This is a genomic window from Plantactinospora sp. BB1, assembly GCF_003030385.1.
Taxonomy (GTDB): Bacteria; Actinomycetota; Actinomycetes; order Mycobacteriales; family Micromonosporaceae; genus Plantactinospora.
Genome location: NZ_CP028159.1, coordinates 5,732,420 through 5,789,106, shown reverse-complemented (window position 1 = coordinate 5,789,106; position 56,687 = coordinate 5,732,420). Strand labels below are relative to the sequence as shown.

The 56,687-nt window shown below is 73.7% G+C and carries 53 protein-coding genes (2 of these 53 running past the window's edge); 31 read left to right on the top strand and 22 right to left on the bottom strand.

The genetic code is table 11. The features are described 5' to 3' along the window. From C6W10_RS25340 to C6W10_RS25285, 12 genes are all read left to right on the top strand, one after another. Positions 1–89: the end of a PP2C family protein-serine/threonine phosphatase gene (locus C6W10_RS25340; RefSeq protein WP_369930567.1), read on the top strand. The gene continues 1,138 nt to the left of window position 1, outside the view; the window shows 89 of its 1,227 coding nt (coding positions 1,139–1,227); its start codon lies beyond the left edge, outside the window; it ends in the stop codon at positions 87–89. Further along, positions 86–1,789: an ATP-binding protein gene (locus C6W10_RS25335; RefSeq protein WP_234361414.1), complete on the top strand. Its 1,704-nt coding sequence runs from the start codon at positions 86–88 to the stop codon at positions 1,787–1,789. The genes C6W10_RS25340 and C6W10_RS25335 overlap by 4 nt, the downstream gene beginning before the upstream one ends. 29 nt (positions 1,790–1,818) lie before the next feature. Further along, positions 1,819–2,271 carry a response regulator gene (locus C6W10_RS25330; protein ID WP_107261098.1) on the top strand — a complete coding sequence of 151 codons (453 nt, stop codon included), beginning with the start codon at positions 1,819–1,821 and terminating at the stop codon, positions 2,269–2,271. Further along, on the top strand, positions 2,264–3,085 hold the full coding sequence (locus C6W10_RS25325; protein WP_107261096.1) for an inositol monophosphatase family protein: 822 nt from the start codon (positions 2,264–2,266) through the stop codon (positions 3,083–3,085). The genes C6W10_RS25330 and C6W10_RS25325 overlap by 8 nt, the downstream gene beginning before the upstream one ends. 323 nt (positions 3,086–3,408) lie before the next feature. Beyond that, entirely contained in the window at positions 3,409–4,452 is a 1,044-nt protein-coding gene (locus C6W10_RS25320; protein WP_107261094.1) for a hypothetical protein, read from the top strand. Positions 4,453–4,488: 36 nt separating this feature from the next. Beyond that, positions 4,489–6,051: a fused MFS/spermidine synthase gene (locus C6W10_RS25315; protein ID WP_199853741.1), complete on the top strand. Its 1,563-nt coding sequence runs from the start codon at positions 4,489–4,491 to the stop codon at positions 6,049–6,051. 116 nt (positions 6,052–6,167) lie between these two features. Further along, positions 6,168–7,886: a serine/threonine-protein kinase gene (locus tag C6W10_RS25310; RefSeq protein WP_107261090.1), complete on the top strand. Its 1,719-nt coding sequence runs from the start codon at positions 6,168–6,170 to the stop codon at positions 7,884–7,886. A gap of 145 nt (positions 7,887–8,031) precedes the next feature. Beyond that, positions 8,032–9,237 carry a substrate-binding domain-containing protein gene (locus C6W10_RS25305; protein WP_107264268.1) on the top strand — a complete coding sequence of 402 codons (1,206 nt, stop codon included), beginning with the start codon at positions 8,032–8,034 and terminating at the stop codon, positions 9,235–9,237. 3 nt (positions 9,238–9,240) lie between these two features. Further along, positions 9,241–9,984, top strand: a complete 744-nt coding sequence (locus C6W10_RS25300; RefSeq protein ID WP_107261088.1) for an ABC transporter ATP-binding protein — start codon at positions 9,241–9,243, stop codon at positions 9,982–9,984. Further along, the gene (locus tag C6W10_RS25295; RefSeq protein WP_107261086.1) at positions 9,981–10,739 is read left to right on the top strand and encodes an ABC transporter ATP-binding protein; all 759 of its coding nucleotides are present in this window, start codon (positions 9,981–9,983) and stop codon (positions 10,737–10,739) included. Before C6W10_RS25300 ends, C6W10_RS25295 begins: the two co-directional genes overlap by 4 nt. Beyond that, positions 10,736–11,626, top strand: a complete 891-nt coding sequence (locus tag C6W10_RS25290; protein ID WP_107261084.1) for a branched-chain amino acid ABC transporter permease — start codon at positions 10,736–10,738, stop codon at positions 11,624–11,626. The genes C6W10_RS25295 and C6W10_RS25290 overlap by 4 nt, the downstream gene beginning before the upstream one ends. Positions 11,627–11,703: 77 nt before the next feature. Next, entirely contained in the window at positions 11,704–12,843 is a 1,140-nt protein-coding gene (locus tag C6W10_RS25285) for a branched-chain amino acid ABC transporter permease (protein ID WP_107264267.1), read from the top strand. Positions 12,844–12,871: 28 nt separating this feature from the next. Here the strand turns inward: C6W10_RS25285 and C6W10_RS39250 are convergent, their stop codons facing one another. Further along, positions 12,872–13,000, bottom strand: a complete 129-nt coding sequence (locus C6W10_RS39250; RefSeq protein ID WP_255419609.1) for a hypothetical protein — start codon at positions 12,998–13,000, stop codon at positions 12,872–12,874. 220 nt (positions 13,001–13,220) lie between these two features. Here C6W10_RS39250 and C6W10_RS25280 point away from each other — a divergent pair, with 220 nt between their 5' ends. Continuing rightward, complete coding sequence (locus tag C6W10_RS25280; RefSeq protein ID WP_107261082.1) at positions 13,221–13,967, top strand: SDR family NAD(P)-dependent oxidoreductase; 747 nt, start codon at positions 13,221–13,223, stop codon at positions 13,965–13,967. A 127-nt stretch (positions 13,968–14,094) separates the two neighbouring features. Here C6W10_RS25280 and C6W10_RS25275 read toward each other — a convergent pair whose 3' ends face one another. After that, positions 14,095–14,895 carry a hypothetical protein gene (locus tag C6W10_RS25275; RefSeq protein WP_159104739.1) on the bottom strand — a complete coding sequence of 267 codons (801 nt, stop codon included), beginning with the start codon at positions 14,893–14,895 and terminating at the stop codon, positions 14,095–14,097. 163 nt (positions 14,896–15,058) lie between these two features. Here C6W10_RS25275 and C6W10_RS25270 point away from each other — a divergent pair, with 163 nt between their 5' ends. Next, positions 15,059–16,915 carry an AfsR/SARP family transcriptional regulator gene (locus C6W10_RS25270; RefSeq protein ID WP_234361413.1) on the top strand — a complete coding sequence of 619 codons (1,857 nt, stop codon included), beginning with the start codon at positions 15,059–15,061 and terminating at the stop codon, positions 16,913–16,915. Between the two features lie 47 nt (positions 16,916–16,962). On the opposite strand, the gene C6W10_RS25265 is transcribed toward C6W10_RS25270, so the two are convergent. Beyond that, positions 16,963–19,671 carry a hypothetical protein gene (locus tag C6W10_RS25265; RefSeq protein ID WP_107261078.1) on the bottom strand — a complete coding sequence of 903 codons (2,709 nt, stop codon included), beginning with the start codon at positions 19,669–19,671 and terminating at the stop codon, positions 16,963–16,965. 129 nt (positions 19,672–19,800) lie between these two features. Here C6W10_RS25265 and C6W10_RS25260 point away from each other — a divergent pair, with 129 nt between their 5' ends. After that, entirely contained in the window at positions 19,801–22,020 is a 2,220-nt protein-coding gene (locus C6W10_RS25260; RefSeq protein WP_107261077.1) for a RecQ family ATP-dependent DNA helicase, read from the top strand. 47 nt (positions 22,021–22,067) lie between these two features. On the opposite strand, the gene C6W10_RS25255 is transcribed toward C6W10_RS25260, so the two are convergent. Beyond that, entirely contained in the window at positions 22,068–23,030 is a 963-nt protein-coding gene (locus C6W10_RS25255; RefSeq protein ID WP_159104738.1) for a C40 family peptidase, read from the bottom strand. A gap of 139 nt (positions 23,031–23,169) precedes the next feature. Here C6W10_RS25255 and C6W10_RS25250 point away from each other — a divergent pair, with 139 nt between their 5' ends. Continuing rightward, positions 23,170–24,216 (top strand): hypothetical protein, encoded by a 1,047-nt coding sequence (locus C6W10_RS25250; RefSeq protein WP_369936924.1) that lies wholly within the window; start codon positions 23,170–23,172, stop codon positions 24,214–24,216. Positions 24,217–24,236: 20 nt separating this feature from the next. Here C6W10_RS25250 and C6W10_RS25245 read toward each other — a convergent pair whose 3' ends face one another. The 3 genes from C6W10_RS25245 to C6W10_RS25235 form a co-directional block, all read right to left on the bottom strand. Continuing rightward, positions 24,237–24,659 (bottom strand): helix-turn-helix transcriptional regulator, encoded by a 423-nt coding sequence (locus C6W10_RS25245; protein ID WP_107264264.1) that lies wholly within the window; start codon positions 24,657–24,659, stop codon positions 24,237–24,239. A 220-nt stretch (positions 24,660–24,879) separates the two neighbouring features. After that, positions 24,880–26,025: an SAM-dependent methyltransferase gene (locus C6W10_RS25240; RefSeq protein ID WP_107261073.1), complete on the bottom strand. Its 1,146-nt coding sequence runs from the start codon at positions 26,023–26,025 to the stop codon at positions 24,880–24,882. Then, positions 26,026–27,708, bottom strand: a complete 1,683-nt coding sequence (locus C6W10_RS25235) for a DEAD/DEAH box helicase (protein ID WP_107261071.1) — start codon at positions 27,706–27,708, stop codon at positions 26,026–26,028. A gap of 397 nt (positions 27,709–28,105) precedes the next feature. Between C6W10_RS25235 and C6W10_RS25230 the strand changes: the two genes are divergently transcribed. Beyond that, positions 28,106–28,798: a ferritin-like fold-containing protein gene (locus C6W10_RS25230; RefSeq protein ID WP_234361412.1), complete on the top strand. Its 693-nt coding sequence runs from the start codon at positions 28,106–28,108 to the stop codon at positions 28,796–28,798. A 106-nt stretch (positions 28,799–28,904) separates the two neighbouring features. On the opposite strand, the gene C6W10_RS25225 is transcribed toward C6W10_RS25230, so the two are convergent. Next, positions 28,905–29,132: a DUF3107 domain-containing protein gene (locus tag C6W10_RS25225; RefSeq protein ID WP_101368237.1), complete on the bottom strand. Its 228-nt coding sequence runs from the start codon at positions 29,130–29,132 to the stop codon at positions 28,905–28,907. Between the two features lie 66 nt (positions 29,133–29,198). Further along, positions 29,199–29,837 (bottom strand): TetR/AcrR family transcriptional regulator, encoded by a 639-nt coding sequence (locus C6W10_RS25220; protein WP_107264262.1) that lies wholly within the window; start codon positions 29,835–29,837, stop codon positions 29,199–29,201. A 148-nt stretch (positions 29,838–29,985) separates the two neighbouring features. Here C6W10_RS25220 and C6W10_RS25215 point away from each other — a divergent pair, with 148 nt between their 5' ends. From C6W10_RS25215 to C6W10_RS25180, 8 genes are all read left to right on the top strand, one after another. After that, positions 29,986–32,943 carry a hypothetical protein gene (locus C6W10_RS25215; RefSeq protein ID WP_107261069.1) on the top strand — a complete coding sequence of 986 codons (2,958 nt, stop codon included), beginning with the start codon at positions 29,986–29,988 and terminating at the stop codon, positions 32,941–32,943. Positions 32,944–33,119: 176 nt separating this feature from the next. Further along, entirely contained in the window at positions 33,120–34,085 is a 966-nt protein-coding gene (locus C6W10_RS25210; RefSeq protein ID WP_107261068.1) for an alpha/beta fold hydrolase, read from the top strand. A 96-nt stretch (positions 34,086–34,181) separates the two neighbouring features. Beyond that, positions 34,182–35,087: a DUF3152 domain-containing protein gene (locus tag C6W10_RS25205; RefSeq protein WP_107261066.1), complete on the top strand. Its 906-nt coding sequence runs from the start codon at positions 34,182–34,184 to the stop codon at positions 35,085–35,087. 73 nt (positions 35,088–35,160) lie between these two features. Continuing rightward, a complete protein-coding gene (locus tag C6W10_RS25200) occupies positions 35,161–36,012 on the top strand; it encodes a DUF3152 domain-containing protein (RefSeq protein WP_107261064.1) in 852 nt (283 codons plus the stop codon). A gap of 127 nt (positions 36,013–36,139) precedes the next feature. Continuing rightward, the gene (gene moeZ / locus C6W10_RS25195) at positions 36,140–37,342 is read left to right on the top strand and encodes an adenylyltransferase/sulfurtransferase MoeZ (RefSeq protein ID WP_199853565.1); all 1,203 of its coding nucleotides are present in this window, start codon (positions 36,140–36,142) and stop codon (positions 37,340–37,342) included. Positions 37,343–37,490: 148 nt separating this feature from the next. Further along, positions 37,491–38,462 (top strand): ABC transporter ATP-binding protein, encoded by a 972-nt coding sequence (locus C6W10_RS25190; protein ID WP_107261060.1) that lies wholly within the window; start codon positions 37,491–37,493, stop codon positions 38,460–38,462. Beyond that, entirely contained in the window at positions 38,459–39,310 is an 852-nt protein-coding gene (locus C6W10_RS25185; RefSeq protein ID WP_107261058.1) for an ABC transporter permease, read from the top strand. The genes C6W10_RS25190 and C6W10_RS25185 overlap by 4 nt, the downstream gene beginning before the upstream one ends. After that, on the top strand, positions 39,310–39,552 hold the full coding sequence (locus tag C6W10_RS25180; RefSeq protein ID WP_107261056.1) for a helix-turn-helix transcriptional regulator: 243 nt from the start codon (positions 39,310–39,312) through the stop codon (positions 39,550–39,552). The genes C6W10_RS25185 and C6W10_RS25180 overlap by 1 nt, the downstream gene beginning before the upstream one ends. Before the next feature lie 61 nt (positions 39,553–39,613). Here the strand turns inward: C6W10_RS25180 and proB are convergent, their stop codons facing one another. After that, positions 39,614–40,804 carry a glutamate 5-kinase gene (gene proB, locus C6W10_RS25175; protein WP_107261054.1) on the bottom strand — a complete coding sequence of 397 codons (1,191 nt, stop codon included), beginning with the start codon at positions 40,802–40,804 and terminating at the stop codon, positions 39,614–39,616. Positions 40,805–40,875: 71 nt separating this feature from the next. On the opposite strand from proB, the gene C6W10_RS25170 reads away from it, so the two are divergent. Continuing rightward, a complete protein-coding gene (locus C6W10_RS25170; RefSeq protein WP_107261052.1) occupies positions 40,876–41,199 on the top strand; it encodes an MGMT family protein in 324 nt (107 codons plus the stop codon). Positions 41,200–41,256: 57 nt separating this feature from the next. On the opposite strand, the gene C6W10_RS37505 is transcribed toward C6W10_RS25170, so the two are convergent. The 7 genes from C6W10_RS37505 to C6W10_RS25140 form a co-directional block, all read right to left on the bottom strand. Next, positions 41,257–41,433: a hypothetical protein gene (locus C6W10_RS37505; RefSeq protein WP_159104737.1), complete on the bottom strand. Its 177-nt coding sequence runs from the start codon at positions 41,431–41,433 to the stop codon at positions 41,257–41,259. Between the two features lie 4 nt (positions 41,434–41,437). After that, the gene (locus tag C6W10_RS25165) at positions 41,438–42,472 is read right to left on the bottom strand and encodes a WXG100 family type VII secretion target (protein WP_107261050.1); all 1,035 of its coding nucleotides are present in this window, start codon (positions 42,470–42,472) and stop codon (positions 41,438–41,440) included. After that, complete coding sequence (locus C6W10_RS25160; protein WP_159104736.1) at positions 42,469–42,834, bottom strand: hypothetical protein; 366 nt, start codon at positions 42,832–42,834, stop codon at positions 42,469–42,471. Before C6W10_RS25160 ends, C6W10_RS25165 begins: the two co-directional genes overlap by 4 nt. Positions 42,835–42,991: 157 nt before the next feature. Beyond that, on the bottom strand, positions 42,992–43,648 hold the full coding sequence (locus C6W10_RS25155; RefSeq protein ID WP_107261047.1) for a response regulator transcription factor: 657 nt from the start codon (positions 43,646–43,648) through the stop codon (positions 42,992–42,994). Beyond that, positions 43,630–44,823: a hypothetical protein gene (locus tag C6W10_RS25150; protein WP_159104735.1), complete on the bottom strand. Its 1,194-nt coding sequence runs from the start codon at positions 44,821–44,823 to the stop codon at positions 43,630–43,632. The genes C6W10_RS25155 and C6W10_RS25150 overlap by 19 nt, the downstream gene beginning before the upstream one ends. Further along, the gene (locus tag C6W10_RS25145; protein ID WP_159104734.1) at positions 44,816–46,054 is read right to left on the bottom strand and encodes a sensor histidine kinase; all 1,239 of its coding nucleotides are present in this window, start codon (positions 46,052–46,054) and stop codon (positions 44,816–44,818) included. Before C6W10_RS25145 ends, C6W10_RS25150 begins: the two co-directional genes overlap by 8 nt. A gap of 21 nt (positions 46,055–46,075) precedes the next feature. Next, entirely contained in the window at positions 46,076–46,723 is a 648-nt protein-coding gene (locus C6W10_RS25140) for a hypothetical protein (protein ID WP_234359026.1), read from the bottom strand. Between the two features lie 131 nt (positions 46,724–46,854). Here C6W10_RS25140 and C6W10_RS25135 point away from each other — a divergent pair, with 131 nt between their 5' ends. Beyond that, complete coding sequence (locus C6W10_RS25135) at positions 46,855–47,835, top strand: TAXI family TRAP transporter solute-binding subunit (protein WP_107261042.1); 981 nt, start codon at positions 46,855–46,857, stop codon at positions 47,833–47,835. Positions 47,836–47,845: 10 nt separating this feature from the next. Here the strand turns inward: C6W10_RS25135 and C6W10_RS25130 are convergent, their stop codons facing one another. Beyond that, positions 47,846–49,222 carry a HAMP domain-containing sensor histidine kinase gene (locus C6W10_RS25130; RefSeq protein ID WP_107261040.1) on the bottom strand — a complete coding sequence of 459 codons (1,377 nt, stop codon included), beginning with the start codon at positions 49,220–49,222 and terminating at the stop codon, positions 47,846–47,848. 13 nt (positions 49,223–49,235) lie between these two features. Beyond that, complete coding sequence (locus C6W10_RS25125; RefSeq protein ID WP_107261038.1) at positions 49,236–49,892, bottom strand: response regulator transcription factor; 657 nt, start codon at positions 49,890–49,892, stop codon at positions 49,236–49,238. Positions 49,893–50,023: 131 nt separating this feature from the next. Here C6W10_RS25125 and C6W10_RS25120 point away from each other — a divergent pair, with 131 nt between their 5' ends. Next, entirely contained in the window at positions 50,024–50,479 is a 456-nt protein-coding gene (locus tag C6W10_RS25120) for a DUF3592 domain-containing protein (protein WP_107261036.1), read from the top strand. A 71-nt stretch (positions 50,480–50,550) separates the two neighbouring features. Here C6W10_RS25120 and C6W10_RS25115 read toward each other — a convergent pair whose 3' ends face one another. Then, positions 50,551–51,684: a DUF418 domain-containing protein gene (locus C6W10_RS25115; RefSeq protein WP_199853740.1), complete on the bottom strand. Its 1,134-nt coding sequence runs from the start codon at positions 51,682–51,684 to the stop codon at positions 50,551–50,553. 293 nt (positions 51,685–51,977) lie between these two features. On the opposite strand from C6W10_RS25115, the gene C6W10_RS25110 reads away from it, so the two are divergent. From C6W10_RS25110 to C6W10_RS25100, 3 genes are all read left to right on the top strand, one after another. After that, positions 51,978–52,619 carry a GNAT family N-acetyltransferase gene (locus tag C6W10_RS25110; RefSeq protein WP_199853093.1) on the top strand — a complete coding sequence of 214 codons (642 nt, stop codon included), beginning with the start codon at positions 51,978–51,980 and terminating at the stop codon, positions 52,617–52,619. A 150-nt stretch (positions 52,620–52,769) separates the two neighbouring features. After that, a complete protein-coding gene (locus C6W10_RS25105) occupies positions 52,770–54,191 on the top strand; it encodes an MFS transporter (RefSeq protein ID WP_234361411.1) in 1,422 nt (473 codons plus the stop codon). 119 nt (positions 54,192–54,310) lie between these two features. Then, positions 54,311–55,777 (top strand): aspartate aminotransferase family protein, encoded by a 1,467-nt coding sequence (locus tag C6W10_RS25100; RefSeq protein ID WP_107264259.1) that lies wholly within the window; start codon positions 54,311–54,313, stop codon positions 55,775–55,777. Positions 55,778–55,802: 25 nt separating this feature from the next. On the opposite strand, the gene C6W10_RS25095 is transcribed toward C6W10_RS25100, so the two are convergent. Both C6W10_RS25095 and C6W10_RS25090 read right to left on the bottom strand, forming a co-directional pair. After that, entirely contained in the window at positions 55,803–56,681 is an 879-nt protein-coding gene (locus tag C6W10_RS25095) for a hypothetical protein (protein ID WP_107261030.1), read from the bottom strand. A gap of 1 nt (position 56,682) precedes the next feature. After that, on the bottom strand, positions 56,683–56,687 hold the end of the coding sequence (locus C6W10_RS25090) for an RNA polymerase sigma factor (protein WP_107264258.1). Its footprint extends 565 nt past the window's final position; 5 of the gene's 570 nt are visible here — the last part of the coding sequence; its start codon lies beyond the right edge, outside the window — the gene reads right to left on this strand; its stop codon occupies positions 56,683–56,685.

The window sequence follows — 56,687 nt, the reverse complement described above, 5'->3', positions numbered from 1 at the left end:
GGCTGGTGGAGCGGGCCGAGGAACACAACGGCGGCCCGCTCTCCGACGACGTGGCGATGCTGCTGGTCTGCCGGGGGGAGGGGCGGTGAAGGCACGGGTTCGCTGGACGCTGCGGCGTCGGGTCGCCGTACTGTGCGTGGTCGTCGGTGTGGTGCTCGGCATGCTGGCGGTCAGCGCGGCGGTCGTCGCCACCAGCAACCGGCAACACCTGGACACCCTGCTCACCAAGACCGGTCCGCTGCGCACCGACGGTCAGGCGCTGCTCAGCGCCCTGGTCGACCAGCAGACCGGGGTACGCGGCTACGCGGTCACCGCGAACGACGCCGACCTGGCGCCGTACCGGGAGGGGCTGAAGCGGGAGACGGCGCTGATCGCCTCGATGGACGCGCTGCTGACCGACCAGCCGGAGATCCGCCGCGAGCTGCACACGGTGCGGGACCACGCCCGGCAGTGGCGGGAGGCGGTGGCCGAGCCGGCGATCGAGCTGACCGTGCGGAGCGGGCCGGAGGCCGCACAGGCGCATCTGACCGCCCAGACCGGGGCCCGCTTCACCGAGCTGCGCGGCGAGGTGGAGGCGTTGCAGGGGTCGATCCTGGAGCTGCGCAACAGCGTCGCGCGCAACGCCCGGGCGACCGGCAACACCCTGGTGCTGCTGCTGATCCTGGCCGCGATCGTGGTGGTGCTGGCCGGGCTCGCGCTGATGACCTCGCTGAACCGGCTGGTCATCGGGCCGGTCACCACGCTGGCGGGCCAGGTGCGGGAGGTGGCCGGCGGGGCGTACCAGCGGGAGATCGAGCAGGTCGGGCCGCCGGAGCTGGCCGCGTTGGCCGGTGACATCGACGGGATGCGCCGCCGGATCGCCGCCGACCTGGACGAGGTACGCCAGGCGCGGGAACGGATCGAGTGGGTCAACAGCCAACTGGAGCGGCAGGCCGAGGAGCTGGTCCGGTCCAACCGTGACCTGGAGCAGTTCGCCTACGTCGCCTCGCACGACCTCCAGGAGCCGCTGCGCAAGGTGGCCAGCTTCTGCCAGCTGCTGCAACGCCGGTACGCGGGCAAGCTCGACGAGCGTGCCGACCAGTACATCGCGTTCGCGGTGGACGGGGCGCAGCGGATGCAGCGGCTGATCAACGACCTGCTGGCCTTCTCCCGGATCGGCCGGCTCACCAGCGGGTTCACCGAGGTCGACCTGAACGCGGTGATGAGCGAGGTCGCCGGCCAGACCGAGCCGACCCGGCAGTACGTCGGCGGCGAGCTCACCTGGTCGGACCTGCCGGTCATCCGGGGCGAGGAGACCCTGCTGACCAACCTGCTGGCGAACCTGGTCGGCAACTCGCTCAAGTTCCGCCGCCCGGACGTCGCGCCGAAGGTGCACATCTCGGCCCGGCGGCTCGGCGACGAGTGGGAGATCAGTTGTCAGGACAACGGGATCGGCATCGAGCCCGAGTTCGCCGACAAGATATTCGTGATCTTCCAGCGGCTGCACGCCAAGGACGCCTATCCGGGCACCGGGATCGGGCTGGCAATCGTGAAGAAGATCGTCGAGTACCACGGTGGCCGGGTCTGGGTCGATCCCGAGGCGGTCACCGAGGGCACGATGATCCGGTTCACCCTTCCGGTGCCACCGGAGCTGCGGGAGTCGGCCGAGCCGTCCGAGGCCCCGGGCGTGGACGGGGCCGAGCCGACCCCGTCGGCGCCGGAGGCCGAGGCGCCGGCCGAGAGCGAGGCCGAGGCCACACCGGCGGGTGAGTCGGCCCGGCCGGCCGGCGACATGAAGCAGACTGTCTGACGGATGAGCGGATCGACGAGGAGGGGCCGATGACGGCACCGGCGGACGGCAGGAGCCCGATCGAGGTGCTGCTGGTCGAGGACGACCCGGGCGACGTGCTGATGACGCAGGAGGCTTTCGACGAGCACAAGCTGCGCAACCGGCTGACCGTGGTCTCCGACGGCGCGGCGGCGCTGGCCTACCTGCGTCAGGAGGGCGAGTACGCCGACGCCGTCCCCCCGGACCTGATCCTGCTCGACCTGAACCTGCCGCGGCGGGACGGCCGGGAGGTGCTGGCCGAGATCAAGCGGGACGAGCAGCTCTGCCGGATCCCGGTGGTGGTGCTGACCACCTCGCAGGCGGACGAGGACATCCTGCGCAGCTACCAACTGCACGCGAACGCGTACGTGACGAAGCCGGTCGACTTCGAGCGGTTCATCTCGGTGGTGCGGCAGATCGACGAGTTCTTCGTCAGCGTCGTGAAGCTTCCGCCGCGTGGCTGACCCCGATTCGCGGCTGGTGGAGGAGGTCGGTGCGCTGCTCCGGCGGGCCGCCGCCGACGCCATCCTGCCGATGTTCCGGCACCTGGCCGACGCCGACGTCTCGGAGAAGGCTCCCGGCGAGGTCGTGACGGTCGCCGACCGCCGGGCCGAGGAGATCATCGGCGCCGAGCTGCGCCGGCTCCGGCCGGACTCCGAGGTGGTCGGCGAGGAGGGGGTGGCGGCCGATCCGGCGGTGTTGGAGCGGCTGAGCGGGCCGGCCGAGGTGTGGCTGGTCGATCCCCTGGACGGTACGGCGAACTTCGCGGCCGGGCGGGAGCCGTTCGCGGTGATGGTGGCGCGGCGGCGGGCCGGGCGTACCGAGGCGGCCTGGATCCTCGACCCGATGGCGGACCGCCTGCTGGTGGCCCGGGCCGGGGACGGGGCGTACCGGGACGGGGAACCGGTGCGGACCACCGCCGAGCCGCTGCCGGCCAGGTCGTTGCGCGGTGTGGTGGCGACCCGGTTCCTGCCGGTGGAATTACAGGGCCGGGTGGCCGCCGGGGCGGACCGGATCGGTGCGGTGCTGCATGGACAACACTGTGCTGGTCAGGAATATGCGGACATTGTGGACAATCGGCAGCAGTTCGCGATCTTCTGGCGGACGCTGCCCTGGGACCACGCCCCGGGAGCGCTGCTGGTCGAGGCGGCCGGCGGGGTGGTACGGCGGCTCGACGGCAGCCCGTACGACCCGGCCGACGGGCGGACCGGGCTGCTGGTGGCCGCCAACGAGTCGATCTGGGAGACCGTGCAGCACGCCCTGCTGGCCGAATCCTGACCGGAGCGGTGGGACCAGCGGCAGTTCAGGCAGGAATATCCGTTCGCCGGCTATAATCCGTTTTCTATGGTATTGCGGTGCCTCGTCCGTGGGCCGACAGCGCGGCCGGCTTCCGGTAGGCTGACCGGCGGTCTCCGCCAGGTGGCACCGTCGAGGGTGCCGGCGGTGGCCGCCGCCGAACGAACCGTTCCCACCTGAACCGAGCGGCGCTCACGGACCGCGTCCGACCGTGCGGTCCGTCCGAGCACAGGGGCAGGTCGAGAACGGTTCACTGGTCAGTGTGGACCCCTCGGGGTCGGCGGCCTACGAAAGGAACGGCTTTCGTGCGCACAACGGCCATCGCCCGGCTGCGGCGTCCATCCGCGGCGCTGCTCGTCGCCGCCGCGCTCCTCGTCGGCACCCCCGCGGCCCTGGTCGGGCCGGTCGCCGCCCCGGCGGCCGCCGCACCCAGCTCGCCCGGCGACGAGGGCGGCACCAAGAAGCTCCGGGACGCCCTGGAGTCCGCCTCCAAGGGGCACATCGAGGCGACCGCCAAGCTGAACAGCTCGAAGAAGCGGCAGAGCCAGCTCGGCACGCAGCTCAAGCAGGTCCAGGCCCGGATCACCACCCTCACCCAGGAGGTGGGGGTGATCGCCGCCGAGACGTACCGCCGGGGCCGGCTCACCCCGATCTCGGCCCTGCTCAACAGCGCCTCGCCGCAGTCGTTCGTGGAGCGGGCCGCCGGGCTCGAAGTGCTGGCCCAGCGCGACGACCGGAAGCTCCGCGAGCTGGCCGACGCGCTCGACCAGGCGACCAGGGCGAAGAACGCGATCGACGCCGAGGTCCGCGAGCAGCAGCGGCAGGTCGAGGTCATCGCCCGGAAGAAGAAGGACGCCGAGCGCGCCCTCGCCGCCGTCGGCGGCGGCCAGTCCGGCGGGTTGATCAGCGCCAACTCGCCGCTGGCGAAGCCCGCCCCGCGCAACTCCGACGGCTCCTGGCCCAAGGAGTCGTGCAGCATCAAGGACCCGACCACCAGCGGGTGCATCACGCCGCGCACCCTGCACGCGCTCAACCAGGCCAAGGCGAACAACTTCAAGCGGCACGCCTCCTGCCACCGCAGCGGCGGCGGCGGTGAGCACCCCAAGGGCCGCGCCTGCGACTTCTCCGCCGCGCCCGGCGGCTTCGAGAACGTCGACGCGAGCGGCGGCGACCGCACCTACGGCAACAACCTCGCCGCCTTCTACGTGAAGAACGCCGACCGGCTCGGCGTGCTCTACGTGATCTGGTACAGGCAGATCTGGATGCCCGGCAACGGCTGGCGGGCGTACAACGGCAACGGTGATCCAGCCTCCGACCACACGAACCACGTTCATCTGTCGATGTTGTAGCCCGGAGCCGCCGGTGGGATGCGTACCATCGCTGCGATGGACTCTTCACCACCTGAGGTGGCGGCCACCACCGTCGCCGACGAGCCACCCGGATCACCGGCCCGGGCCCTGCCGACCGGCCTGGCGGCCACCCTCGTCTTCGTCTCCAGCGGTGCCGTACTCGTCCTGGAGACGGCGTCGCTGCGGCTCGTCGGCCCGTACGTCGGGGTCACCCTCCAGGTCACCAGTTCGGTGATCGGGGTGGCGCTGGCCGCGATCGCGTACGGCGCCTGGGTCGGCGGGTGGCTCGCCGACCGCCGGGACCCGCGCCGGCTGCTCGCCCCGGCCCTGATCCTCGCCGGAATCTGCACCGCGCTGACCCTGCCGATCGTCCGGTACGCCGGCGAGGTGCTGCGCGGCGGTGCCGCCGTCGGCATCCTGCTGCTCACCGCGTTGGCGATCTTTCTGCCGGCGGCCCTGCTCGCCTCGATCACCCCGCTGGTGGTGAAGCTGCAACTCGGCGATCTGCGGCAGACCGGGCAGGTGGTCGGGCGGCTCTCCAGCATCGGCACGCTCGGCGCGATCACCGCGACGCTGGGTACCGGCTTCGTGCTGGTCGCCGCCCTGCCGAGTACCGTGATCATCATCAGCCTGGCGGTCCTGCTCGGGGTGACCGGGCTGGTGCTCGCCGGCTACCTGCGCCGGCAGCTCCGTGACACGCTGCCGAAGCCGTCCCGGCTCACCGCCGCCGCGGCCGTGCTCGGCCTGGCCGGCGCCTCGCTCACCGCCGTCGCGCCGACCCCGTGCGACGTGGAGACGGCGTACCACTGCGCCTCGGTCGAGCCGGACCCGGAGAACTCCACCGGCCGGCTGCTGGTGCTCAACTCGGCCTGGCACTCCTATGTGGACCTCGCCGATCCGGGGCACCTGGAGTTCGAGTACACCAAGTGGATCGGGGCGGTCGCCGACGTGATGGCACCGGCCCGGGCACCGCTTCAGGCCGTACACCTCGGGGGTGGCGGCTTCACCATGCCGCGCTACCTGACCGCGACCCGGCCCGGCACCCGCAACGAGGTCTACGAGATCGACGGCGAGCTGGTCGAGCTGGGCCGCCGCGAGCTGGACGTGCGGACCGGCCCGGAGCTGTCGGCCCGGGTCGGCGACGCCCGGATGCTGATCGGGGAGCGGGCCGGACAGAGCGCCGACCTGGTGGTCGGGGACGCGTTCGGGCACCTGGTGGTGCCCTGGCACCTGGCCACCCGGGAGATGGCCGCCGAGGTCCGCCGGGTGGTCCGCCCCGGCGGCATCTACGCGCAGAACGTGATCGACCACCCGCCGCTGCGCTTCATCCGGGCCGAGATCGCCACCGTGGCGGCCGAGTTCCCACACATCGCGCTGGTCGCGCCGCCGGCCGCGCTGGCCGGTTCGCAGGGCGCGAACTTCGTGATCCTCGCCTCCGACCGGCCGCTGCCGGTGCAGCAGGTACGGGAACGCCTGATCACCTCGGCGGAGGAACCCGTCACCGTGCTCTCCGGCCCCGCGCTCGACGAGTTCGTCGACGACGCGATGGTGCTGACCGACGAGTACGCCCCGGTCGACCAGCTCCTCGCCACCGCCTGACCCGCCGCTCAGTCCGGTGCCGGGCGGCGCCGCGCCGCGCGACCGGTCGACCACCGACGGAGACGAATCCCCTCCGGTAGGTGTAGCCGGGCGCCGTCCGGGCAAGAGAGATCCTCATGACCGGGTGGGGCAGGTGGGGCGGGTCGCAGCGGTACGGCACGGAACTGGTCGGTGACCGCTACCGGCTGATCGAGGAGCTCGGCGAGGGCGGCATGTCGGTGGTCTGGCGGGGCCACGACGAGGTGCTGGGCCGACCGGTGGCGGTGAAGATGCTCGCCCCGAGACTCGCCACCGACCGGTCCTTCCGGCACCGGCTCCGCACCGAGGCCCGGGCCGCGGCCCGGCTCTGCCACCCGCACATCACCGGGGTCTACGACTACGGCGAGTCGGTGCGGTACGGCCGGACCGTGCCGTACGTGGTGATGGAGCTGGTCGACGGCGAGACGCTGGCGAACTGGCTCGACCGCGAGGGCACGATGCCCTGGTGGGACGCGGTCGTGCTCGGCGCCCAGGTGGCGGCCGCACTGGCCACCGCGCACGCCCGGGGAGTGGTGCACCGCGACATCACCCCGGGCAACGTCATGCTCACCGCGATGGGCGCCAAGGTCGTCGACTTCGGAATCTCGGCGCTGGTCGGCGAGCGGGACGGCGACGGCGACGGCGGGCTCTACGGCACGCCCGCGTACGTGGCTCCGGAGCGGCTCAACCTGGGCGAGGTCTGTCCGGCCACCGACGTGTACGCGCTCGGCCTGCTGCTCTACCGGACGCTGACCGGCCGGATGCCGTGGCGGGCGTCGACCCGTACCCAGACGCTGCGGGCGCACCTCTACGCCGAGCCGGCGCCGATGCCACCGGTACCGGGGCTGCCGGCCGAGGTGGCGGAACTCGTCGCGCGCTGCCTGGTGAAGGCGCCGGAGGAGCGGCCGGAGAGCGCCGAGCTGGCCCGTACCCTGGCCCGGGCGGCCGGGGTGGTGCTGCCGGTGACCGCCGGTCCGACCCCGGCCACGCCGTCCCGGCGGGCCGAGCGGGACGAATCGGCGCCGGCCGAACGCCAGCACGTCGCGCCGGCGCACTCCGACACCGCGATGCTGCCCCGGTCGGCGACCGACCCGCTGCCGCTGCCGGTCCGGCTGCGCCGGCCGGCGGCGCGGCGAGGTAACCGGGTCCGGGTCGCGGCGGTCGGGGTCGGCCTGCTCGCGGTGAGCGGGGCGGTCTGGGCGGGCGCCGCCAACGGCTCGGAGCCGGCCGGCGGGGCGACGAACCTGGCGATGGGCGGCACCGCACCGTGCCGGGTCGACTACGTGCTGCGCGCGGACACCGGCCGGTCGTTCCAGGCCGAGGTCACGGTCACCAACCTCGGCGTCACGGCGGTCCGGGACTGGACGCTGCGCTTCGCCTTCCCGGCCGAGCAGGTGCTCACCCGGCACCCGTCGCCGGAGTCCCGGCAGCAGGGCCGGGAGGTGCTGCTCCGCCCCGCGTCCGGCCCCGAGACGACCCTGCCGGCCGGTGGCGCCACCCGGTTCGGGCTGGTGGGCAGCCACGCCGGCAGCAACCCGCTGCCCGTCGAGTTCCGGCTCGGCGAGACCGCCTGTGCGGCCCGGGTCTCCACCGTGCCGGGCGAGACCGGCGGTGCGGCGGCCGGCGGGGCGGTCGGCGTGGTGGCACCGGCGACCCCGCCCCCGCCGGACCGGTCCGCCGGTCAGCCCGGACCCGGCGCCGGTGCGAAGAACACCGGCTCGAAGGGTGCGGAGTCCTCCGGCGCCGGGCCGGAACGCGCCGGCTCGAAGGGCAAGGGCCCGGGTAAGCCGCCGAAGGGCAAGGGCCCGAAGCACTGACCCAGCCGATCCACCCGGTGGCCTGGCTGCGCGGGCCATCCCCTGCCGGTTACTTGTGGGTTGCAGCCACATAGCACGTGCGTGACGTCACTTCTACCGTGGGCCGACGATGCTTCTCCCACCTTCACCCCCACGTGGAGCGATGATGACGGTCCGGACGACGCGGCGGGTACTGGTCACCGCCGCCACGCTGCTGGTAGGGGCGCTCGCCACGACGGCCTGTGGCAGCCCGCAGGAGACCGCGAGCGGCGGTGGCGACAGCGCCGCACCGGTCAAGGTCGGCCTGGTGTACTCCCAGTCGGGCGCGTTGGCCAGCTACGGCAAGCAGTACATCGAAGGGTTCCGGGCCGGACTGGCGTACGCCACCGACGGCACCAACAAGATCGGTGACCGTACGGTCGAGGTGACCGAGGTCGACGACGCGGGCGACCCCGCCAAGGCGGTCTCGGCGGCGAAGGACCTGATCGGCAAGGGTCACAAGATCCTCGCCGGCTCGACCGCCTCCGGCGTCGCGCTCCAGGTCGCGCCGATCGCCGCGCAGAACAAGGTGCTCTTCATCTCCGGGCCGGCCGCCACCGACGGCGCGACCGGGGTCAACAGGTACACCTTCCGGTCCGGGCGGCAGTCGTACCAGGACGTGCAGACCGCGAAGTCCTTCATCGGCGACGCGGCCGGCAAGAAGGTCGTGGTCTTCGCCCAGGACAGCGCGTTCGGCAAGAGCAACGAGGCGGCCGTCAAGGCGGTCATCGGCGGCGCCGGTGCCACCGTGAGCAGCGTGCTCGCCCCGGCCAGCGCCACCGACTTCACCCCGTTCGCCAGCCAGTTGACGGCGGCCAAGCCGGACCTGCTCTTCGTCGCCTGGGCCGGCACCACCGCCCCGGCGATGTGGCAGACCCTCGACCAGCAGGGCGTACTCGGCTCCACCACCGTGGTGACCGGGCTGGACATCCGGGCCTCCTGGCCGACCTTCGGGGCGGCCGGCACCAAGATCTCCTTCCTGTCGCACTTCTTCGACGGCGCCGCCGACAACCCGGCCGCGCAGGCGGCCAAGCAGGCCGTACCCGGCGGGGTGCTGGACCTCTTCCACCCGGACGGCTTCACCGCCGCCCAGATGATCGTCCGCGCGGTGCAGGAGGGCGGCGACGACGTCGACAAGATGGTCACCGGCCTGGAGGGCTGGAGCTTCGACGGGGTCAAGGGCAAGATGACGGTCCGGGCCGAGGACCACGCGCTGCTCCAGCCGATGTTCCAGGCCAGGCTGAGCGGCACCGGCGACGCGATGAAGGCGGAGTCGCAGAAGGTGCTCACCCCGGACGAGACGGCGCCGCCGGCCGTGGCGATGAAGGGCTGAGGTGTGCTCGCCACCCGCGACCTGACCTGGCGGATCGGCGAGGTCGCCATCGTCGACGGCGTCGACCTGGAGCTGGCCCCCGGGGAGTTCCTCGGGGTGATCGGTCCGAACGGCGCCGGCAAGACCTCGCTGTTCAACCTGGTCTCCGGCCTGCGCCGGCCCACCGCCGGCCAGGTGCTGCTGGACGGTACGGAGATCAGCGCGCTGCCGCCGTACAAGCGGGCCCGGCTGGGGCTGGGCCGGACGTTCCAGGCGTCCTCGGTCTTCGGCTCGCTGAGCGTGCGGGAGAACGTGCGGCTGGCCGTACAGGCGCACCGGGGTGGCTCGATGCGGCTGTGGCGGCGGGCGGCGGCCGACCGGGAGGTGGTCGCCGCCGCCGACGCGGCACTGGACCGGGTCGGCCTGGCACACCGGGCCGACGCGCTGGCCGGCACCCTCGCACACGGCGAGAAGCGGAAACTGGAGATCGCGCTGCTGCTGGCCGGCGAGCCGAGGGTGATGCTGCTCGACGAGCCGATGGCCGGGGTGAGCGCCGAGGACGTACCGGAGCTGGTCGCGGTGATCCGGTCGTTGACCGGCGACAGTGGCCGGGCCGTACTCATGGTGGAACACCACATGGACGTGATCCTCGGGCTCGCCGACCGGATCGCGGTGATGCACCACGGCGCGCTGCTCGCCTGCGACGTCCCGGCGACCGTGATGGCCAACCCGGTGGTGCAGGAGGCGTACCTAGGTGAGTCGTTGTGACTGAGAGTCCCATCCTGACCGTCGCCGACCTGTCGGTACGGATCGCCGGGCTGCACATCCTGCAGGGCGTCTCCTTCGCCGTGGCACCGAGCGGGGTGACGGTGCTGCTCGGCCGCAACGGGGTCGGCAAGACCACCACCCTGCGGGCGATCCTCGGGCTGACCCCGCGCGGCGGCGAAGTACGCGGCACGGTGCGCATCGGCGACCGGTCGCTGGCCGGCGAGCCGACCCACCGGCTGGTCCGGGACGGTCTCGGCTACGTACCCGAGGACCGGTGCGTCTTCGCCGGCCTCACCGTCACCGAGAACCTGCGGCTCGCCGAGCGGCGCGGCGGCACCCCGGCGTACGACCGGGTCTTCGAGTTGTTTCCGGAGCTGAAGCGGCGCGGCCGGCAGCGGGCCGGTTCGCTCTCCGGCGGTCAGCAGCAGATGCTGGCGATCGGCCGGGTGCTGCTCAACGACAACCGGCTGCTGCTGGTCGACGAGCCGACCAAGGGGCTGGCGCCGAAGGTGGTCACCGAGGTGGCCGAGGTGCTGGAGCGGGTCGCCGTCGCCGTGCCGGTACTGCTGGTCGAACAGAGCCTCGCGGTGGTACGCCGGCTGGCCAGCGACGCGGTGGTGCTCGCCGCCGGCCGGGTCGCCTGGTCCGGTGCCGCCGCGGAACTGCTGCGGGAGGCGGAGTTGACCAGATCCCTGCTCGGCGTCGGCGTGGCCGGGTCACATCCCGAGCCCGCCCGGGAGGTGCCGGCCGGATGAGCACGATCGTGCTGCTGACGCTGACCGGGCTGGGCCTGGCCGCGCTCTACTTCCTGGTCGCCTCCGGCCTCTCCCTGGTGTTCGGCCTCGCCGACGTGCTCAACTTCGCGCACGGGCTCTTCCTCTCCGTCGGGGCGTACGCCACCTGGTGGGCGGCGGGGAACCTGCCCGGTGCCGGCCCGTCCGGCTTCGGCTTCGTCCTCGCGGTCGCGTTCGGCGTCGTCGCCGGTGCGGTGGTCGGGATGGCGGTCGAACTGGTGATGATCCGCCCGCTCTACTCCCGCACCATCGAACAGGTGCTGGTCACGGTCGGGCTCTCGCTGGCCGGGGTGGCACTGCTCCAGGCGACCTGGGGTGCCGACCCGCGCCCCTTCCCGCGCCCGGACTGGACCCAGCGGGTCACCTCGATCCTCGGCGCCAAGGTGCCGAACTCCGGTCTGCTGCTGATCCTCGCCGCCGCGCTGGTGCTGGCCGCGCTGCTCGGCTTCCTCCGCTACACCCGCTACGGCCTGGTGATCCGGGCCGGGGTGGAGAACCGGGAGATGGTCACCGCGCTCGGCATCGACGTGCGGAAGGCGTTCACCCTGGTCTTCGCGATCGGCGGGGCCGCCGCCGCGCTGGCCGGGGCGCTCGGCGGGGTCTACTTCGGCTCGGTCTCGCCGAGCCAGGGCGGCTCCCTGTTGATCTTCGCTTTCATCGTGGTGGTGATCGGCGGGATGGGTTCGGTCGTCGGGTCCGCGTACGCCGCCGTCGCGGTGGGGCTGCTCCAACAGTTCGTCAACTACTACGGCACCTCCGGGGCCGGAGACATCTGCGTGGTCGCGCTGCTGGCGGTCGTGCTGCTGCTCCGCCCGCAGGGCATCGCCGGAAGGGCGGCGACGACGTGACCGCGCCGAGCGAGCGAACGGGCACGACCGCGCCGAGCGAGGGAACGGGCACGACCGGGCCGGGCGAGGAGACGGGCATGACCGGGTTGAAGACGGCGGCGGCGGACAACCCGCCGGCCGCACCGCCGACCGCCGGTGCCGCGCCGGCACCCCGCCGGGACCGGCGGTCGGCCCTGCGGGCCTGGTCACCGCTGCTGGTACTGCTGGTCTTCGCGGTACTGCCGTACTCGACGGTCTCCGTACCGGGGGTCTTCGACGGGCCGCTCAACGGGCCGGGGACGCTGCAACTGCTCGCCATCTGTCTGGTCTTCGGTGGCCTGGCCGCCGGCTACGACCTGCTCTTCGGCCGGACCGGCATGCTCTCCTTCGGGCACGCCCTCTATTTCGCGGCCGGCGTCTACGGCACCGACATCCTGGTCACCCGGGCCGGGCTGCCGCTGTGGCAGGCGGCGCTGCTGACCCTGGTCGGCGGCACCGTACTGGCCGGGCTGCTCGGCGCGATCGCGCTCCGCACCGCCGGGATCGCGTTCGCCATGGTGACGCTGGCGTTCGCCCAGGTCGGCGCGATCCTGGTCGCCCGGGACTTCGGCGGGCTCACCGGCGGCGAGGAGGGACTGTCGCTGGACGTGTCGGGGCTGCCGGCGATGCTGGTCGGGGTCGGCAACACCGTCAACCTGTACTGGCTGGCACTCGCCTATCTGGCCCTGGTCGTCTTCGTGGTGCACCGGGTGGCCGGCTCGCCCACCGGCCGGGTACTCGCCGGGCTGCGCGACGACGAGCGCCGGGTCGGGGTGCTCGGGCTCGACCCGTACCGGTTCAAGCTGCTCGCCTTCACCCTGGCCGGCGGGCTGGCCACCGCCGGCGGGGCGATCTACTGCCTGCTGGTCGGCGGCGCCTCGCCGCACGTGACCTCCTCCGAGCTGACCCTCTCGCTGCTGGTCATGGTGGTGCTCGGCGGGCCGGGTACCCGGTGGGGCCCGGTGCTCGGCGGCATGCTCTACATGTATCTGGACCACCGGCTGACCGCCTTCGGCACCTCCTCGGCGGTGGACTCGCTGCCGGGGGTGCTGAGCGGGCCGCTGTCGCAGCCGCTCTTCGTGCTCGGCACGGTCTTCATCCTGGCGGTCTACTTCTTCCCCGGCGGCCTGGCCAGCCTCTCCACCCGCCTGGGCCCGCTCCGCGCTGCCCTACCCACCCGCTCCCGCCCACCCCGCTGACCCTTCCGTTGATCCCGTAGCGTCCGGCTCACGCTGACCGGCCGGACGCTACGGCCCCGCACCGCCCCCGTACCAACTCCTCGAACGGCCGTACCGACTCCTCGAACGGCCGTACCGACTCCTCGAACGGCCGTACCGACTCCTCGGACGTGGTCACCGAGCCAACCCTCGACCCCCACCTCTCGCCACCCCATCCACCCCGCCTGTGGACAACCCCCAGCTTCATCCACAGGCTCAATTTCCGTGATGCGGTGGCGGGGTAGCGTGGCTCGTCGGTCCGGGTCGACGACTCCGGGGCGTGGCGTTCCACGCCGGGCGGCCGGGAAAGCTCCGACCCGGCCGGCGCGCGTGGGCACGACGGGAAGCGGGGAGAACGGATGCCGGAAAAACTGGCGGTGGTCAGCGGCGGCGCGACCGGAATCGGTGCGGCGGTCGCCGAGGGCCTGGCCGAGGACGGGTACGACGTCATCGTGGTCGGCCGCCGAGCCGAACCGTTGGCGAGGACCGCCGAACGGATCGGGGAGCGGCTCGGCCGACCGGGCTCGGTCGAGGCGGTGCCGGCGGACCTGACCGACCCGGCGCAGCTCGGCCGGGTCATTGACGCGGTCGGCGGACGCGCCGTCGACGTGGTGGTGAACAACGCCGGTGGTTACCTGAGCGGCGATTCGTCCACACTGGATGGTGTGGCCGCGCAGTGGCGGGCCAACCTCGACAGCAACGTGCTCACCGCCGTACTGCTGACCGAGGCGCTCCGCCCGGCACTGCGCCGGCCCGGTGGCCGGGTGGTGCTGCTCAGCTCGATCGCCGCGCAACGGGGCGGCGGTGGGCCGTACTCGGCGGCGAAGGCGGCGCTGCACGGCTGGGCGTACGACCTCGCCCAGGAACTCGGGCCGGAGCAGATCACGGTCAACGTGGTGAGCCCGGGCTACGTCGCCGGCACCGAGTTCTTCGGTGACCGGATGACTCCGGAGGGGCACCAGCGGCGGGTCGACGCGACCCTGGTGGGGCGGGCCGGCGAGCCGGCCGACATCGCGGCGGCGGTCAGATACCTGGCCAGCCCGGCCGCCGGCTATGTGACGGGGCAGGTGCTCGGGGTGAACGGCGGATCGGTCCTCGGCCGCTGACCCGGCGAGGGAAGAGAGAGCCGACCTCCGCGAGCGGGCCCCGACGAGGCGTCCCGGCCGGGGAAGACGCGTACGGGCCAGGTGGTGTCCCCCGTGGCCACCACCCGGCCCGCAGGCCCCGCTACGCTCAGCCGTTGAGCAGCTCGTACGCCAGCTCCGGCGCGTTCTGCGCCTGCCCGCCCGCCGGTGCGGCGACCTTCGGCGTGCTGCCGAAGTCCCGGTAGTTCACGACGTACTGGAAGGGCTTGGCGCTGCCGGCCGCCGGCACGTCGAGGGTGAGCGAGGTCAGCCGCTGCTCACCGTCGACCGACGCGGTGAACGGCACCTGCTTCGCCGCCTCGCCGAGGGCGGTCATCTGCTCCGCCGACAGCACCTTCGCCGCCTCGCCGGAGGTGAGGTCGATGCTGCCCGAGTACTTGCCGCTGCCGGCCTCGGTGACGGAGGTGGCCGCCTGGAGCAGCGGGCCGGCGTTGCCCGGGTCGGTCCCCTCGTACTTCGGCACGTTCTCCGAGTCGGTGAGCTTCGCCGGGTCCAGCTTCAGCCACTTGTTCGGGAGCTTCGGCAGCCCCGTCAGTCCCTCGGTGCCGGTGAAGGAGATCTTCGTCCAGATGTCCTCACCGACGACTCGGAACGCGATGGTGGTGGTGAAGCCGTGCTCCGGATCCTTGATCGCGGTGGAGAGTTCCAGCCCCTTCACCGCGGGGTCCACCGAGCCGGAGACGTCGTCCGTACCGTCCTTGCCGCTGAACCGGAACGGTCCCTCGCTGCCGTCCGGCACCGTCTCCAGCAGCGTCTGCTTGGCCGTGACGGTCGCGACTTCCTCCTGTAGCTTTCCGCAGCCGCCCAGCAGGACCGCCACGCCGAGCAGTGCGGCCGTCGGGCCGGCGGTACGCCGGACCCAGCGTGCTGCGCGGATATCTCTGTTCATTGCTTTCCCTTCACCGGGGGCCGTGGTTCGACGCCGGAAATGCTGCCCCCCGGGACTGCCGCCGTACTGACCAGTCACTGCGTACCTGCACCCGGCCACTGCCGTTATGCTGCCGTCGGACTGCCGTGCGCTGGTCCGCGAGCAGCCGGGGGGTGATGGGCGCATGGTGGAGGAGGCGGTGCGCTTCGAGATCCTCGGACCGTTGCGCGCCTGGCACGCCGACCGCGAACTCGAACTCGGGCCGGGCAAGCAACGGGCCGTCCTGACCGTGTTGCTGCTGAACGCGGGGCGCCCGGTCCCGACCGGTCGGATCGTCGACGCGGTGTGGGCCGAGGAGCCCCCGGCGAACGGTCCCAACGTGGTGCAGAAGTACGTCGCCGGGCTCCGTCGGGTGCTGGAGCCGGGCCGGTCGCCGCGTACCCCGGGTCAGGTGTTGAGCCTGACCGACGCCGGTTACCTGTTGCGGGTCGACCGGGACGACGTCGACGCCCTGCGGTTCGAGCGGGCGACCCGGCAGGCGACGGCGGCCCGGGACGCCGGCCGGTGGCCGGAGGCGGCGGCCGGGCTGCGCGCCGCGCTCGACCTGTGGCGGGGCGAGCCGTTCCCCGGCCTGACCGGGCCGTACTTCGACTCGGCCCGGCACCGGTTGGTGGAGATGCGTACCGGCGCCCTGGAGGTCTGGGCCGAACTCGAGTTGCGACTCGGCCACCACCACGAGGTGGTCGGCGAGCTGGCCCGGCTGGCCGCCGAGTTTCCGGTACGGGAGCGGCTGCGCGGCCTGCTGATGCTGGCGCTCTATCGGGAGGGACGGCAGGCGGAGGCGCTCAACACGTTCCGCGAGGTGCGTACCCTGCTCCGTGACGAGCACGGGCTGGAGCCCGGTGAGCAGCTCCAGGAGTTGCACCGCCGGATCCTGCGCTCCGACCCGACGCTGGCCGTCCCCGACCCGGCCGCGCGTCCCGCGCCACCGCAGGTCACCGCGACGGCGGCCGAGCGCCCCGCCGCCGCCCCGCCACCCGTCCCGGCCGCCGCCCCGCCACCCATCCACGCCGCCGACCCGGCTCCGGTCCCCGCCGATCCGTCACCGGTCACCGCCGCCGATCCGGTTCCGGCTCCGGCTCCGGCTCCGGCTCCGGCTCCGCAGAGTTTTCCGGACGGCCGGTCTGCGGTGGCCGGACCCGCCACGCCGGCCGGTCGGCTCGGATCGGTCGAGCCCGTGGCACCGCCTCCGGTACCCGTGGCGGTGCCGCCGCCGGTGCTGCTGCCACCGCCGCTGCTGCCGATCGCGCCGCCGCCGGGAGCCGGCGAGCCGGGCGGACGGCACTGGACCAGCACCGTCGGCACGGTACTCGGCGCGGTCGGCATCCTGCTCACCTTCGGACTCCTCACCTGGCTGGTCGTCTTCGTCTACGCCTGGCGACGGCGCAGCAGGTGGCTGGTGGCGGCCGGCGTCGGATACCTCGCGATGGTGGTCGGATTCGTGCTCGGGATGGAGAGCGGCGATCCGGACCCGGCGGCTCCGGCGAGTACCGGCCAGATGTTCGCGATCCTCGGCCTCTTCCTGGTGAACTGGCTCGGCGGCATCCTGCACGTGATCCTGCTCAACCGTGGCGTGCAGCGCGTACTCGGCGGCGGGCGGCGCCAGCCCGCCCCGGCGGTCCCGCGTAGCGCCACCGACCAGCGGGTACGCCGGGAGCATGCCCGGTACCTGCTCTACCACTACCCGACCGCCCGTACCGAGCTGGGGATCGGTCGGCCGGACCTGCCGCGCAACTTCGACGACGGCGGTCTGATCGACATCAACGCCGTCGCCGAACACGTCGTGCTCGGGCTGCCCGGGCCGTCCCCGGAGCAGAGCCGGCACATCCTGGTGGACCGCCTGGTACGCGGGCCGTACGCCTCGATGGAGGAGTTGGTCGCGCGTTGCCTGCTGCCGATGGAGGTGGCCGACTCGCTCCGCGAGGTGCTCGTCTTCCTGCCCCCGCTCGGCCGGCCCGCCAACGCCGAGCGGGACGGCTGATCCCGTCCCCGTCAGCCGGGTCAGCCGGGTCCGTCGGGTCAGCCAGGTCAGGGCGGTCCGGCCGGGCCGGGGCGGGCCGGTCGGCAGCGCTGGTCGGCGGGGTCGTCTGCCGTACCGCAGTGGAAGACCTCGACCGGTTCGGTGTCGACGTCGGTCACCCGGTCGACCCGGACCAGGGAGAGCCGCTTCGCCACCGGCTCGCCCGAGTCGGCCGCGAACCGGATCAGGCCGCTGACCCCCGGGTAGCCGTTCTCGGCGTTCTGCCGCAGCACCTCGGTGTGCACGCCGGCCGGGTTGACGGCCCGGGGATCCCAGGTCTCGCGGGGACTGCCGTGCCGCAGCCGGGCGGCGAGGCTCTCCACCGCGCGGACCACCATGGTCGCGGCGTCGTAGGCGAGACTGACCCGTTCGCCGACCTGGGCGGCCGGGCCGTCGTCCCGGCAGCGGGGCGGGTCGAGCAGGTCGTCGGCCTGGATCCAGGAGAGGAAGCTGCCGCGTACGTCGTCGCGCTGGTCCCGGGCGACACGCAGCGAGGCGCAGGTGGCCAGGGCCGCCTTCGAGACGTACGTGACCGGGAGGTTGCCGGGTGCGCTGGCCCGTAGCGCCGGATTCGCCATGTACCGGTTGACCGAGTCGTCGCCGACCAGGTGCCGGGGCGGGTTCGGGCCGCACTCCTTGAGCGCCCGGAGGAAGCCGTCGAACTCGGACCACCGGCCGGCGAAGACCAGCACGCCGGCATAGCCGCACTCCTGGGTCATCCGCTGGCCGGTACGCCACTCCTCGACCCGGGTCAGCCGGTCGCCGAACCGCTGCCGCAGGTCGGCGACGAGGGTACCGACGTAGAGGTCCTCGGTCAGCGAGCTGTTCTCCCCGGTGGTGTAGTAGACGTGCGCGCCGTCGACCCGGAGCACCTGGCGGGCGTACTCGTCCATCAGCGCGGCCTGGTCCCGGTTCGGTGCGGAGATCTGGAGATAGAGCCGGGAGTTCTCGTGCATGCCGTCGGCGGAGAGCGTCGGTGCCAGCGCCGGCAGGCCGATCCGGTTGAGTTCCCGCAGCGCCGCCGCGGTGCTGGTCCGGCTCTCCACCAGCCCGACCACGCCGAGCACGGTCGGGTCCTCCCGGATGAGTCCTTCGAGCATCGCCACCGCCCGGCCGGCGTGCCGCATCTGCTGTCCGGCGTTCGCGACCACCACCCGGAGCAGCGCGGCACCGTCGGCGCCGGCCGACTCGCGCAGCAGCGCGTACTGGGCGGTCGCCATCCCCTCCAGTTCCTCCCGCTCGGAGACGTACGACTCCTCGTCGGCCCGGGTCCGGTTCCCGGTCAGCGTGCCGAGGTAGACCAGGGTGACCAGCGGACGGCGCTGCGCGCTGTGCTGCCAGACCTGTTCGGCGGCGGCGTTCTGGGCGAAGATCCGGCGCTGCACGGCCCGGAGCCGGTCCTGCCCCGGGTCGCGGTTGAAGACGTGCCCGGCCGTGTCGCTGTAGCCGACGCACTCGCCGCCGACCAGCTCGACCGAGACCGCGCCGTCGAACGGCCGGGGGTGGCAGTCCAGGTTCCAGCGCGAACTCGCCCACAGCGCGGCGACGGCGACCAGCAGCAGCGCGAGCGCGGTGGGCAGGAACCGCCGGCTCCACCACGGCGGGCCCGGCGGGGTGAAGTTCAGCAGCCCGCCCCTCGGCTCCGAGCCCGCGTTCGGGTCGCCGAGCAGCAGGGCGATCAGCCAGGCGGCCGGCCGGCGCAGCCGACGGGTCTCCGGCAGCACGTCCACCCATTCGTCGTACGCCTCCTCGGCGTCGACCAGGGCGTACGGCTCGGGCAGCTCCGGCGGCGGTTCGGCGCCGGCCGCGACCACCAGCAGCGGGTCGTTGCGGCCGGTCTCGTTGCGGACGTCGTTGACCAGCCGGACCAGGGTGTGCCCCGGATCGCCGGTGGTCACGTTGTTCAGCAGCAGCACCGGGTACGCCGTCCGTCGCCAGCTCGACGGCCGCCAGAGCCGGCGCCGGTACGCCTGCCGCAGGTCCTCCAGGAACGCGTGCACGAGCAGCTTGTTCACCTGGTCCGGCTGTTCCCCGTCCCGCCAGCCGGCGGTGAGCCGTTCGGCGAAGCCGAGGAAGGTCACCGACTGCCGGGGCGCCAGGTACTGCTGCCGCATGAACCACCGGTAGTGCGGCCCCAGCAGCGGCACCCGACCCGAGACGGCGACCCGGAACACGGCGCTCGGGATCGCCCGGCGGACCAGCCAGAACGCGAGCTGGTACGCGGTGGAGAAGAGGTCGCCGTCGCCGGCACCCGCCGGCTCGCCACCGGGCCGGGCGCCCCGCCGGTCCCGGAGCTGGCGGGCCAGGGCCGGCCGGCGGTCCTCGCCCGCCTCCGCCGACTCCGGCGCGGGCTGGTGCAGCAGCCAGTCGGCCAGCGGGTAGTGCCGGAAACGCAGCCGCTCGCCGCCGAACGCCTCCAGGGAGAGCTGCCGGTGCACCTCCCGCAACTCGCCCGCGATGTCGGTGGCGGTCGACTCGGTCAGGTCGAGGACGGCGTGCGGGATCCGCCGTCGCTGGCCCCGGCCGAGTACCCGGCGCAGCAGGGCGATCAGGTCCGGCGAGGCCGCCGAGCGGACCAGCCAGACCAGCGGCAGCCGCCGGTCCCCCCGGCGCGGCCGGCGCACCAGCCGGGCCAGCAGGGCGAGGAACTCCGAGCCTCCGGACGGCAGCCGTTCCCGGCCCGAGGTCGGCTGTCCCTGGGTCGCGACCGAACGCATGCGCACCTCCTGGCGTTGCTATGCGTGCTGCACAGATCACCACAGTGTCGTGCTCGGCGACAAGGCCGGCCAGGCCTCACCCGGGTAACGGTGCGCCGGGTCGTCGTGCCCTGCTGGTAGAAAGGCCGGATGGACGGAAACCCGACGCCGGACGAGGACGAGCGGACCGGCGCGGAGCCGGCGGACCGAGGGCCGGCCGGCGTCGTACGCGAGCGGGCCGAGGCCGTACTGCGTCGGTTGGCCGGTGAGCACGCCCGGCTCCGCGAGGACCAGTGGCGGGCCATCGAGGCGCTGGTGGTGGGGCGGCGCCGGGTGCTCTGCGTGCAGCGGACCGGTTGGGGCAAGTCGGCCGTCTACTTCGTCGCGACCGCGCTGCTCCGGCAGTCCGCCGAGGGCGCGTCGACGTCGACGGACGCGCGTCAGGGAGCCGGGCCGGCCGGGCCGACGGTGATCGTCTCGCCGCTGCTGGCGCTGATGCGCAACCAGGTGGAGGCGGCGGCCCGGGCCGGGATCCGGGCCCGGACCATCAACTCGGCCAACCTCGACGAGTGGGACGAGATCGTCGCCGAGATCGGGTCCGGCACGGTCGACGTACTGCTGATCAGCCCGGAGCGGCTGAACAACCCCGACTTCCGGGACGCCGTACTGCCCCGGCTCGCCGCCACCACCGGGCTGCTGGTGGTGGACGAGGCGCACTGCGTCTCCGACTGGGGGCACGACTTCCGCCCCGACTACCGGCGGCTGCGTACCTTCCTGGCCGGGTTGCCGGCCGGTACGCCGGTACTGGCCACCACCGCCACCGCGAACAGCCGGGTCACCGACGACGTGGCCGAGCAGCTCGGCGACGCACTGGTGCTGCGCGGGCCGCTGGACCGCGAGTCGCTGCGGCTGGGCGTGCTGGAGCTGCCGAGCCCGGCGCACCGGCTCGGCTGGCTGGCCGACCAGCTCGACCGGCTGCCCGGCTCGGGGATCATCTACACCCTGACCGTGGCGGCGGCCGGCGAGACCGCCGAGTTCCTGCGCGGCCGGGGCTACGCCGTGGCGTCGTACACCGGTCAGGCGGACGACGCCGACCGGCGCGCCGCCGAGCAGGACCTGCTGGACAACAAGATCAAGGCCCTGGTCGCCACCTCGGCGCTCGGCATGGGCTTCGACAAGCCGGACCTGGGTTTCGTGGTGCATCTCGGTGCGCCGCCGTCGCCGATCGCCTACTACCAGCAGGTCGGCCGGGCCGGCCGGGCCGTCGGGGCGGCCGAGGTGTTGCTGCTGCCCGGTGCCGAGGACCAGGCGATCTGGCGCTACTTCGCCTCGCTGGCCTTCCCGCCGGAGGAGCAGGTCCGGGCCGTCCTCGCCGCCCTGCACCCGGACCGTCCGCTCTCCACACCGGCGCTGGAGCCGATCGTCGACCTGCGCCGGACCCGGCTGGAGCTGATGCTCAAGGTGCTCGACGTGGACGGCGCGGTACGCCGGGTCCGGGGCGGCTGGCTGGCCACCGGCGAGCCGTGGCACTACGACGCGGCCCGGCTGCACCGGGTGGCGCAGGCGCGTACCGCCGAGCAGCAGGCCATGCGGGAATACACCGCGACCGCCGGCTGCCGGATGGAGTTCCTCCGCCGCTGCCTGGACGATCCGGCGGCGACCGCGTGCGGGCGCTGCGACCGCTGCACCGGGGCCCGCTTCGACGCCGAGGTGTCGGCACCGGCGCTCGCCGCCGCGCAGGCGTTCCTCGGCCGCCCCGGGGTGGAGATCCCGGCGAAGAAGCTCTGGCCGACCGGGCTGGAGGCGGTCGGGGTCGCGCTGCGCGGCAGGATCGGGCCGGCCGAGCAGGCGTACCCGGGGCGGGCCGTCGGGCGGCTCTCCGACCTCGGCTGGGGTGGCCGGCTGCGCGCGTTGACCGGGCCGGAGGCGTCGGACGGCGAGCTGCCGGAGGACGTGGCGACCGCGGTGGTCGAGGTGTTGAAGGCGTGGGCGCACGGCGACGATCCGTGGCCGGCCCGCCCGGTCGCCGTGGTCGCGGTCGGTTCGCGGCGCCGGCCCCGGCTGGTGCACGGGCTGGCCGACCGGATCGCCCGGGTGGGCCGGCTGCCGCTGCTCGGCGAGGTGCCGCCCCGGGACGGCGCGGCGGCCGGCGCCGGGCCGCGCGGCAACAGCGCCCAGCGGGTACGCGCGCTGCACGACGCCTTCGAGTTGCCGGAACCGCTGGTCGGGGCGTTGGCCGGGCTGACCGGTCCGGTGCTGCTGGTCGACGACCTCGTCGACTCCGGCTGGACCATGACGGTCGTCGCCCGGCTGCTGCGTCAGGCCGGTGCCCCGGGGGTGCTCCCGTTCGCCCTCGCCGTCGCCGGCTGACCCCTCCTCCGACCCGTTCCTCCGGCCGCTCAGCCGGCATGCGCGGCTCAGCCGGGTCGGCCGTACCCGACGATCGGCTGGTAGTCGACCCGGTCGATCCGGATCCGGGTGCCGGTACGCGGCGCGTGGATGATCTTCCCGCCGCCGATGTAGATCGCGACGTGGTGCAGGTCGCGGTAGTAGAAGACCAGGTCACCGGCTTGCCGGGCGGCGCGGCTGATCCGGGTCACCGCCCGGTACTGCCGAGCCGCGTTGTGCGGCAGCCGTACCCCGGCAGCCGCCCAGGCGGCCGAGGTGAGCCCGGAGCAGTCGTACCCGTCCGGGCCGTCCCCGGCCCACCGGTACGGCTTGCCGAGCTGGGCGTACGCGAACCGCACCGCCTTGCCGGCGGCCCCGGTGACCGGCTCCGGCGGCCGGGGTACGGCCCCGGCGGGCGGCTCGTCGGGTCCGGGCAGTTGGGCGAGTCGGGCCAGCTCGGTCTCGATCGCCAGCTTCCGGGCGGCGAGCTGCCGCTCCTGGCCCCGTTGCCGGGCGGCGAGCGCCTCGACGGTGCGCCGGGCCTCGGCCAGCCGGTCGTGTGCGGCGGTCAGCGCGGCGATCACCCGGTGCTGCTCCCGGCTCAGCCGGTCGAGCAGGAGCAGCGGGTCCACCAGGTTCTCCCGGGTGGCGGCGCCGAGCAGGGTGCCGAGCACCCCCAGCACGTGGGTGTCGCCGGTGCGGTACGCCCGCGCGGCGATCATGCTCGCCTCGGTCCGGTGCGCCTCGATCGCGCGCTCCAGCGGCGCCATCTCGGCGTGGATCGCCGCGCTGTTCGCCCGGGTCTCCCGCAGCGCCTCGCGCAGGTCGTTGTACTGCTCGACGACGATCTCCAACTGCTCGGCGGCGCTGGCGATCCGCTCGGCGGGATCGGTGACCGGTGCGGCCCGCCCCGGTGCGGGGGCGAGCGACAACGCCATGGTCATCCCGGCGGCGAGGGCCGCGGCGCGCCCTGGCAATGCGGTGGTCGACACGATCTATCTAACGATCGATGCCGACCGTAGGCCACGCATCGAAGCCGCTGGGTTTCGTACCGTGACGGGCGTCGCTCTCCGGAACTTGTCGGTGACCGGCCCTGCCGCGCCGCCGGGGCGGGACGGTAACCTGCCGGTCGTGACGGGTGAGCAGCCGGCGGCGCCGGAGACCGAGCGGACCAGGGCGTCCGGCGCTGCCCGGCGGACGGCGCCCGAGCCTGCCCGGGACCGCCGACCGGCCGCCGACCCCGTCGAGTCGGCCGTGCCGGACCGGGGCACCGTGCGGCTCGCGCTGACCGTGGGCGGGCTGGTGCTGGCCCTGCTGGCCGGCTTCGGCCTCGGCCGGGTGAACAGCGGCGACACTCCGGCGGCCGGCGGTGGCGCGCCGCCCGCGACCAGCGCCGGGGACCACACGCATCCGCCGGGGACGGGGCCGCACGAGCATCCCGCCGGGCCGCCCGCCGGACCGGGCGGCGGTGCCGAGCCGGGCGGCCTGAGCGTCAGCACCGCCGGCTACACCCTGGCACCGACCAGCACCACCCTGACCGCCGGCCGGGCCCAGGACTTCCGGTTCCAGGTGCGCGGCCCGGACCGCCAGCCGGTGACCGGGTACGCGGTGGTGCACGAGAAGCCGCTGCACATGATCATCGCCCGTCGGGATCTCAGCGGCTACCAGCACCTGCATCCGACGATGGCCACCGACGGCACCTGGAGCGTGCCGCTGACCCTGCCGTCGCCGGGCATCTGGCGGGCGTACGCCGACTTCACCGCGCTCGACGCCAGTGGCGGGCAGTTGCCGCTGACCCTCGGGGTGGACCTGGTGGTCGCCGGAGACTACGCCCCCCGACCGCTGCCGTCGCCGGCCCGGGAGGCGACGGTCGACAAGTTCACCGTCACCTACGAGGGCACTCCGCAGGTCGGGGCCAGCCAGCCGCTGCTGTTCCGGGTCTTCGCGGGCGGCAACCCGGTCACCGCCCTGGAGCCGTACCTCGGCGCGTACGGGCACCTGGTGGCGTTGCGCGAGGGCGACCTGGGCTATGTGCACGTGCACCCGGAGACCGAGCTGGCGGGCGGGGCGGTGAAGTTCTGGCTCGCCGCCCCGAGTTCCGGGCGGTACCGGATGTACCTCGACTTCCAGGTGGCCGGCGCGGTGCACACGGCCGAGTTCACCCTGACGGTGCCCTGAGGCCGAGCGGGCCGACCGGGTCAGCCGGCGCGGCGGACCTGCCGGTGGGCGAGGTAGCGCAGCATGTCCCGGATCAGCTTCTTCTCCTCCGGCGGTACCCCGGGATCGGCGAGCCGGGTCATGATCACCCGGAGGTCGGCCTCCACCGGCGACTCGATCCGGTCCCGCCGGGGCGGGCCGGGCTGCTCGCCGTCGGGCAGGCCGAGCGCCCGGAAGGCCACCCCGACGGGTACGTCCAGGGCGGTGCAGAATCCGCGTACCTTGGCCAGCTCCGGATAGTCCTGCCAGTCCCCGGCGAGCCAGCGGAACAGGGTCGAGCGGCCCACGCCGGTGTGTGCGGCGACGTCGCTGACGGTCCAGCCGCGCTCGCTCTTGGCGTCGTCGATGGCCCGCCGGACGAAGCGGGCGAAGGCCGCCTGCGGCGAGTCCTGTGCGGCACCGATGCTCAGCGGAAAACCCTTTCGCCCGGACCTCGGGTGGCCCTTCGAGAGTAATCCGCGAGCCCGTCCGGCAACCCGACTGATCGCACCCACCCCGCCCGTACCATCGGTCGGCCGGCATCGGCCCCGGGTACCCGATCGTCCGGAGAGTTCCGCCGGTACGGCCGATGAACCGCCGGTCGGCGCCCCGGCCCGGGACCGTCGCCGGGGCGGGCGGTGCGGGTCAGGGTGAACCGAGCAGGGTCTGCAAGCGTGGCGTGAGCTGCCAGTCGCCGATCAGTGCCCGGTAGTCGTCGCGCTGCCGGTCGGTCGGCTCGGCGCCGGTGTGCCGGGCCCGGAGCAGCAGGTTGCGCGGGGTGTGCTGCGAGTCGACGAACTCCACCACCTCGACCCGGTAGCCGTGCAGCCGGAGCAGCGCCGCCCGCAGCGCGTCGGTGAGTACGTCGGCGAAGCGCTCCCGGAGGATGCCCTGCCGGACCAGCGCGTCGTACGGTCCCGGGGCCGGGTGTGCCCGCAGTTGCGCGGCGAGGTCGTGGTGGCAGCACGGGGCGGCGAGTATCCAGCGGGCACCCCAGCGCACCGCCCGGGCCAGCGCCTCGTCGGTCGCGGTGTCGCAGGCGTGCAGCGCCAGCACCAGGTCGGGGGCGGGTTCCACCGTCGCCTCGGCGATGGTGCCGGCGACGAAACGTACCCGGTCGGCGTAGCCGAGCCGCTCGGCGAGCGCGGTGTTGCGACGCCGCTGGTCCTCGCGTACGTCCACGCCGACCAGTTCCACCTCGATGCCCCGCCCGGCGAGGTACCGGTACGCCGCGAAGCTGAGGTAGGCGTTCCCGCAGCCGAGGTCGACCACCCGGAGCGGGCCGGTCAGCTCCTCCGGCAGGGTGGCGGCGAGGGCGCGCAGGAACGCGTCGACCTGCCGCCGCTTGGCCGCGCTGCCGCCGATCTCGGCGAAGAGCGGGTCACCGGGGTCGATCACGTGCTCCCGGACCCGGTCGTGCGAGCCGACCGCCGCCCCGGGCCGCTGCGCGGCGACCCGGTGCAGTTGTGCCTCGCCCCGCTTGGTCACCCGCAGTTGCAGGGTGGCGGTCTCGGTCTCGACGTGCCAGTTGCCGAAGGGTTCGGCCAGCAGCGCGTCGACCGCCGCGTCCGCCTCGGGGCCGGGGGAGACGTTCCGGGTGAACGGTCGGGCGCCGTCGTCGGTGACGATCTGGAGCCGGGCGCCCGACTTGAGGGCGACCGGGCGCAGTTCGGCGCGTACCACGGTGGGGAGCTGCCCGCGCCGCCGCCCGGCGGCGACGGCACGGGTCAACCCGGGATCGAGTAGCAGCGCCCGCACCTGCGCGAGCGCCGCGTCGAGCTGTTGCGGCATCTACTCGCCGGCGGGGGCGTCGCCACCGGCGCCGGAACCCCGGCGGCTGCGGCGGCGCCGACGGCGCGGCTTCGCGGACCCGTCGGCGTCGACCGCGGTCGACGCGCCGCCACCGGTGCCGGCCTCGGTCGGGGTCACCCCGGCCTCGACCGTCTCCGGTGTGCCCTGCGAGCCGGTGACGACCTCGCCCGCCCGGCGCCGGCGCCGCTGCCGGCGGCGCGGCTCGTCCTCGCCGCCGACCTCGGTCTCCGGCACGGTCGGGGCGGCGGTGCCGGCGCTGCGGCTGCCGCCTCCACGCCGGTCGCGGGACCGGCCGGCGCTCTCGCCGCGCCCCGGCCCGCGTCGGCCACCGGTGTTCCGGGACCGGCCACCGAGATCCTCCTCGACCTCGGCCGAGAGCCCGGCCCGGGTCCGCTCGGCGGACGGCAGGGTGCCGGCGACGTCGGTCGGGATGTCCAGGTCCGTGTAGAGGTGGGCGGAGGTGTGGTACGTCTCCGGCGGCTCCGGCATCTCCAGCCCGAGGGTCTTGTCGATGATCCGCCAGCGGGGCATGTCGTCCCAGTCGACGAAGGTCACCGCGACACCCGTGGCGCCGGCCCGACCGGTACGGCCGATCCGGTGCGTGTAGGTGTCCTGGTCCTCCGGGCAGTCGTAGTTGATCACGTGGGTGACGCCGGTGACGTCCAGTCCCCGGGCCGCCACGTCGGTGGCGACCAGAATGTCGATCTTGCCGGCCCGGAATGCCCGCAGCGCCCGCTCCCGGGCGCCCTGGCCCAGGTCACCGTGCACGGCCGCGACCGCGAAGCCCCGGAAGTCGAGATCCTCGGCGACCCGGTCGGCGGCCCGCTTGGTACGGGTGAAGATCATCGTCAGGCCGCGTCCCCGCGCCTGCATGATCCGGGCGACGATCTCGACCTTGTTCATCGAGTGGGTGCGGTAGACCAACTGCTCGGTCTGCGGCGACGGCCCGGTCTCGGCGGTGTGCCCGGCGTGGATGGTCACCGGGTGCCGGAGGAACCGGCGGGACAGCGCGACGATCGGGTCCGGCATGGTGGCCGAGAAGAGCATCGTCTGCCGGTCCTCCGGCAGCATCGCCAGGATCTTCTCGACGTCGTCCAGGAAGCCCAGGTCGAGCATCCGGTCCGCCTCGTCCAGGACGAGCGCGTGCACCCGGTCCAGCCGGAGCTGCTTCTGCTTGGCCAGGTCGAGCAGCCGACCCGGCGTACCGACCAGGATCTCGATGCCCTTGCGCAGCGCCTCGACCTGCGGCTCGTACGCCACGCCGCCGTAGATCGGCAGCACCCGTACGCCCCGGGTCTTGCCCGCCGCGGCGAGGTCCTTCGCCACCTGGAGTCCCAGCTCCCGGGTGGGTACGACGACCAGCGCCTGCGGCAGCCCGTCGCTGCCCTCGCCGGGCGCGAAGACCCGCTCCAGCAGCGGTACGCCGAAGCCGAGGGTCTTGCCGGTGCCGGTCGGCGCCTGGCCGATCAGGTCGGTGCCGCGCAGCGCGATCGGCAGGGCGTATTCCTGGATGGCGAAGGCGCGGGTGATCCCGACCGCCTCAAGCGCCTCGACGGTCTCCCGCCGGGCGCCGAGTTCGGCGAAGGTGGGTGCCTCCGGTCGGACCGGTGCGTCGGCGGCCAGTGCCTGGCCGGCCATGATGTTTTCGATGTGATCGCTCATGTGGTTGTGGGGGTGCCCTCTCGTGGTGCGCCCCGTTCGTCCGTAGGGCGCGATTCTGGTATGGCGCGGGCCACACGGTCGACGGCTGAACGCCGAGTAGAAGACCGGGCCGCACGCGCGCGCCGCAGAGCAGAATTTCCGGTAATGGTGGAGACCCTCCGGACCTCTGCCTCCTTCGGCAACTGATCCATGCTACCTGAGCCCGGCAAACGACGTCTCCAGTCCGGGGACACCACCGGCGACCGGGGTCCGACGATGTGACATCCGTTACACATCCGATCCGCCGGGTCACCGACGGGTGAGCGCCGGCCGGTTTGGCGGTGCCGGTGACGGCGCGGTGCCCGGACGCGCCTCCGGCCGGCGCCCGGTTCGGGTGGTCCGGCGGTACCCTGCGGGCGTGTCCGCCCCCGCAGAGCCCGCCCCCGTCCCGTCCCCCGCCCCGCAGCCGGCCGTACCGGGCGCCGTCGTCGACCTGCTCGGCCTGGTCGCGTACGCCGAACTGATGGCTTTCGACCGGATGGCCGCCGACGCCCGGTTGGCGCCTGATCTGGCCAGACGTGCCGTGTTGAGCGAAATGGCGGCGGTCGAGATCGCCAACTACCGGCGGCTCGCCGACCGGCTGACCGAACTCGGCGTACCGCCCGGCGAGGCGATGGCCCCGTTCGTGCCGGCGCTCCAGTCGTACCACGACTCGACCGAGCCGAAGGACTGGCTGGAGGCGCTGACCAAGGCGTACGTCGGGGACGCCATCGCGGACGACTTCCTCCGGGAGATGGCGGCGCTGCTGACCGAGCCGGACCGGCAACTCGTGCTCGACGTGCTGCACGGCTCCCGGTACGACGAGTTCGCCGGTCAGGAGATCCGGCTCGCCATCCGGGCCGACCCGAAGGTCGCGAACCGGCTCTCCATGTGGGCCCGGCGGCTGGTCGGGGAGGGACTCTCCCAGGCGGGACGGACCGCTGGCGAGCGGGCGGCGCTGACCGCCCTGATCGCGACCGGTTTCGACGACCAGGTGGGGGTGCAGGCGCTGTTCAAGCGGCTGACCGCCGCGCACACCGCCCGGATGGCGGCGGCCGGGCTCAACAACTGACCCGGCCCCGCCCGGCCGGACGACCGACCCGGCTACGGGTCAGCCGGTCGGGCTGCGGCTACCGCTCAGCGCGCCGAGCCAACGGCTGCCGCTCAGCGGGTCCGGCTCAGCGGGCGACGAAGCCGACCGCGCGGGGCGAGGCCTCGGCGATCTCGACGTAGGCCACCTTGCCGACCGGCACGATGACCCGACGGCCCTTCTCGTCCGTCAGTGACAGCGTCCCGTCGTTGGTGCTGAGGGCGTCGGTCACGATCTGCTCGATCTCGGCCGGCGTCTGCGCGCTCTCCAGGACCAGTTCGCGCGGCGCGTACTGCACGCCGATCTTGACCTCCACGTGGCCTCCTCGTTCGGGGCGAAAGATCCGCCGTCGGAAAGGCTATCCGATCCGCGCCGGTTACGTTCAGGCTGACTCGCCCTGCAACGGAAAGCTCGCGATTCCCCGCCAGGACAGGCCGGTGAGCAGCGCCTCGGCCTCGGCCTTCGGCACCTGCCGCCCGCCCGCGAGCCAGAACTGGGCCGCGGTCTCGGCCGCGCCGACCAGCCCGGAGGCGAGTAGTTCGGCCCGGGACCGGCTCACCCCGGTGTCCGAGATGATGGTGTCGGTGATGGCGGCGATGCAGCCCTGCTCCACCCGCTCGACCCGCTCGCGTACGGCCGGCTCGTTGCGCAGGTCCGACTCGAACACCAGCCGGAACGCGCCGCTCTCGTGGTCGACGAAGTCGAAGTACGCCCGGACGGCGCCGCTGACCCGCTCCTTGTTGTCGGTGGTCGCGGCCATCGCCTCCCGGACCTTCGCCACGATCGCGTCGCAGTGCGTGTCCAGCAGCGCCAGATAGAGCTCCAACTTCCCGGGAAAGTGCTGGTAGAGAACGGGCTTGGAGACACCGGCCCGCTCGGCGATGTCGTCCATCGCGGCCGAGTGGTACCCGTGGGCGACGAACACCTCCTGAGCCGCCGCCAGCAGTTGCTTACGCCGTGCCGAGCGCGGCAGACGCGTTGGGCGGCCGGCCGTCTGCGCGCCGTTTCCCACCTGGGTCATGGTCACCTCCGCTTCACCTCGCACGCCCTCGACCTCATTCCGACCGGAGCAGGGATCGATCACTCGACCGCCGAATTAGCCCGCCGCTGTAACTTATCGGCACTGCCACCACACGGTAGCCTCAGCGGGGGCGACCAAGGAGCGCACGGTGGACGAAACAGGGCAACCCGGAGCCCCCACACCGGGAGAGCACGGCAACGGGGCAGGTCCGCACGGTGACCCGGCCCGCCCGGCCAACGGCTGGGCGGCCGACCCGGGCTGGTCCGGCGCCGAGACCGGCGTCGATCCGAGCGGACGGCCGTGGCACCAGGCGGTCGAGCCGGTGGCGAGTCGCGGCTGGGGGGACCACGCCGCCTACAGCCCCCGACCGCTACCGGCGTCACCCGGCATCCCGATCCGCGAGCTGCGGCAGCCGGTCAACGGCGTGCACCTCGGCGAGGCGCCCGAGCCGGATCGCGGCTGGAGCGGCGGACCCGGCTACCCGTACGAGCCGGAGGGGGGCGACCCGGCCGGCCGGCAGGCGGCCGTACCGGACTTCCCGAGCGGCGCCGGCCCGGACTACCCGGGACAGCCGGGGCCGCTGCCACCGGCCGAGCCGGATCTGTCCGGTACCGCCCGGCACGCCTTCGGCGAGGCCGGTTACGGGGAGCCGGAACGCGCCGGGATCGGGCCGGCCAGCCAGCCACCACGCTGGGGGGAACCGGCGCAACCGGTCCACCCGCATCCGACCTCGGCGCCGCCGGCAGCGGTCTCCGGACCGCCCAGCGCCGCGCCGGTACCGCCGGTGGTGGCATCCGGCCCGCCGGCCGCCGTCTCCGGTCCACCGGCCGCCGTCTCCGGGCCGCCGCTCGGGACCCCCGGGCAGCTCGGCGGCCCGACGTCACCCGAGCACCTGGTCGCGGCGGACTTCGAGCGCGGTCGCGGCTTCCGGTCGCCGTCCGAGCACGACCACCCGCCGGTGACCGAGATGACCGCGCTGATGCCCGCCGTACCCCGGCAGCCGGACCGGTCCGCGGCCCCGCCGGCCGGTCCGGAGCAGGCCGGCCCGGCGGCACCGGGCTGGCGTCCGGCCGAAACGGACGAGCGCGGGCCGGCACCGGCCCCGCCGGCCGACCTCCGTGCCCAGGAGCCGGCGAACTGGTCGTCCGGCTGGGCCCCGCCATGGGCCCCGGCCACCCCGGTGCCGGAGCCGGAGGGCGGCCGGCACCCGGAGAGCCGGTACCCGGCCGAGGCCGTCGCACCGGCCGAGCCGCCCCGGGAACCGGAAAACCCCGGCGGACGGGAGCAGCACTGGTCACCGAGCTGGGCCGACCAGTCGGCGCAGCGGGTCGCCGAACCGCCCACCGGGCCGATCGCCCGGGAGGGCGCCGTCCTGTCGCCGCTGACCGGGCCGGGCTTCGCGGCGGGTCCGGCGGCCACCCGGAACGCCCCGACGGCGCCCGAGACCGTGACCCGGCGCGCCACGCCCAACGAGCACACCGGCTACGCCGGGCCGGCCGCGCCCGGGCCGGAGAACCCCGGCTACCTGCCGGGCGGGCCGGAGAACCCGGCCTACCTGCCGCCCGGGCCGGAGGCGCCGGGCTACCTGCCGGGCCCCGGCGGACTCTCCGGTCCGCCCGGGCCGGAGCACTCCCACTACCTTGCCGGCCCCGCCGGCCCGGCCCCGTCGGGCCCGGGCGCCGAGCCGCCGGCCCCGCCACCCGGGTCGGACCCGGCCGTGGAACCGACCGGTCACCCGGCGGCCGGACCCACCCCGGGCGCCGATCCCGCCGGCCACCCGGCCGGGCCGCCCGGCCCGGCACCGGCCGTCGAGCCGACCGGCTATCCGCCGGCTGCCGAGCCGGTCGGCTACCCGCCGGTCGGGCCGGCGACCGGCTACCCGTACCGGCGGGAGGCCCTGGCGTTGCCGACCGGGCCGAGCTACCCCGGTGCGCCGTACCGCTATCCGGAGCCGGTTCCGGCGGAGCCCGCGCCCGCCGCCCGGCCGGCGGACCCCGGTGACGTGTTGCCGCAACGCGTACCGGCCGAGCCAGACGTGCCCACCGTGCCGGAGCCACCCGCCGTGGAGCCGCCCGCCGAGACGCCCGAACTGGCCCGGATCGCCACCCATCTGCGTCGGGAGGACGGAGCGGCACAGCTGCGCGAGCGACCGGACGGCTTCGACGTCAACGCGATCCTGGACGCGGTCCGGGGAGTCGCCGGGGTACGGGACGCCTCGCTGCGTACCACCCCGGCCGGGGCGCACAGCCTGCGCCTGGATCTCGCCGACGGTGCCGATCCCGCCGAGGTGAGCCGGCACGTGGCGCGGCTGCTCCAGGAACGGATGGGGCTCGCCGCAGCCCCGCAGAACCTGCCCACCGGGCCGGCACCGACCCCGCCGGGCTTCGCCGGAACCGCCGCGCCGACCCGCCCCGGGCCGGCGCAGCCCCGGCACGCGCCGCCGGCCGAGCCGGAACCGCGGACCGAGCCGGCGACCGAGGAGCCGCGTCGGCGGCACCAGGCGCCGGGTCACCGGGGCCGGGCCACCGTCGGCGAGCCGGCGACGGTGTCGCCCCCGGAGGGCGGCCGGGGCGGGTCCCCGCTCGGGGCCAGCTCCAGCACCGCCGGCAACTCCAGCACGGTCGGCAGCTCCTACTCCGGCAGCCCGGTGACCACCACCGAGACCGCGCCGTCCCGGCCGCTGAACCCGGGCTCGCCACCCGGCCCCCGGGTGATCATCGATCACGTGCAGGTGAGCACCTTCGGGCTGGACGCCACCGTCGAGGTACGGCTCGCCGCCGGGAAGCAGCCGGCGGCCGGGCTGGCCACCGGGCCCGCCGTCGACGGGTACGTGCTGCGGCTCTGTGCCGTGGCTGCGGCCGCCGCCATCGACGAGCTGCTCAGCGCCTCCACCCGGGTCACCGAGCGGGGCCGCTGCTTCGTCGAGCACGCGGCGGTGGTGCCGTTCGGCAGCTGCGAGGTGGCCACCGTGGTGGTGCTGCTGGTCTGCGACGGCTGGGTCGAGCAGCTCGCCGGCTCGGCACTGGTCTCCGGCGACCCGCGACAGGCGGTGGTCCGGGCCACCCTGGCGGCGGTCAACCGCCGGCTTGAGGCGTTGCTCACCTGACCCGGCGCCGTTGAGGCGTTGCTCACCCGAACCGATCGCGGGCCGCTCCGATCAACGGTGCAAACGGAGCAAACCGGGGCGGAGGCATCCGATCGATGCCTCCGCCGGGGACCCCTTCCGGCCTGGTCGGGTTCGGCCCGGCCCCGCGATCGTCGTACCGGCGGCACACTTGACCGATGAAGCGTGCGCTGCTGACGGCGGACGAGTCGATCGCCCCGGACGAGATGCCGCCGCCCTGGCCCGGCCGGGGCGTACGGATCGACGGCTCGATCACCTACGTCCGGGAGACCCCCGCCACCCGGGAGGGCGCCGAACCGGCGCTCTACGTGCACGGGCTGGGCGGCTCGGCCCAGAACTGGACCGACCTCGCCGGCCTGCTCGCCGACCGGCTCGACGGGCACGCGATCGACCTGCCCGGCTTCGGGCGGAGCGACCCGGCCCGGAAGTACACCATTCCGGCCTTCGCCGACCGGGTGATCAGGTACATCGAACACTCCGGTCGGGGGCCGGTGCACCTCTTCGGCAACTCGCTCGGCGGAGCCGTCTCGGTACGCGTCGCCGGGCTCCGCCCCGACCTGATCCGTACGCTCACCCTGGTCTCACCGGCGATGCCGTTTCTCGACCCGCGCCGGTCGCTCCAGGGCCGGTTGGTCCCGCTGCTGGCGGTGCCCGGGGCGGAACGGTTCGCGTCGCGCTGGCTGACCCAGTTGCCGCCGGAGGAGATGGCCCGGCAGGTGATGGAGGCGTGTGTCGCCGACACCGACCGGATCTGTGACCAGCGCCGCCTGGAGGCGATCGAGGAGATCCGGATCCGCTACACCGCCGAGCACTACGCGGCGGCCTACCTGCGTACGCTGCGCGGGCTGGTCGGCAGTTTCGTCCGGGCGTACCTGCCGGGGTCCGGCTCGCTGTGGCGGATCGCCGGCCTGGTCACCGCGCCGACGCTGGTGATCGGCGGCGGCCAGGACCGGCTGGTCGACGTCCGGGTACCGGCCCAGGTGGCCCGGGTGATCCCGGACAGTCGACTGCTGATGCTGACCGGCGTCGGGCACGTCCCGCAGATGGAGGTGCCCCGGATGGTCGCCCGGGCGGCGCTGGCGCTGCTGGACGAGGTCAGCCCGCTGCCGACCGCGCCCCGCTGACCGTCCGCCCGCCGAACCGTTTGCCCGCCGACTCCGGTGGGGTGATCCCGGGCCATGCGTGCAACCGAGCGGGTGGGTCAGGCGTACTAAGTAAGCGTGTGGAACAGAGACCGTCGCCGCCCCCCGGCACCGGGTGCCGCAGCACCGGTCGCCGGCTCGGCGCACCGGCGACGTACCCGGCGGTTCCGGCGCGGCCGGGTGCTGGCGGTGGTGCTGCTCGGGGTGGCCGGCGCGGTCGGGGTGCTCGGGATCCTGGTGCCGCCGGCCGAGCGGCTGACCGGGGACGATCCGAGCGCCGCCGCCCAGCCGGCCGGACCGGCGACGCCCTCCGCCGTCCCGACACCCACCCCGACGCCCACTCCCACGCCGAGCCGGGCACCGGCACCGGTGCTGCGGCTCACCGACCCGGTGCCGTCGACCGGGCCGGGCAGTTTCAGCTACGCGACCGGGCGGGGCGAGGTGCTGGGCCGGGCCGGTACGGTGCGCCGCTACCGGGTGGCGGTGGAGCGCAACGTCGACGAGCACGTCCCGGAGTTCACCGCGAAGGTCGACGCCGCGCTGGCCGATCCGCGCAGTTGGATCGGCAGCGGGCGGCTGCGGTTGCAGCGGGTACCGGACAGGGACAGGGCGGGGCACGACTTCACGGTCTACCTGGTCACCGCCGGTACCGCCCGGGAGATGTGCGCCGCGTCCGGTGTGGACATCCGGGTCGGTGGCAAGCCGTACACCTCGTGTCGGGGCAGCGGGCGGGTGATCATCAACCTGGATCGCTGGATGCGCTCGGTCCCGCACTACGTCGAGGCCAGGGTGCCGCTGGACCGGTACCGGACGTACGTGGTCAACCACGAGGTCGGGCACGAGTTGGGGCACGGGCACGAGCGCTGTCCCCGGGCGGGTCGGGCCGCCCCGGTGATGATGCAGCAGACGCTCTTCCTCAACGGCTGCGTGCCGAACCCGTGGCCGTACCTGAAGGGGGAGCGGTACGAGGGTCCCTCGCTCTAGGCCCCTCGCTCCAGGCCGGGGCGGAAAGCGGTTCTGGACGCTGACCCGTCGGCATGGAAGGCTGAGGCCCGCCATGACGAATCCGGCAAACCCTCCCGACCATGGCCGTTTTCCCGCGCGCTCCGGCGGCCGGCTCGAACGGCACCGGGTCGCCGCCGCGCAGGCCCGCCGACGGCGCCGACGTACCGTCGCGCTGGCGCTGCTGGCGGTCGCCGCCGGCCTGCTCACGGTCGGGTTGGTGCAGACCCGGCCGGGCGGCCCGGGGTCGACCGTGGCGGCGGCCGGCCGGGACGGGGTGGTCGCCGGGGCGAGCACCGGGGCCGGGCGCGGCGGCCCGACGACCGACCCGGGCGCCGGCTATCCGACCACCGGTCCGGGTTCCTTCGGGTACGCGGCCGCCGGCCGGGTGCTCGGCAAGGCGGGTACGCTGCGTCGCTACCACGTCGCCGTGGAGCAGGGCATGGGGCAGGAGGTGGCGTCCTTCGCCGCCGCCGTCGACGCGGTCCTCGGCGACCCGCGCGGCTGGACGGCGTCCGGGAAGCTCCGCCTCCAGCGGGTGGCCAAGGCGACGAAGGCCGAGTTCACCGTCTTCCTGGCCACCCCGGGGACCTCGGAGAAGATGTGCGCCACCGCCGGGCTGCACACCGAGCGGTACGGCTCGTGCCGGCTGCCGGGGCAGGTGGTGCTCAACGTCGCGCGCTGGCTGACCGCGGTGCCGGACTACGGTGCGGCACTGGAGGTCTATCAGGCATTCGCGCTCAACCACGAGGTCGGGCACGAGTTCGGCGAGGAGCACCAGGGCTGCCCCCGGCCGGGTGCACCGGCGCCGGTGATGCTCCAGCAGACGTACGGGCTGCGTGGTTGCGTGCCGAACGGCTGGCCGTACGTGGACGGGCAGCGGTACGTCGGTCCGCCGATTCCCTGACCCGGGCCCGTATTCCCCGCTCCCGGATTTCGGGCAGGTGTTTCAGCTCATGGTCTATCCGCGCTCCGGCGAGGAAGAATGGCCAGACATGCCACTGTCGATGCGCTCAGCCGCCGGCTGAGCGAGGATCCGAACCGGGGAGTCCACCGTGTCACTGCCCCCGCTCGTCGAACCCGCCGCCGAGCTGACCGTTGACGAGATCCGCCGCTACTCGCGCCACCTGATCATCCCGGACGTCGGGGTCGAGGGGCAGAAGCGGCTGAAGAACGCCCGGGTGCTCTGCGTCGGCGCCGGCGGCCTCGGCTCGCCCGCCCTGTTGTACCTGGCCGCGGCCGGGGTCGGGACGCTCGGCATCATCGACTTCGACACCGTCGACGAGTCGAACCTCCAGCGCCAGGTCATCCACGGCGTGTCGGACGTCGGCCGGTCCAAGGCCGAGTCGGCCGCGTCGAGCATCCGGGAGATCAACCCGCTGGTGCAGGTCGAGATCCACAACACCGCGCTGGACCGGGACAACGTGCTGGACATCTTCCGCCAGTACGACCTGATCGTCGACGGTACGGACAACTTCGCCACCCGCTACATGGTCAACGACGCGGCGGTACTGCTCGGCAAGCCGTACGTCTGGGGGTCGATCTACCGGTTCGACGGGCAGGCGTCGGTCTTCTGGGCCGAGCACGGCCCCTGCTACCGCTGCCTCTACCCGGAGCCGCCGCCGCCCGGCATGGTGCCGTCCTGCGCCGAGGGCGGGGTGCTCGGCGTGCTCTGCGCGTCGATCGGCTCGATCCAGGTCACCGAGGCGATCAAGCTGCTGACCGGGATCGGCGAGCCGCTGGTCGGTCGGCTGATGGTCTACGACGCGCTGGAGATGTCGTACCGGAAGATCAAGGTGCGCAAGGACCCGAACTGCGCGCTCTGCGGGGAGAACCCGACCGTGACCGAGTTGCTGGAGGACTACGAGGACTTCTGCGGCGCGGTCTCGCCGGAGGCCGAGGAGGCGGTGGTCGAGTCCACCATCACGGCCCGGGAGCTGAAGGACTGGCAGGACGCCGGCAAGGACATCTTCCTGGTCGACGTCCGGGAGCCGGCGGAGTACGAGATCGTCCGCATTCCGGGTGCGACGCTGATCCCGAAGGGCGAGATCCTCTCCGGTGCCGCCCTGGCCTCGCTGCCGCAGGACAAGCAGATCGTGCTGCACTGCAAGTCCGGGGTACGGTCCGCCGAGGCGCTGGCCGCGCTGAAGGCCGCCGGTTTCCGGGACGCGGTGCACGTCCAGGGCGGCGTGCTCTCCTGGATCAAGCAGATCGACCCGTCGCTGCCCGCCTACTGATCGACGCCGGGCCGGGCCCGGCACCCCGACGCGGGGCAGTTCCGTTTCCGGAGCTGCCCCGCGTCGCGTTTCTTGCAGCACTCTTGCTGTGCGATGTAGTAGATGTACTATCTCCTCGCGTAGAGGTTAGATGAGGGGGTGTAGATCTATGACCATCGCCGAGACTCCGGGCCGGACCACCGAGCCTGCCGGGTCACCGGTCGAGCAGCCCGTGCTGGACGTCCGCGATCTGCGGATGCGTTACGGCAGCACCGACGTGCTGACCGGGGTCACGTTCACGGCCCGCCCCGGTGAGGTGCTGGCGCTGCTCGGCCCGAACGGCGCCGGCAAGACGACCACCATCGAGATCCTGGAGGGCTTCCGGATGCGGTCGGCCGGCGACGTCACCGTGCTCGGCGTGGACCCGGCGCACGGCGACGAGCGGTGGCGGGCCCGGCTGGGTGTGGTGCTCCAGTCCTGGCGCGACCACGCCAAGTGGCGGGTACGCGAGCTCCTCGGCCACCTCGGCTCCTACTACCAGCCCTACTCGACCGACCGGATCCGCCGGCCCTGGGACGTCGACGACCTGATCGACGTGGTGGGGCTGAACCCGCACGCCGCCAAGCGGGTCGGCCAGCTCTCCGGCGGGCAGCGGCGCCGGCTGGACGTCGCGATCGGCATCGTCGGCCGCCCCGAGCTGCTCTTCCTCGACGAGCCCACGGCCGGGTTCGACCCGGAGGCCCGGCGCGAGTTCCACGACCTGGTGCACCGGCTCACCGACCTGGACCAGACCACGATCCTGCTCACCACGCACGACCTGGACGAGGCGGAGAAGCTGGCCGACCGGATCCTGATCCTGGCCGGCGGCTCGATCATCGCCGACGGCTCGGCCGAGCAGCTCTCCCGGCGGATGTCCTCGGAGGCCGAGGTCAAGTGGAGCCGGGACGGGCAGCGGTTCGTGCACGCCACCGCCGATGCCACCCGGTTCGTCCGGGAGTTGTTCCAGCAGTACGGCGACGCTGTCGCCGACCTTGAGGTCAGGCGGGCGAGTCTGGAGGACACCTACATGGCACTGGTCCGCGAGGTCGAGTCCGGGCGGAGCCTCGCCACGCTGCGCGAGTTCGAGGAGGCGGGCCGGTGAACCCGACGGTGGTCGCCCTCCGGGCCGGGGTACGGCGGGGCTGGATCGAGGTACGGCAGAGCTTCGTCAGCGTGCAGGACCTGTGGAACTACTTCTTCCCCAACGTGTCGTTCCTGGTCGTGATGTTCTTCATGCGGGACGCCACGGTGCCCGGCACGAACTTCTCGCTCGGCGCCCGTACGCTGCCCAGCGTGCTCGGCGGCGGGTTGGCGTTCGGGGCGCTGGTGACCATGATGATGGCGCTCACCGTGGAGCGTGAGGACGGCACCCTGCTGCGGGCCAAGGCGATCCCGAACGGGATGCTCGGCCATCTGGTCGGCAAGGTGGTGCTGGTCTCCGGGATGGCACTGGTCAGCTCCGTCATCCTGGTGGTACCCGGAGTGTTTCTGGTGGACGGCGTGGCCCTGCGCGGTCCGGGCGCCTGGCTGACCCTGCTCTGGGTGCTCGTGCTCGGCCTGGTCGCCTGCCTGCCGCTCGGCGCGATCCTCGGCTCGCTCTTCGACAACCCCCGCAACGTCGGGGTGATCATGCTGCCTATCATGGGCCTCGTCGCGACCTCCGGGATCTTCTATCCGATCACCTCCTTCCCGGTCTGGTTGCAGTGGATCGGTCAGGCTTTCCCGGTCTACTGGCTGGGCCTGGGTACGCGGTCGGCGCTGCTGCCGCCCGAGCTGGCGGCGGTGGAGATCGGCGGGTCCTGGCGGCACCTGGAGACGTTCGGCATGCTCGCCGGCTGGGCCGTACTGGGCCTGGTGGTGGCGCCGATCGTGTTGCGCCGGATGGCCCGGCGGGAGTCCGGTTCGAGCGTCGCCGCTCGGAAGGAGAAGGCGATGCAGAGGATCAACTGATGAGCGAGGCGATCTACAACCGCATCGCGGTGCTCCGGGCCGAGCGCGGGATCTCCCGTCGGGACCTCGCCGACGCCCTCGGGGTGCACTACCAGACGGTCGGCTATCTGGAGCGCGGCGAATACAACCCGAGCCTGCACCTGGCGCTGCGGATCGCGCGGTATTTCGAGGTCCCGGTGGAGGTGGTCTTCTCCACCGAGCCCTTCCCCCGGATCGGCGCCGCCGAACGGGCCACCGCCTGAGCCGCCGAACGGGTCACGGCGTGAGCCGGCGGTGCGGGGGCCCGGCGGCCGGCGGCGGCGGTCAGACCAGCAGCACGAGGTCGTCGCGGTGCACGACCTCGCGCTCGTAGCCGGGGCCGAGGGCGGCGGCGAGTTCCGAGGTGGAGCGGCCGAGCAGCCCGGGCAACTCCACCGCGTCGTAGTTGACCAGTCCCCGGGCGACCGCCGCTCCCGCGTCGTCCACCAGGTCCACCGGGTCACCGGCGGTGAAGGCGCCGTCCACCGCCGTGATCCCGGCCGGCAGCAGCGACTTGCGCCGGGCCACCACCGCCTGCACCGCACCGGGGTCGAGGTGCAGCCGCCCCCGGGGTGAGGTCGCGTGGGCCAGCCAGAAGAGCCGGGCCGCCGGGCGTTGGCGTACCCGGTGGAAGAAGGTGCCGACCGGCTCGCCGGCCAGCGCCGCCGGTGCCAGCGGCGCGGCGGTCAGCACCACCGGGATGCCGAACCCGGTCGCGATCCGGGCCGCCTCCACCTTGGTGACCATGCCGCCGGTGCCGACCCCGGCCCGGCCGGCCCGGCCGATCGCCACCTCGGCGAGATCCTGCTCGTCGCGGACCTCCTCGACGCGTGCCGTGCCGGGACGGGCCGGGTCGCCGGTGTAGAGGGCGTCCACGTCGGAGAGCAGCACCAGCAGGTCGGCGTGGACCAGCGCCGCCACCAGGGCGGCCAGCCGGTCGTTGTCACCGAACCGGATCTCGTCGGTGGCCACCGTGTCGTTCTCGTTGACGATCGGCACCGCGCCGAGGTCGAGCAGCTTGCGCAGCGTGCGGTAGGCGTTGCGGTAGTGCGCCCGCCGGGTCACGTCGTCGACGGTGAGCAGCACCTGGCCGACGGTGCGGCCGTGCCGGGCGAAACCCGCCGAGTAGCGGCCGATCAGCAGCCCCTGCCCGACGCTCGCCGCGGCCTGCTGGGTGGCGAGGTCACGCGGTCGGGCGGCCAGCCCGAGCGGGGCCAGGCCGGCGGCGATCGCCCCGGACGAGACCAGCACCAGCTCCCGCCGGTCCGCCGGGAGGACCCGCTTGCGACCCGCCCCGGACGGTCGGGCACCGGGCTCCGTCGAAGGGGCGCCGGCCGACCCGCCGGTCAGCCACCCGGCGAGTACGTCGGCCAGCGCGTCGACCCGCGCCGCGTCCAGGCCACCGGCGGCGGTGGTCAGCGAGGACGAGCCGACCTTGACCACGATCCGGCGAGCTGTGGTAACTGCTTCCCGCACCCGCCCATTCTGCGGTGCCCGGATCGGCCCGCCCCGCCGGCCCGCCCCGCACTCCCATATCGTGGCAGCTCATGACCCCCGAGGAGTACGTCGAAGAGGTGCTCGCGCTGGTCGAGCGGATCCCGCCCGGCCGGGTGATGTCGTACGGCGCCATCGCCGACCACCTGGCCGACCGGTCCGGCCGGGCGTCGGCCCGGCTGGTCGGCTCGATCATGGCTCGGCACGGTGGCGGGGTGCCGTGGCATCGGGTGGTCAACTCGGCCGGTCGGCTGCCACCGGGGCACGAGTCCGAGGCCCGGGCCCGGCTGCTGGCCGAGGGGACCCCGCTGCGCGGCGCCGGAGTCGACATGGCGGCGGCCGACTGGCAGCCAACCGACCGGCAACCGGCCGACTGACCCGACTGACCCGGTCGGCCGCCCGTCGCCCGTCGCCGCGGTCCGCTCTGGCGGGACTCATTCCTCGCCGTGCCGGCGCCGCTCGATCCAGGTGAGCAGAATCTCGGAGATCACGTCCATTCCCGCGCCGTCGGGACTCTCGTCGTCGGCGTAGAGCCGGTCGAGCATGGGGCGTACGTCGCGCAGCGGATCGGGTTCGCCGTCGGCGTCGTACCCGGTGACGCCACGGATCACGCCGTCAGACCCCGGGTGCGTCATAGCCGGCCACCCCCACTCCGCGCAGCGGTGAACTTCCTATCCCGGCGGTGGCGCCGAAGATCGTGGCGATGGCGCCACGTGCGGTGATCAGGGTCCAGCTGAAGTACCCGATGTACTTGACGAGTTTGAACATCTCGAACGCCGCCGCCGCCTCGGCGAAGGGTCCACCCTTCCGCCGGGCCAGCAGGATCAGCGCGGTGTCGATCGCCATCTTGATGGTGTCGACCACCAGTGATGCGGTGTACATCGCGAACTCGGCGAACTCCTGGTACGTCTGATGCAGCTTGGTGAACCGCGACAGCATGTCCTTGAAGACGTTGGCGAGGGCCTGGAACGTCGCGTACGCCGCCTCGCTCGCGCTGCCCTCCCAGGCCCGGTCCAGCGAGGCGAGTCCCCGGTCGATGTTCTTGCCGATCCGCTCCAGCGCCTCGCCGATGGCGCGCCAGGCTCCGGCGGCCTTGCTGTACGCCTCCCAGTTGCCGGCGAAGAACCGGCCCGCCCTGTCCAGCGGATTGACCCCGGTCACCTCCTGGATGAAGTTGAGCACCGTCCCGCTGATGCTGATCGAGTCGCCGATCTTGTCAAGGATCTTGGTCGGGTCGGAGAACTCCTGGTAGGAGGGGGTTCCGACGAGTACGTCGAGCGGGTTCATGTAGTCGGCGAAGCCGGAGTGGCCCGCCTCCCAGCCCTCCCGGGCGGTCGGGTTGCTGTACTGGCGCTCGAAGCGCTCCTTTGCCGCCTGGTCGCTGCCGTCGTAGAGGGTGGCGGCCTTGGCCAGTTCCGCCGCCGAGCCGCGCAACGCCCGACCCAACTGGGTGATCAGGTTCTCGGCGTCGGCGTAGAACCGGTCGTGGAAGTTCAGCGCCTTCGCCAGCAGCCCCTCCGAGTCGATCGCCCGCATCTCCGCGCCACACCACTGGCGCAGGTACGCCAGGACCTTGTCGTTGTGCTCGGCGTTGCGGTTGAGCAGGGCCACGTACCCGCGCAGGTCGGCGGTCTTCACCTTGACCGTCATCGCTGCTCCTCCTCCCGAGCCGCTGCCATCGCCTCCCTGCCCTCGACGCGCAGCCGCTCCCGCTCCGCTTCGGAGAGCCCGTGCCACCAGTTCGTGTGCTCGTCGGCCCGCTGGGCGAAGACCTCGCCGTAGACGCTCGACGCCGCCGCCTGGTAGAGCGTGATGTTGCCGTCCAGCACGTCGCGGGCCATGTCCCGGGCCAGCGGGTCACGGTCGTCGCGGGCCTGCTCCGCCAGAGACTCCCGCAACAGCCGGTCCGCGACCGGGTCCCGCAGGTTCGGCAGCAGCGGCCTATCCATGGCGTACCCGCCGATCCGGCGCCGGGCGTCGGCGATCACGATCCCCCGAGTGCCCTCCGCCACCGGCCGAATCCGCTCCGGCTGCACATGACCTGTTCCGGACCATCCCGTTCTCCACTCCTGCCCGTGCCCTCGAATGGGAGGCTAGGGCGGAGGCCGGAGGCGCCGTGACGGTCGTTCGCCCCACAGTCCCGGGTGGACCCGTCGCGGCAGGCCGCCGCTACAGCTCGTCGAGCCGGACCAGGCCGTCCTGGATGGCGCGGGCCACCAGGGCGGCCTTGGTGGAGGCCGGGCGACCCGCGTTGGCGTACCTGATCCGGACCCGGTCGATGTAACTGTTGACGGTGCGTACCGAGAGGTTGAGCTTGCGCGCCACCATCTCCTTGGACTCGCAGGCGAACCAGTTGACCAGTACGTCGGTCTCGCGCGGGGTGAGCCGTGGCCGGTCCGGCCGGTTGTCGGTGCCGATCGCGCGGGCCATCGCCGGTGGCGTGTACGGCAGGTTCCGGCTGGCGGTCTGGATCGCCTGGACCAGGTGCTTCGGTCCCTCGGTCTTGGCCAGGCAGGCGAAGGCCCCGAGGTCCAGACAGCGCAGGATGGTGTCCCGGTCCTCGCGCATGGTGTAGACGATCACCGAACGGCCGGCGTCGACGAGTCGTCGCAGGTCGGGATAGGCCGGTACCTCCCGGTTGAGCAGCAGGTCGAAGACGACGACGTCGGCGGAGAGGCCGGGCTCGGTCCAGGCCACCGCCGGAGTCGTACCCGAGTCGAGGACCTCGATCGGCGGGTCGGCCGCGGCGCACCAGGCACGGATGCCGGCGACGATCGCCGGGTGGTCGTCGACGACCACCGCCGTGGTCAGCTCTTCGCCTGCCATCTGGCCTCCACCCACACTCTCGACCCGTCGACGAGCCGGGTGACGGTCACCCCGTCGGTGCCGTCGGTGTCGTCCATGCTGTCCGTGCCGGCGGGGCCGGCGGTGCCGGCGGGGCTGGCGGTCGCGGCCGCCGGGTCGCCGCCGGCCGGCTCGTCGATCCCAGAGTCGGCGATCCCAGGGTCGGCGACGACGCTCACGGTGACACCGCCGGGGGAGCCGAGCAGCGTCACCCGGACCTCGGAGGTCGCGGTCCCGACGATCCGCAACGCCGGCTCGGTCAACGCCCGGCGGGCCGCCAGGGGCGGAGTCGGCCACTCTCCGCAGGTACCGAGGTAGACCGCGACCCCGGTACGGTCGGCCAGGTCGAGACAGGCGCGCAGCTCGTGCAGGAGCGGATCGACCACCTCGTCGTGCTCCGCGAAGAGCCGGCGCAGCCGGGCCGCCGCCACGGCGTACCGGCGACGTACCCGCTCGTCGCGCAGGTCGGCCGAACCGGTGCTCAGCTCGGTCAGCAGGGGTACGCAGGTGGTCGCGAGGTCGGCGTAGCGGGCCCGCCGGTCGGCGTGCAGGTGTGCCGCGATCGCCTCGGCGGTGCGTACCCGCGCGGCGTCGGCCGAGGCGGCGGAGGCGGTCGCCACCAGCCCCCGCAGCGTCGCGGCGCCGGCCAGGACCGGAAGCTGGCAGCCGAGCACGATCGCGGCGACGACGACCAGGTCGGCGATCTCGTGCGCCTGCCCGACCAGGGCGAGCTGGGCGAAGCTGGCGACGGTGTGCGCGCCGAGGAAGGTGGCCGTGGCGGTGACGCCGTGGTCGACCAGCAGGAGCAGCCCGAACCAGCCGATCACGCCGAAGGACCACTCCTGCTCCGACATGAGCGCGTCGGCGGATATCCCCGTGACGGCCAGCGCCGATGCCCCGACCACCGCCGCCAGCAGCACCCAGCGGGCCCGGCCCAGCGAGCGGTTCCGGACGATCCGCACCCCGGCCAGCCCGGCGACGGCGGTCAGCAGCCCGAAGGCGAGGACCTGCTGTGCCAGGCTGCGGTAGGTCTCGGCGTGGGTCAGCAGCAGCGGCAGGGCGAAGCCGAAGAGCGCGGTGACGGCGATGGCGAGGGTGGCCAGCCGGAGCCCGTGCAGGAGCCTGCCCACCGGAGGGTGCCCGGCCGGCTCAGCCATCCGGCACCTCCAGCCGGATCCGGGTACCGGCGCCGGGCGCTGCGGTCACCACCGCCCGGCCGCCGACCCGGGCCATCCGCTCCTGGATGGAGTGCGAGAGCCCGCGCCGCTGTCCGGGTACCCGCTCCGGGGCGAAGCCCCGGCCCCGGTCGACGACCTCGACGAGGGTCCGGCCGGCGCGGCGCCGTACGACGAGTTCCGCCGTCCCGACCCCGGCGTGCCGGCCGACGTTGGTCAACGCCTCCCGGACGGCGGCACCGATCGCGTTGGCCCGGACCGTCGGCAGCAGGAGCATCGGTGGCGCCCGCAGCTCCACCGCCACGGCCGCGTTCCGGGCCACCTCGCGCAGCGTCCGCACCAGGTCGGTGCGGCTGGTGTCGGGGAGGTCCGGGCGGCCGGAGATGGTCGCCAGGTCGCGGCCGGCCTGCGCGGCGAGCCACGGCTCGGTGCCGTCGACCATCCGCGCGCCGACCGCGAGCAGGGTGCTCGCGGCGGTGTCGTGCAGCACCGCGAGATGTTCCCGCTCGTCCGCCCACCGTGCGGCGGCCACCGCGGCCTCGGAGCGGGCCCGTTCGCGTTCCCGGACGGCCAGGTCGGTCTGCCGGGCACCGGCCCGGACGAGCAGGAACAGTACCCGGGACAGCCCGGCCTCCACGAGGGTCCAGAGCCCGACCGGCGCGGACTCCGACCAGGTCCCGGGCGAGGCGAGCGCGTTGCCGGCCAGGTGAGCCAGCACGATCGCCGTGGCCAGCAGCGCACCCCCGGCGACGGTACCGAGCCACTGGTGCGCCACGGCGGTGATCGCGGCGACCGCGAGGACCCAGTTGGTGCTGTCGGCCAACGCCTCCGGCGGCACCGTCCAGCGCTGTGTCAGGCAGAGCAGCACGATCAGCAGGGTGTCCACCGGCAGCAGCCAGCGGCGGGAGTTGGCGCGCAGGTACAGCACGCTCCAGGCGCAGAGCGTCAGGAGAACAGCGCCGACCAACGCCCGCCGCTCCGGGGCCGACTGGAAGAGCGCGGCACCGCCGGCACAGGCCAGCGTCGCGCTGCGGATGACGACCGCGTAGCGGCGGCCGAGCCGGCGCAGCCCGCGTTCCGTACCGCCGATCCGTCGGGTGTCGTCGGTCGCCGGCCCGCCGACGCTCTCTCCAGCGCCGCCGGAGGGGTCTGCGCCGTCGTGTGTGTCTGGTGGCGGTGCCGGCCGTCGCCAGCGGTCCCGCACGGCCCTCACGCCCCGATGGTAGTGCGGCGGTCAGCCCACCAGGGAGACCGGCTGGGCGCTGCGGCGCAGGATCCGTTCCTTGTCCGGGCCGCCCGGCACCGTCACCAGCAGGCAGCCCGAGCGGGGCGCGACCGAGGCCGGCGAGCCGAGCAGTTGGGCGCTGCGCACCAGTACCGCCGCGAGTTCGGTATCGCGGATGCGTACCCCGAGGATGGTGGTCCGGACGTGCCGGCCGGCGGCCAGCAGCGCGGCCCGCCAGGCGGCGGCGGCCAACGCCTGCCGGCGGGCGTTGCGGGGCGCGGAGGCGCCGACCGCGGCCGGGTCGAGCAGCGCGGTCCGCCCCTGCCGCCAACCCATCGACAGTACGGCGGGCTGCCCCGGCTCGGTGAGGTGCAGCCGGTGCAGTTCGTAGCGGCGGCGCACACCGGCGGTGATCCGCTCGGCCCGGGCCGGGGTGCCGAGCCGGGCCAGCAGTTCGGCCAGCCGGTTGGCGGCAGCCTCCGAGCTGAACTCGGCCACCATGGTGGTCGGCTGCCGCACCCCCTGCACCCGGATGCACCTGATCAGGCACGCCGCCTCGAAAGCGTCCGCCAGCGACGTCCGGTCCAGCAGGCTGGTACTGCCGGACGGCCGTAGGGGCGGCCGCGTTGAGGCGTACACCCCGGTGCTCCAGACCATCTCTGTCGCCCCCCGTACTCGCGACGACCAACTACTTTCAACGGTGGCCGTTACCGCGCCGAGGCGGTAGACATCGGTTGAAGGCTTGAGCAAAACTTGCGCTGAGTGTCGATCATCGCCGGGGTGGTGGGGTGGGCGGGGCACGGTGGCACCGACGCGTCGGCCGGGGACTGCCCGGTCGGCGGTTCGGCACGCTCGCCGTGGCGTTGGCCGTGGTCACGGTCGCGTTGCCGGCCACCGTCGGTTGCACCTCGGCGCCGGCCGAGCCGACCAGGCTGCGCATCGCGACCGGCAGCGCCACCGCGGTCTACTACGCCGTCGGTCAGTCCCTGGCCGGCATCCTCAACCGGGAACTGCCGGACGTGACGGCGAGCGTGGTGGTGACGGCCGCGTCGGAGGAGAACGTCTCGCTGGTCTCCACCGGGCAGGCCGAACTCGGCTTCACCCAGGCCGACATCCTGACCGCCGAACCGGGCCAGGGCGCCGGGCTGAGCGCGGTGGCCCGGGTCTACGACGACCTGCTGCACCTGGTCACCCTCACCCAGGAGCCGATCCGGCAGCTGACGGACCTGACCGGCAAGCGGGTGGCGATCGGCGCGCCGGGCTCCGGCACCGCGGTCACCGCCGAACGCCTGCTCCGGGTCGCGAAGGTCGGCGACAAGCTGGCCGAGACGCTCCGGCTCGGCATCGACGACTCGGTCGCCGCGCTGCGGGCCGGCCAGATCGACGCCTTCTTCTTCTCCGGCGGCCTGCCGGTCAAGGCGGTGGCGGACTTCGCCGCGCAGACCCGGGCCCGCTTCGTCGACCTCGGGCAGTGGGTCGAGCCGCTGCGCCAGTCCTACCGCGAGGTGTACGTCCAGCGGGACATCCCCGCCTCGGCGTACGGGTCGGCGCCGGTGACCACGGTGGCGGTGCCCAACTACCTGGTGGTGGCCACCGGCATGCCCGAGCAGCTCGTCTACGACGTGACCCGGCTGCTGATGCAGCGCCGCGACGAGCTGAGCAGTGCCCATCCGGCCGCCGCCCGGCTGAACGTGCAGTCGGCGATCACCACCACCCCGCTGGCGCTGCACCCGGGTGCGGCCCGCTACTACCAGACGCACAAGCCCTGACGGAGACCGCTCACGCCTCGCCGGTGCGGAACCAGACCTCGGCGACGAGCCCGGTCGGCTCGGCCGGACGCATGGTGAGGCGACCGCCGGAGGCGTCGACCAGTACCGCCACGATGGTCAGGCCGAGCCCGGCGCCGTCGATGTTCTGGGTGTCCGGTGCCCGCCAGAAGCGCTCGGTCGACGATTCGAGCTGCGCGCCGGTCATCCCCGGTCCGTCGTCGGTGACCCGGACGAGCACGCCGTCCTCGGCGCGGTGCACCGAGACCTCCACCCGGCCACCGGGGTCGCCGAACTTGACCGCGTTGTCGATCAGCGCGTCCAGCACCTGGTCGACGGCGGTACGCACGGCCCGGGCGGGCACCGGGCCGGTGACCGGGGCGAGGGTGAGGGTGACGCCCCGGTGGTTGGCCAGCGGCTGCCAGGCGGCGACCCGGGACGCGGCCACCGCCGCCGCGTCGACCACCACCATGGCGTGCTGGGCCCGCTCGGCGCGGGCCAGCGTGAGCAACCCGTCGAGTACCTGGGCGAGCCGGTCGGTCTCCTCCAGCGCCAGCCGGTGCTCGTCGCGGCCGTACTCGTCGGTCAGGCTCGGCCCGAGTTCCTCGACCCGCAGCCGGAGCGCGGTCAGCGGGTTGCGGAGCTGGTGGCTGGCGTGCGCGACGAAGGCCCGCTGCCGTTCCAGGGCGTCGGCGACCGCGTCGGCCATCTCGTTGAAGCTGGTGGCGAGCCGGCGCAGCTCGGGTGGACCCTGCTGGGTCGGCACCCGGGCCAGGCCGTCGCCGGCCGCGATGTCGTGGGTGACCACGTCGAGCACGGTCACCGGGCGCAGCACCCAGCCGGCCAGCCGGAACGCCGTCATCACCCCGGCGGAGACGGCGAGCAGTCCGATGGTGGCCAGCGCCGCCCACCAGACGGTTACGGTCCGGCGGACCCGCTCGGTGGCGGAGACGGTGATGACGGCACCGATCACCTCACCGCCGTCGTTCACCGGTACGGCCACCACCAGCGGGCCGACCTCCCAGGGCCAGAGCACCTCCGGCACGGTCATCTGCCGGCCGGCCAGCGCACCGAAGATCGCCCGGTCGGTCAGCTCGGTGTCCAGCCGGGGGCCGGCGGGGGCGACCACCTGGCGCCGTTCCCGGTCGATCACGGCTGCGCTGATCCCGTACAGCTCCTGGTAGCGCTGCAACTCGTCGTCGATCGCGCTGACCGCGCCGGTACGCAGCGCGGGGCCGGAGAGCGAGGCGAACCGGTTGGCGTCGGCGAGCCGGTCCGCCCGGATCCGTTCGGTCTCCCGGTTGGCGAGGGTGATCGCCAGCGGGGTCTCCAGGGCGAGCAGGACCAGGATCATGAGCAGCGAGTAGCTGAAAACCAGGCGGCGGCGCACCGAGGGGCTCCGGTCACTCGGCCCGGAGCCGGTAACCGACGCCGCGTACGGTCTGCACCAGGTCGGGATCGCCGAGCTTGCCGCGCAGCGAGCCGACGTGCACCTCCACGGTGTGCCGGGCGGCGCCGGTGGTCGGCCAGACGTCCAGGACGATCCGCTCGTGCGGCACCACCACGCCCGGCTGCCGGGCCAGCGAGACCAGGATGTCGAACTCCTTGCGGGTCAGCGCGACCTCGGCGCTGCGTACCGTGACCAGCCGGGCGGCGACGTCGATCCAGATCGGGCCGACCTCGACGACCTCGGGCCGGGGGGCGCCGGCCCGGGCCCGGCGGAGCACCGCGACGATCCGGGCCTCCAGCTCGGCCATCGAGAACGGTTTCACCACGTAGTCGTCGGCGCCCATCCGCAGCCCGATCACCCGGTCGCGTTCCTCGCCGCGTGCGGTGACCGCGATGATGCCGAGCTGCGCGCTGCGCTGCCGCAGCGCCCGGCAGACCTCCACCCCGTCGCCGTCGGGCAGGGTGAGGTCGAGCAGCACCAGGTCGCAGGGGGCGGCGGCGAGTGCGGCGGCGGCGGTGCCGGCCCGCTCCACGTCGTATCCGCGCCGGGACAGGGCGGCGGCCATCGCGCCGGCCACCCGGGCGTCGTCCTCGACCAACAGGATGCGCATGCCGGCCGCTCCTAATCTGTCGTACCAGCCGCTGCGATCATCCCGCATCGACGCAATCGAGCACAGCGCGGCGGAGCGTCGGCGCGCTCAGGATCGGGTTACCTCAACCCGCCGTCGGGGAACTGGACGCCATGGCTCTCTTCGGCACCGTGCGGCGGCCACCCGCGAAACTCTTCGTCGCCATGGGAGTGGTGGTGGTGTGCGGTTTCGCCGTCGCGACCTGGCAGGTCTGGACGAACGACAACGCGCTGCGGGATCGCGGTCGCCAGGTAACCGCCCGGGTCACCGGTGTCGACCTGGGCAAGAAGTCGCGGGTGGAGGTCGAATTCCGCACCAGCGACGGGCGGCAGGTGCGGTCGCTGGTCGGGCAGGGCGACGAGGCGCCCGGGCCGAGAGTGCAGGTCGGCGACGAGATTCCCATCGTGTACGACCCTCGACACCCCGACCACGACGTGCGTGACGCACGGGCACCGGAGAACCACCGCATCGCGTACATGCTGCTGGGGACCACATTGTTCGGCCTGGTGGGGGTGCCCCTGGCTACCCTGCGTCTGCTTCGGGAGGAGCGTCGGAAGGGCACCGGCTGAGCGCACCCGGACGGTCGGGTGACCGGGGTGGGCCCGACGTGAAGTCACCCGGCCGCGTCTCGCCCAGCCACTCAGCCCAGCTCCGCGACGGTGCGCCGCCGGGTGAGCAGGCTCCTCTGCAGCGCCTCCAGCGGGCCGTGCTGGAAGCGGCGCAGCCAGAGCGAGGCGCCGACGGTGAGCCCGGTGCAGACGGCCGCCCAGAGTCCGATGACCCACCAGGGCCGGGCCTCGGCGAGTGTCGCGGCCAGGCCGAGGCCCCAGCCGTAGCAGATCACCGTGCAGACCAGGTTCTGCAGGACGTAGCAGCTCAGCGCGGTCCGGCCGACGGCGGTGAGGCCGGAGACGACCGGCCCGGGACGGCGGAGCCGGTCCAGCAGCATCCCGACCAGACCGAGGTAGCCGACCGTGACCAGCGCCGGCAGGACGTACCGGTCGACCAGGAAGAGATCGGGCCCGGCGAGGGTGGTCGCCACGTTCAGCGGCAGACCGACGCCGAGCCCGTACCAGACCAGTCGGCGCCGGATCCGGCGTCCGGTCGGATCGGCGCCGAACGCACCGGCCCGGAACAGCCGTACGCCGAAGAGGAAGAGGAAGAGCAGCAGGCTGAAGGTGAGGATCGGCTCGCTCCGCAGGGCCAGCGCGTTGTCCAGCCGGAAGCGCACCTGGTCGAGGTAACCGCCGGAGGTGAACAGCCCGGTCAGGGCCGGGTCGGGGTTCGCTGCCGGATCGGGGCCGGCGAGCAGGGCGACGGTGCCGAGCAGCATCAGGGCGAGGTGCAGGCTGCCCGTGGTCCAGAACACCACCTTCTGCACCCGGCCCGACCGGTTCAACAGCCACGCCACCACGAGCGCGGCTACGGCGTACCCCATCAGCACGTCGAAGGCGAAGATCAGCAGGAAGTGCAGGCTGCCCTCGACGAAGAGCAACCCGGCCCGCCAGCGGTACCGGCCGGGCCAGCGCTCGCCGCGACGTTGCGCCGAGTGGTACTGGATCGCCAGTCCGACACCGAACAGGATGGTGAGCAGTGCCAGGAACTTGCCGTTGGCGAGGAACCGGAACGCCGTCTCGACGGGGTTGCCGCTGAGCGTCGCGATGGCGGTGGCGTCGGACAGTACGCCGTACTCTCCGCTGGGGTGGGTGAAGATCCAGACGTTGGTGGCGAGCGTGCCGAGGATCGCCACCCCGCGCAGTACGTCCAGCAGCACCAGGCGATCCGCGCCGGATCTCTCGCGACCGACGACTGTCGTCAGGGCCACACCCATTCCGCTTCCCCCCGTGCTAGGCGTCGCGTCCAGCGTCATCGACCTACCGCGCCGGTGCGTCGGTCCGCATGCCGAACCGGGGATACCACTTTCGGCGGACACCGCCGCTGCCCCGTACGGGCATGCGCGCAACTGCCGAGGCTGATCCATATCCCAACAGGCACTCGAATCTCCTGGTCAGGGACGTGGCAGACTGGTCGGACCAGCTGGGGGAGGGTGTCGGGGAGTGGCTCGGGATGATCGAAATCCGTAGTTTCGCGGAGACTGACCGCGCCGCGCTGCGTGAGCTGTTCGGCCGGGCGGGCGAGGGCTCTCCGTCCGCCCTGATGTGGGGACACGAGGAGTCGGAGGCGGCCATGTACCTGGAGCCGTACATGAGCCGGGAACCGGACTCGTTGTTCGTCGCCGTGACGGGTGGCCATGTCGTCGGCTACCTGGCGGGCTGCCTGGACAGTTCCACGTTCCCCAGCGAGAGAGAGCGCATGGAGCGGGCGATCGCGAGGTATCGGCTGGTATTCCGACCCAGGCCCGCAGCCTTCCTCGCTCGTGGCATGGTCGACATGGCGACGGCCACGGTCCGGCGAAAGCCCACCGCGAGGGGCCTCGACGATGCCCGTTGGCCGGCCCACCTGCACATCAACGTGACGCCCCCGGCGCGGGGGACCGGCGCCGCCGACGGCCTGATGAGGCGATGGTTCGACCGGCTCATCCGGACCGGCTCGCCCGGGTGCCATCTGCAGACCCTGGCCGAGAACACGCGTGCGGTGCGGTTCTTCGAACGTGTCGGCTTCGCCAGGCACGGTCCGACTCCACCGGTCCCCGGTGCCAGGCAGGGTGGCAGGCAGCTCCACCAGCAGACGATGGTGTGGCAGCCGTGACGGGTTGGGCGGCACCGACCTGACCGTGCGGCGGGTGGTGTGGCCGGTCGGCGCTACACCGATCGGCCACCGTCGCCGTACGAAAGCGGGAGCCCTGCCACCGAAAGCGGGAGCCCGCAGACAAGATCGATGCCGATAGCATCCCGGCGCATGGACGCCGTGCCCGGCACCCGCGCCGACCTCTCCGAGTCCCCTTCCTCGCCCCCGTCCCCGACCACCCTGCCGCGCCGGGTGCACGCCGGGTACGCCCTCGGATCGCTGGCCACCGGCGCCTTCGGTACGGTGCCCGGCCTGGTGCTGCTGCCGTACCTGACCGACACCCTGGGGGTGGCCGCCGGGCTGGCCGCCCTGCTGGTGCTGCTGCCGAAGGCCTGGGACGTGCTGGTGAACCCGGTCGCCGGGCGGATCTCGGACCGGACCCGGTCCCGCTGGGGCGCCCGCCGGCCTTACCTGCTCGGTGGCGGGCTCGGCCTGGCGGTCCTCTTCGCCGCCATCTTCGCGGCACCGTTCCGGCCCGGTCCGGCCGCCGCCGGGTACGTCGCGCTGGCGTTCCTGCTCGCCGCGACCGCGTTCGCCTTCTTCCAGGTCCCGTACGTCGCCATGCCGGCCGAGCTGACCGACGACTACACCGAGCGGACCCGGCTGATGACCTGGCGGGTGGCGGTACTGGCGCTGGCGATCCTGGTCTCCGGCGCACTCGCCCCGGTGGTGGTGGGCGCGGGCGGCGACGGGGTGGCCGGGCACCGCTGGCTGGGGCTCTTCGTGGCGGTGCTGATCGCGGTCGGCGCGGTCGGCGCCTTCCTCGGCACCCGGTCCGCCCCGACCGGGACGGTGGTGGCGAGCGAGCCGAGCCTGCGCGCCCAGCTCGCGGTCGCCGCCGCCAACCGGCCGTTCCGGCTGCTGCTGATCTGTTTCGTGGTCCAGGCGGCCGGCATCGCGACCGTGCTGGCCGGGGTCAACTACTTCGCCGAGCACGTGCTGCGGGATCCGCAGACCGGGGCGACGCTGCTCTTCGGGTGTTTCGTCGGTCCGGCGCTGCTGGTGATGCCACTGTGGAGCCGGGCCGGTGCCCGGCTGGGCAAGCCCCGGGCGTTCACCGTCGCGTCGCTGATCTTCGCGGGCGGCGCGCTGGCCCTGGCCGCCGCGCCGGTGCTGCCGGCCCCGGTGGTCTATCTGGTCGTCGCGGCGATCGGCTGCGGGTACGCCGGCCAGCAGGTCTTCGGGCTGGCGATGCTGCCGGACTGCATCGGGTACGACACCGCGCGCACCGGCCGCCGCCAGGCGGGGGTCTTCACCGGGGTGTGGACGGCCGGCGAGACGTTCGGGCTGGCCCTCGGGCCGGGCATCTACGGTCTGGTACTGCAACTGTCCGGCTACGTCTCCTCGTCGACCGGTCAGGCGGCGGCCCAGTCCGGTACCGCCCGGGCCGGGGTACTGGTCGGCTTCACCGTGCTGCCGGCGCTGCTGGTCGGGCTCGCCCTGCTGACCATGCGCGGCTACGACCTCACCCCGGAACGGCTGGCGACCGCCTCCGACGCGAACCCGCACCCGCAACCCACCCACCCCGGTTGAACTCCCACCACCCCGGCAGGATCTGGGTGTCGTAGTCCCGGACCACGGCAGGAATCCGTGCCGTGGTCGGGGGCTTCGAGGCGCTCACCAGGGGCGTTTCGGCTGTTACGGTGGCCGCCATGATCGACGCGTTGCCGCCGGTGGGCGTACCCGCGGACAAGGTGCTGGCCGAACTCCGCGACCTGCGCGCCACGGACCTGCCGACGCACGGCGGCCGGCTCTTCGCCTACGTCTACGACTCCGCCGTGCCGGGGCTGGACGAGTTGGCGAACTCGGCGTACGCGCTGGCGGCGCACGTCAACGGGCTGGACCCGACCGCCTTCCCGTCCCTGCTGGCGCTGGAGAACGCCCTCGTCGGCGCGGCCGCCCAACTGCTCGGCGGCGGGCCGGGCACGGCGGCGCCGGAGGTGGTCGGCAGTGTCACCGGCGGCGGCACCGAGTCGCTGATCCTGGCCGTCAAGGCGGCCCGGGACGCCCGGCCGGAGGTGGCCCGGCCCCGGCTGGTGGTGCCGACCAGTGGGCACGCCGCGTTCGCCAAGGCGGCGCACTACCTCGGGATCATCCTCGACCAGGTGCCGGTCTCGGCCCGGACGCTCCGCCCCGCACCCGGCGACATCGCCGCCGCGATCGGCCCGGAGACCGTACTGGTGGCCTGCTCGGCACCGTCGTACCCGTACGGGGTGGTCGATCCGGTCGCCGAGATCGCCGGGATCGCCGCCGCCGCCGGGGTGCGCTGCCACGTGGACGCCTGCTTCGGCGGCTGGACGCTGCCCTATCTGCGCCGGCTCGGCGTACCGGTGCCGCCGTTCGACCTCGGCCTGCCGGGCGTCACCTCGATCTCGGTGGACCTGCACAAGTACGCGTACGCCCCGAAGGGTGTCTCGGTGCTGCTGCACCGCGACCCGGAGCTGCGCCGCTCGCAGTACTTCGCCTTCGCCGGCTGGCCCGGCTACACGATGGTCAACCCGGTGATCTCGTCCACCCGGTCCGGCGGGCCGATCGCCGCCGCCTACGCGATCCTGCGGCACCTCGGCGACGCCGGCTACCTGACCCTGGCCGAGCAGACCCTGACGGCGGTACGCGGACTGGCCGGCGCGGTCTCCGACGTGGACGGGCTGCGGCTGGTCGCCGAACCGGAGTCGACGGTGGTCTGCTTCACCAGTACCGACCCCGGGCTGAACCTCTTCGTCCTCGCCGACGAGCTGACCCGGCGTGGCTGGCACACCCAGCCGCAGCTGTCGTACGCCGGCATGCCGGCCAACATCCACCTGTCGGTGACCGCCTCGGTGGCGCCCCGGGTGGCGGAGTTCGGCGCGGACCTGCGGGCGGCGGCGGCGGACGCCAGGCTCGCCGGTCCGGTGCGGCTTCCCGCCGAGCTGCTCGGAACGCTCGGCACGCTGACCCCGGCGCAGCTCACCCCGGACCTGGTCACCGGGGTGGCCGCCGGGCTGGGTCTGGACCCGGCCGCCGGCCGGCCGCCGGAGCGGATGGCGCCGGTGAACACCCTGCTCGACGCCGCACCGATCCCGGTCCGGGAGGCGCTGCTGGCGGAGTTCCTCGGCCTGCTGCAGCGGCCCGGCTGGTGACCGGCCGGCACCTCCCGCCCGCCGGTCAGCCGCCGTTGAGTCGCAGTCGTACCCCGATGGTGTTGTCGCCGGGCGTCTCGTCGGTCAGGAACCGGCCGTCCAGGTTGCTGCGTACCGTCAGCCGGTAGCCGTCGATCGTCCGCGTCCCGGGTGCCGGCGCCACGTCGACGGTGATGGCGAAGGTGCTGGCCTGGGAGCCGCCGGACGGGACCGTGCTGAACCCGCTGCACTCCGAGGTGCGGGTCCGGGAGTTCTGGTCGGTGTAGAAGCAGGGGCCGAAGTCGGTGCCGTCGAGCCGGGTCCGCACCTCCAACGGCTCCACCATGGTCATGGCGGTGGCGTCGTACGGCTGCTCGCCCTGGTTGCGGACCACGATCTGGATCGTGCCGGCGTACCTGCCGTCGACCGGGGTGAGGGTCACCTCGGCCGGGCCGGTCAACACCAGGTCCGTCGGCCGGTCCGGCTCGGCCGGGCCGGGCTCCGGACCCTGGCCCCGGTCGTCGGGGCGGGTCGGCGCCGGGTTGGCCGGGGTGGTGGGCGGCGGCGTCGGGCTGGGCGTTCCGCTCGGCGTGGCGCTGGCGGTCGGGGACGGCGATCCCGGCGGGGTGGCCGACGGCGAGGCGGACGGCGGGGCGGTCTCCGGCGCGGCGGTCTGTCTGGGGGTGTCCGCGACCGGCGGGTCGGGCAGTTCGGCGCCGTCGGTGCCGATCACGCCGATCACCCCGCCGGCCACGACGGCGACGGCGAGGGTCCCGACGGCGGCGATCCGGTTGCGGGTACGCCGGTAGGCGATCCGCCGGGGCGCGTCCGGATCGGGGGCGCCGGCCCGGTCGAGCGCGTCGGCGCGGAGGTCGGCGAATGCCGTGTCGAGTCGGCGGGCCGCGATCGGGTCCAGCTCGTCCACGTCAGA

Bases quoted from the DNA above. Each gene is read 5' to 3' on its own strand.
- C6W10_RS25330 (WP_107261098.1), top strand. From the start codon at position 1,819: ATGACGGCACCGGCGGACGGCAGGAGCCCGATCGAGGTGCTGCTGGTC.
- C6W10_RS25315 (WP_199853741.1), top strand. From the start codon at position 4,489: ATGGACTCTTCACCACCTGAGGTGGCGGCCACCACCGTCGCCGACGAG.
- C6W10_RS25310 (WP_107261090.1), top strand. From the start codon at position 6,168: ATGACCGGGTGGGGCAGGTGGGGCGGGTCGCAGCGGTACGGCACGGAA.
- C6W10_RS25305 (WP_107264268.1), top strand. From the start codon at position 8,032: ATGACGGTCCGGACGACGCGGCGGGTACTGGTCACCGCCGCCACGCTG.
- C6W10_RS25290 (WP_107261084.1), top strand. From the start codon at position 10,736: ATGAGCACGATCGTGCTGCTGACGCTGACCGGGCTGGGCCTGGCCGCG.
- C6W10_RS25285 (WP_107264267.1), top strand. From the start codon at position 11,704: ATGACCGGGTTGAAGACGGCGGCGGCGGACAACCCGCCGGCCGCACCG.
- C6W10_RS25280 (WP_107261082.1), top strand. From the start codon at position 13,221: ATGCCGGAAAAACTGGCGGTGGTCAGCGGCGGCGCGACCGGAATCGGT.
- C6W10_RS25275 (WP_159104739.1), bottom strand. From the start codon at position 14,895: ATGAACAGAGATATCCGCGCAGCACGCTGGGTCCGGCGTACCGCCGGC.
- C6W10_RS25270 (WP_234361413.1), top strand. From the start codon at position 15,059: ATGGTGGAGGAGGCGGTGCGCTTCGAGATCCTCGGACCGTTGCGCGCC.
- C6W10_RS25265 (WP_107261078.1), bottom strand. From the start codon at position 19,671: ATGCGTTCGGTCGCGACCCAGGGACAGCCGACCTCGGGCCGGGAACGG.
- C6W10_RS25260 (WP_107261077.1), top strand. From the start codon at position 19,801: ATGGACGGAAACCCGACGCCGGACGAGGACGAGCGGACCGGCGCGGAG.
- C6W10_RS25240 (WP_107261073.1), bottom strand. From the start codon at position 26,025: ATGCCGCAACAGCTCGACGCGGCGCTCGCGCAGGTGCGGGCGCTGCTA.
- C6W10_RS25235 (WP_107261071.1), bottom strand. From the start codon at position 27,708: ATGAGCGATCACATCGAAAACATCATGGCCGGCCAGGCACTGGCCGCC.
- C6W10_RS25220 (WP_107264262.1), bottom strand. From the start codon at position 29,837: ATGACCCAGGTGGGAAACGGCGCGCAGACGGCCGGCCGCCCAACGCGT.
- C6W10_RS25210 (WP_107261068.1), top strand. From the start codon at position 33,120: ATGAAGCGTGCGCTGCTGACGGCGGACGAGTCGATCGCCCCGGACGAG.
- C6W10_RS25200 (WP_107261064.1), top strand. From the start codon at position 35,161: ATGACGAATCCGGCAAACCCTCCCGACCATGGCCGTTTTCCCGCGCGC.
- C6W10_RS25190 (WP_107261060.1), top strand. From the start codon at position 37,491: ATGACCATCGCCGAGACTCCGGGCCGGACCACCGAGCCTGCCGGGTCA.
- C6W10_RS25180 (WP_107261056.1), top strand. From the start codon at position 39,310: ATGAGCGAGGCGATCTACAACCGCATCGCGGTGCTCCGGGCCGAGCGC.
- C6W10_RS25170 (WP_107261052.1), top strand. From the start codon at position 40,876: ATGACCCCCGAGGAGTACGTCGAAGAGGTGCTCGCGCTGGTCGAGCGG.
- C6W10_RS25165 (WP_107261050.1), bottom strand. From the start codon at position 42,472: ATGACGGTCAAGGTGAAGACCGCCGACCTGCGCGGGTACGTGGCCCTG.
- C6W10_RS25155 (WP_107261047.1), bottom strand. From the start codon at position 43,648: ATGGCAGGCGAAGAGCTGACCACGGCGGTGGTCGTCGACGACCACCCG.
- C6W10_RS25150 (WP_159104735.1), bottom strand. From the start codon at position 44,823: ATGGCTGAGCCGGCCGGGCACCCTCCGGTGGGCAGGCTCCTGCACGGG.
- C6W10_RS25140 (WP_234359026.1), bottom strand. From the start codon at position 46,723: ATGGTCTGGAGCACCGGGGTGTACGCCTCAACGCGGCCGCCCCTACGG.
- C6W10_RS25125 (WP_107261038.1), bottom strand. From the start codon at position 49,892: ATGCGCATCCTGTTGGTCGAGGACGACGCCCGGGTGGCCGGCGCGATG.
- C6W10_RS25120 (WP_107261036.1), top strand. From the start codon at position 50,024: ATGGCTCTCTTCGGCACCGTGCGGCGGCCACCCGCGAAACTCTTCGTC.
- C6W10_RS25110 (WP_199853093.1), top strand. From the start codon at position 51,978: ATGATCGAAATCCGTAGTTTCGCGGAGACTGACCGCGCCGCGCTGCGT.
- C6W10_RS25105 (WP_234361411.1), top strand. From the start codon at position 52,770: ATGGACGCCGTGCCCGGCACCCGCGCCGACCTCTCCGAGTCCCCTTCC.
- C6W10_RS25100 (WP_107264259.1), top strand. From the start codon at position 54,311: ATGATCGACGCGTTGCCGCCGGTGGGCGTACCCGCGGACAAGGTGCTG.